Raw genomic sequence first — 57671 nt, forward strand, 5'->3', positions numbered from 1 at the left:
ACTATTTACACAGAGATTTTCAAAATCGGTCTACCAGTTTGCTTCTTCCAATTTTTGACTGGTGGGGCAGTGAGTTTAACTAATATTGTTGCTAAACCATTTGGAGAAGCTGCTATTGCAGCTATGGGAATTGTTAACCGCCTTATGTCTTTGGAATCAAATGCTTTATATGGTTTTTTAAAAGGTTATTCTCCTCTGATTGGATATAACTATGGTGCAGGAAAAATAGATAGAGTTGAAAGAGCTACTAAGACAGCAATATATTGGAGTACTGTTGTAAATGTATTGTTTGGAGCTTTGTGTATTTTATTTTCAAAGCAATTTATTTATATATTTAATCAAGAATCAGTTAAAGTATTGGAAATTGGAAGAACTGCTTTAATTGTTGATGCTATTTCATTTATGACATTAGGGGTTCAAATTGTCATAGGAAATTACTTTTTAGCAATTGGAAAAGCAAAACAAGGTGGTATGCTAAGTATATGTCGTCAAGGTTTGCTGTTCATTCCATTTTTGTTGATCTTCACAAATTTATGGGGTATGAAAGGTCTTATTGCAACTCAATTGGTAGCAGATGTATGTGCAACAATTATTACTGGCATAATGTGGTTTAAAGAAAAGTCACTACAATTAGTATAGAAGAGATTTTATCAGAAAAGAAAATATTATTGAAATATTGATAAAGAAGTATTCTAGTTTTGTATTTCAATAAATACTTGTCGAGAGTAAGATATTGAATTATATAAATTCATAAGAAATAGTAATTTGTTTTGATTATTTAAATATGGGATAATATAATATGAATGTATTCCTAACTTTAAATTAGAAAGAAGGTGTGAATAATGAAATATTATGTAGTTGATTCATTTACAAATAGATTATTTAAAGGAAATCCTGCTGGTGTTTGTGTTCCTGAAAAGAGATTATCACTAGAATTAATGCAGAAAATAGCAACAGAGAATAATCTTCCAGAAACAGCTTTTGTAGTTAAAAATAATGGAAATTATGACTTACGATGGTTTACACCTAAAGAAGAAATTGATTTATGTGGTCATGCAACTTTAGCTGCAGCTTATGTTATATCCAATTTTATTGATATAGATATTAAGAAAATTTGTTTTTTTACTCAAAGTGGAACTCTTGAAGTTACACGAAATGGGAATCTATATGAAATGATATTTCCAAACAGAGAACCTATTGAAATTGAATTATCAGTACAACAACGTAGTTTACTGGGTTGTACACCAGTGGCTATCTACTCTTCAAGAGATTTAATATTGTTACTAAGTAATGAACAAGAAGTTATAGACTATACACCTAATTATCAAGATTTACGTAAATTAACAGGTTGGCTAGGTGTTATAATTACATCACAAGGAACTGATACAGATTTTGTATCTCGATATTTTTGTCCAGAATTAGACTCAGAAGATTCTGTTACAGGTTCATCTCATTGTAGTCTTATACCATATTGGGCTGAAAAGTTGGGAAAAGATAAAATGATAGCATCACAACTTTCTAATCGTGGTGGCATTATTCAGTGTGAATTATTAAAAGATAATGATGTAAAAATTTCTGGAGAAGCAGCTTTGTTTATGCATGGAGAAATAATGGATAATATTTAAAGTTGTTAATAGCAATAGTAAGGAAGATAAATTTATGTCCACATTGACAAATTAAAATAAAAAAGTTAATATTTAACTGATGAAGATAAAAACACAGTCTGGTTGGTAGTCCAGACGCAGCAATTGCTGTCAGTAACCTGCCTCCTTGGTTGTCCATTCTTTAGAAATAAAGCAAATAAATAGGAGGAACTAGCAATGGATAATGTTAGTGGAAAATTAACAGTCTTATTTGAAGAACCGTTTTGGATAGGTATATTCGAAAGACAAGATGGTAAAAAATATGAGGTGTGTAGGGTAGTTTTTGGAGCAGAACCTAGGGATGTAGAAGTATATGAATTCATACTTGAAAAGTTCTTTTCATTAAATTTTGGAAGTATCAAATTGGATAAAAATGTATCTAAAGACAATATTGGATATAAAAGGATGCAGAGAAAAGTAAAAAAAGAACAGTCTAAAGAAACTATAGGAACTAAAGCGCAAAATGCTCTTAAGCTTCAACATGAAGAAAGAAAACAAGATAAAAAAATACTAGCTAAGTCTAGAAAAGAAGAAGAAAAAGAAAGACTTTTTACTTTGAAACAAGAAAAAAGAAAAGCCAAACATAAAGGTCATTAATTTAATTGGTTAGATTTTTATGAATTGCTAGATAAGAGGTGTATAAAATTAAAAAATTTATACACCTTAAATTATTAATAAAAATAGAATTATTATATTTAAAAATCACTTTAAAACATATAAAAATAGAATAATAACAATTGTAGTAATATTATAAATGGTATCCCAAGTGTAAATTTAATATGCTTAGTTTTATGTCTAAAAGAATACATTCCAATGATAGAACCGATGCTACCTCCAATTATTGCTATGGCAAGAAGGGTAGTTTCTTTTATTCTCCATTTATTTTTTATTGCTTTTTTCTTATCAATATACATTGAAGATAAACCAATAATATTAATAATTATAAAATATATAGAAATCAAATTTTTCACAATATTACCTCCATAAGACGTATAATAAAAATATATTATACATTATAAAGCAAGAATATTTTTTTTAAAAGCTTAATCTATAATTACTATATATAAAATATTTCATAAGAACTAATATTGTATTAATTGGAAAATTTAAAAAAATTAAACAATTGCTAAAATAGGGGGTATATTTATAAGACATAAAGTGATAAAATTTACTTAGAAAATAATGTAAAATAACAGGAGGACAAGGCAAAATGAAATTCATAGTAGAAAAAGAAGTATTTGATAAATTAGAAAATGTATGTTTTGGTGTAGTAGTTGCAAAAGGAATAGACAATACTAAAGAAATTGAAAGAATAAATAATCTTTTAGATATAAGCATAGACAGAGTAGAAGAGTACTTTAAAGATAAAAAGGTAAAAGAAGCAGAAGAAATTATACCATACAGAGAAGCATTTAGAAGTTTAGGGATGAATCCAAATAAATTTATGAGTTCGATAGAAGCAATGACAACAAGAGTTGCTAAAAATAAAAAGCTTCCACATATAAATCCTATTGTAGACTTAGGAAACTCTATTTCTTTAAAATATCTACTTCCAATGGGTGCACATGATATGGATTTTAGAGATGATGATGTATTTGTTAGATTTTCAAAAAAAGGGGATAAATTTATTCCATTTGGAGAAACTGAAGTTGAGTTGATGGAAGAAGGAGAATTAATTTATTCTGTTGGAGATATGGTAAAAACTAGAAGATGGATATGGAGACAAGGTGAAGAAGGAAAAATTACAAGTAGTTCAAAAAATATATTTTTCCCTATAGATGGTTTTACTAATGCAAATTTAGATCAAGTAATGAGTGCAAGAGAAGAGTTAGCAAAATTATTAAAAGAAATATTTGATTGTGAAATTAAAGTAGGGTTCATAGATAAAGATAACTTAGAAATGGAGATATAAGAAACTGTATCCAATACTTATTTTAAAGTATTATGTCTATAATTACTTAAGGATATTTAAATAAAGAGAGGTCGTAGTAAATTTGAAAAAAACTATAATAAAGAATATAAATCCATTGGTTGAAAGTAAGTTTATGGGACTTTTTGAAATTGAGTATAAAAATAAGCTAGATGAAGATAAGATATGGATGGTAGCATCAAGAAAAAGCAGTGAACAACTAAAAAGTATTTATCTTGAAAATAAAGAAGATAGTGCAGATGCAGTTGCAATAGTAGGTCTTCATAAAAGTAGTAAAAAATTAATTTTAATAAAACAATTTAGAGTACCCATTAATGGATATATATACGAATTGCCAGCAGGTCTTATCGATAAGGGTGAATCTATAGATATTTCTGTTGAAAGAGAACTTAGAGAAGAAACTGGGCTTACTCTTTTAGAAATTCAAAAAAATAAGAGTAATGAGAAAGTATATCTATCTCCTGGTATGAGTGATGAATCGATTGCATTTGTTTACTGTATATGCGATGGTAATATAACTGATGAATTCTTAGAACCAGATGAAGATATTGAAGTTATTTTAGTTTCACAAGATGAAGCAAAAGAAATTTTACAGAGTAATCATAAGATAGATACAAAAGCATTTTTAATTTTACAAATGTTTGTAAGTTTAGGAACTAAATTATTTGAATAATTATAAAAAAAAGAGATTGTATTATGTAAGTGAGTAAAGTATAAAAATTTATTTTATTCATATAATGATATAATCTCTTTTTTGTTTTATTTTTTAAGATGTAAAGTAATCAATACAAAAATTTAAGGGTTATTTTTAGGTAATCTTTAGATGTTTTTGTATTGAGAGATAATCTTTTAATACATATTGTATTTTCAAATATAGATATAGTTTAAAAATTCAAAAAAATGGTGGTGAAATATGTCCCAAGGGACATTGGGCAAAATACGTCCCTCCAGCCTCTTTATATTAAAAAGTATATACTAAATAAGGGTTAAAAGAGATAAAAATGATACACTAATTGTCTTTTGACAATAAAAAAACACAGAATTTAATTATTTAATCTAGAAAAAGTATTGAACAAATGAATTATTTAGTGTACAATAATCATGTAAAAACATAGTAATGGAGGGAGACATTTCATAATGAAAATTAAGGTAGGAATGAACGGATTTGGAAGAATAGGAAGAGCTGTGTTGAGAATAGCTCAAGAAGAATTAGGAGATAATATAGAAATTGTAGCCATAAATGCAAGAGCAACAACAGAGTCTTTGGCACATTTATTTACATATGATTCATGTTACGGAACTTTTAGAGGTGAGGTAGAAGCAAAGGATGAAGATACACTAATAGTAAACTCTAAAGAAATAAAAATACTGAGATACAATGACCCGGAAGAATTACCATGGAAAGAGTTAGGGGTTGATATAGTTATAGAATCAACAGGATTATTTACACAAAGAGAAAAGGCAGAAAAACACATTAAAGCAGGTGCAAAAAAAGTAATAATAACAGCTCCAGGAAAAAATGAAGATATAACTATAGTTGTTGGAGTTAATGAAGAACAATATGATAATGAAAAGCATAATATAATCTCAAATGCATCTTGTACTACAAATTGCCTAGCACCATTTGCTAAAGTATTGGACGAAAAATTTGGTATAGTAAAAGGTTTAATGACTACTGTACATTCATATACTAACGATCAAAGAATATTAGATAAGAGCCACAAAGACCTGAGAAGAGCGAGAGCAGCGGCTGAATCTATAATACCTACCACTACAGGAGCAGCAAAAGCTGTGTCAAGAGTATTACCACAATTAGAAGGAAAATTAAATGGTTTTTCACTTAGAGTGCCAACACCAACAGTTTCACTTGTTGATTTAGTATGTGAACTTAAAGAAAACGTTACAGTTGAGCAAGTGAATTCTGTATTAAAAGAAGCTGCTGAAGGAGAATTAAAGGGTGTTTTAGGATACTGTGACAAACCACTTGTTTCTATAGATTATAGAGGTGATTCAAGATCATCTATCATAGATGCTCTGTCCACAATGGTTATAGAGGATAATATGGTCAAAGTAGTTTCATGGTATGACAATGAATGGGGATATTCCTCAAGAACTGTTGATTTAGTAAAATATATAGCTGAAAAATTAAAATAATACATAACTAAAAAAAAATTTTTGAAAAAAATTTATAAAAATAGAAAAAAAGATTATGAAAAATATTGAAGGAAAAAATTTTTCATAATCTTTTTTGATTAATATAAAAGTTATAAGTTACAACTTGTTATTAGATATTAGGTCGTTAGAGGAGGTTATATCTATTTAGTAAGAAATTGTATCATTTTATATATGAAAGATAATATGTCGAAAACTTGCAGAAATCTGAAAAATTTTTATTATTGGAATACTGGTTTTCATTTTATTTATGATAAAAAAATGACAAATAAAGTTGCAAAGAGTAATATTTATAAGTATAATTAAAAAAGAGAAAAGGTTTTGTTAAGCTTTACAACAAAAGAAAAGAAGGGATGATTCAAAATGGAGAAGTTAACAGACAGGAGACAGGTTAAGGCAGTAAGCATGGAGACATTCGTTTTCATAATATTACTAATAGTTGGATTTGGCTATGTTGGTAGTATTATGGGCGCAGGAATGATGTTTAAAGTAATAATGAGTACAGCACATGCTTTACTATTAGAGACAGTTTTCTTAATTATGGCTATGGCAGTTCTTGCAGGCGCATTAAGCGCACTACTTTCAGAGTTTGGAGTAATAGCATTAATTAATAAAATTTTCGCTATATTTATGAAGCCTTTATACGGATTACCTGGTGCTAGTATAGCAGGGGCTATAACAACTTATTTATCAGATAATCCAGCTATTATACCTTTTGCTAAAGATAAAACATTCACACAGTATTTTAAACAATATCAAGTTCCAGCACTATGTAATTTAGGAACAGCTTTTGGTATGGGACTTATCTTAACAACGTTTATGATATCTCAAGGTACAGAATATGTATTGCCAGCATTGATTGGTAACTTAGGTGCAGTAATAGGTAGTGTTGTAAGTGTTAGAATAATGTTGACATTTACTAAGAAGTTCTATAACTATAATCCAGAAGAAGATAAAGCAGCAGGAACATTAGAGAAAAAAGCTGAATTTAGAGAAATAAGAGAAGGAAATGTGTTCCAAAGAGGCCTAGATGCTATTCTTGAAGGTGGTAAGATGGGTGTAGATATGGGAATGGCTATAATCCCTGGTGTCCTAGTAGTATGTACATTAGTTATGCTATTAACTTTTGGACCATCTACAGACCCTGCTACAGGTCAAGAGGTTTATACAGGAGCTGCATATGAAGGAATAAAATTACTTCCAGTTCTTGGGGATAAGCTTGGATTTATATTAGAGCCATTATTTGGATTTACATCACCAGAAGCAATAGCATTCCCTATAACTTCATTAGGAGCTGTTGGAGCAGCAATGTCTTTAGTTCCAGAATTTATAAAATCAGGAGCTATAACTCCTAATGATATAGCAGTATTTACAGCAATGGGTATGTGTTGGAGTGGATATTTAAGTACACATATTGGTATGATGGATGCATTAAATGCTAGACAATTAGCTGGAAAAGCAATTCTTTCTCATACAATAGGTGGTTTATGTGCAGGAGCAGCAGCTCACTTTATATTTATGCTCGTATCATAAATATGATAAATAGAAGTAATTAAAATAAAAATAATATACAAAAAAATGGTTGTCTATATGCAATAAGGAATTGTGTACTGACAACCATTTTTTTTGAATGAAGATATTTTATAATATACGAACATTAAATTGGTATTAGAGTTAAGTTATATTTATGTAAAAAGTAACAAAAATCTGTAGAAATTTATGACAAAATTTAGTACACTAACTATATGTTCTTATTTAAAATTTAAAGGTATTATTAGAAATTACCTAGTAGAGTAAGCTTGATTAATAAAAGAATCATAAAATAAAAATATTAATCATAAAAATTATAAAATAACTTACTTAAAATAAAGCCATAGAACTTACAAAAATTAAAAAAGCATATAAGTATGGAGGGGTACAATGGATGAATTATTTCATATAGGAATTGATGTAGGTTCTACAACAGTAAAGGTTGTGGTACTTAATAATAACAATATAGTTCATAAAGAATATAAAAGACATTATTCTGATGTGAAGAAATCAGTTAAAGAAGTACTAAATGGAATATACGAAAAATTGGGAGATATAAATGCAACCATTATAATAACTGGTTCAGGAGGAATTGGAATCTCAAAAAAACTTGGGGTAAAATTTGTCCAAGAAGTTATATCTAGTACAAAATCAATAGAATATTTCCATCCGGAAACTGATGTTGTTATAGAACTTGGAGGAGAAGATGCAAAAATAACCTATTTAAGTGGAGGAATAGATCAAAGAATGAATGGTATATGTGCAGGTGGCACTGGAGCATTCATAGACCAAATGGCTTCCCTTTTAAAGACAGATGCTAGTGGTTTAAATGAATTAGCTAAAGGCTACAATGTTATTTACCCAATAGCCTCAAGATGTGGTGTTTTTGCTAAAACAGATATTCAACCTCTTATAAATGATGGAGCTAAGCAGACTGATATAGCAATGAGTATTTTTAATGCAGTTGTCGTACAAACAGTGAGTGTTCTTTCTTGTGGAAGAAAAATAGAAGGCAATGTTGCATTTTTAGGTGGACCATTGTATTTTTTATCTGAACTTAGAGAAGCTTTTAAAAGAGTACTAAATTTAAAAGATGAAAATGTAATTTTCCCAGAAGATGCACAGCTTTATATTGCTATTGGAGCAGGATTATTATCAGTAGATGAAGATAGTATAAAACTTAAATCTCTAATAGAAAAACTAGACAATATAAAAAATATTGAAGATGGAGAAGTAAATTTATTAGAACCTTTATTCAAAGATAAAAACGAGTATGAAGAATTTTTAAGAAGACATGAAAAAGAAAAAATAGATTATGTAGATATAAATTCAATTAAGAAAAATTGTTATCTAGGAATTGATGCAGGTTCTACTACTACTAAGGCTGCGCTTATTGATGAAGATGGGAATCTAGTATATTCTTACTATAATAGTAATGAAGGGAATCCACTAAAAACAACAATCAAGGTCATAAATGAAATATATGATATATTACCAAAAGACGTTAAAATCTTAAGTTCAACTGTAACTGGATATGGAGAGGGACTTATTAAAAAAGCATTAAAAATAGATAATGGAGAAATAGAGACTATAGCACATTATAAAGCTGCTAAATTTTTTAATAAAGATGTAGACTTTATACTTGATATTGGTGGTCAAGATATGAAGTGTTTAAAAATAAAAGAGGGTGTAATTGATAATATAATATTAAATGAAGCTTGTTCATCAGGTTGTGGTTCATTTTTAGAGACATTTGCAAGTTCTTTATCTATGACAATCGAAGAATTTGCACATGAAGGTATCTATTCTCAAAGCCCTGTCGATTTAGGTTCAAGATGTACTGTGTTTATGAATTCGAGAGTAAAACAATCTCAAAAAGAAGGGGCAAGTGTTGGAGATATATCAGCAGGCTTATCTTATTCTGTAATAAAGAATGCTTTATTTAAAGTAATAAAAATCAGAGATTTAAATGAGATTGGAAATAATATTGTTGTACAAGGTGGAACATTTTACAATGATTTAGTACTTAGAAGTTTTGAAAGGTTAATTGGCAAAAATGTAATTAGACCTAATATTTCTGGAATTATGGGTGCTTTTGGTTCAGCTCTTATAGCTAGAGAGAAGTATGAAAGTGGATATCAAACATCTTTATTATCTAAAGAAGAATTGAATAGTATAAAATTAGAATCAAGTGTAATTAGATGTAAAGGATGCTCAAATCATTGTCTTCTTACAATAAACAAATTTTCTGATAATGAAATTTTTATTTCAGGAAACAGATGTGAGAAGGGAGAAGCTATTTATGGCGATAAAAAGATAGGTTTAGAAAAGAAAAACCCCATAAATCTATTTAAGTATAAATATGATAGGATTTTTAAATACAAACCATTAGAAAAAGATAAAGCAAAAAAAGGAGAGATAGGAATACCAAGAGTATTAAATATGTATGAAGATTATCCATTTTGGTTTACATTTTTCAATGATATGGGATTTAGAGTTGTACTTTCAGATAGGTCATCAAAACAATTATATGAAACTGGTATAACTAGCATTGCTTCTGAAACAGTGTGTTATCCTGGGAAATTAGTTCATGGTCATATAGAAAATTTAATTTCAAAAGGAATAAAGAATATATTTTATCCTAGTGTAACCAATGAAAATAAAGAAGATTTAAGTGCAGATAATTATTATAATTGTCCCGTTGTAATATCCTATTCTGAAGTAATAAAAAATAATGTGGAAAATATAAGAAACAAAAATATAAATTACATAAATCCATTTATAAGTCTAAATGATAAGGAAAAGTTGAAAAAGAGACTTCATGAGGAATTATCAAGACGTTTTAATGGTATAAATATAACTAAGGAAGAAATTAATCATGCAGTTGATAAAGCGACTGATGAACAAAATTCATTTAAGATGGAGATGCAAGCAGCAGGTGAAAGAGCACTTAAGGAGATAAAAGAGAGAAACTTAAAGGGAATTGTATTATGTGGTAGACCATATCATATAGATCCAGAAATAAATCATGGAATGCCAGAGCTTATAAATTCTTTAGACATGGCAGTACTTACTGAAGATTCTATATGTCACTTAGCAAATATGCAAAGACCACTTAGAGTTGTAGACCAATGGGTCTATCATTCAAGATTATACAAAGCAGCTAGTTTTGTAAGAGATAAAAATTATTTAGAATTGGTTCAACTTAATTCATTTGGGTGTGGTTTGGATGCAGTAACTACAGACCAAGTTCAAGAAATACTTAATGAAAAATCTAAAATATATACTATTATAAAAATTGATGAAGGTAATAATTTGGGAGCTGCAAAGATAAGAATGAGGTCTTTAAAAGCAGCTATGTTTGAGAGAGAAAGTAAAAATATAGATGTAAAAAATATGAAAGTAGATAGAATACAGTATGCAAAGAATAATCAAATAACGAACAAACATACTATATTAGCACCACAAATGTCACCTATACATTTTCAATTCCTTGAAGAAGCTGTAAATCTGAGTGGATATAAGATAGAAATTTTAAAAGATACAGATAGTAGTGTTATTGAGGAAGGTTTGAGGTATGTAAATAATGATGCTTGTTATCCAGCTATAATAGTAGTAGGTCAATTAATAACAGCATTAAAGTCTGGAAAATATGATTTAAATAATACATCTGTTGCAATAACTCAAACTGGTGGCGGTTGTAGAGCTACAAATTATATTGGATTTTTAAGAAAAGCTATGTATGATGCAGGGTTTAAAGATGTTCCAGTTATTGCACTTAGTGTAAATGGAATAGAAGATAGTGGGATAATGGATAATGTATCTCTAAAATTAATCAATAGACTTTTTATGTCTGTTGTATATGGAGATTTATTGATGAAAGTACTCTATAGAGTGAGACCATATGAGAAAGTTATTGGAAGTACAAATACTCTATATGAAAAATGGGTTGATATATGTAAAAAATCTCTAGTCAAAGCTAAAATTTCTGTATTTACTAAAAACATAAAAGAGATAGTAAATGAGTTTGATAACCTAGAGATATTAGATATTAAAAAACCTAAAGTAGGTTTAGTTGGAGAAATATTAGTTAAATTTCATCCAATTGCAAACAATAATCTAGTGAATATATTAGAGCGAGAAGGTGCTGAAGCAGTTGTACCAGACCTTACAAATTTCTTTTTAAGTTGTGCGTTTAATACTATTTATAAACACACTCATTTAGAAGGAAGTAGAAAAAGTAGAATGATAGGAGAAGCCTTTATATACATAACAAGTATATACCAAAGAGTATATAAAAAAGCACTTGATAAAAGTAAAAGATTTTACGCTCCAGGAAATATAAAAACAGTTGCGAAAAATACAGAACCAGTAGTATCATTAGGAAATCAAACTGGAGAAGGATGGCTTTTAACAGGTGAGATGGTTGAATTGTTGAATGAAGGTGTGGAAAATATCATTTGTATGCAACCTTTTGGATGTTTACCTAATCATATAATTGGTAAAGGTTCTATAAAAGAATTAAAAAGATTATATAGGAATGCAAATATAATTCCTATTGATTATGACCCTTCTGCAAGCGAGGTGAATCAGCTTAACAGGATAAAACTTATGCTTTCTAAAGCTTTTAAAAATATAGAAGATTAATGTTTCACATATTGAAAATTTATAGCTATCTAAATAAATTTCTATTGTATAACAATTATAAAAAGAGTTACTCTATTTTTTAGGGTAACTCTTTATTACTTGAAAAATTATATGTATACTAATATAAAAGGGGGGACGTTATATGAATTTAGTATATGATGTTTATGAGTCTAAAATAGGAAATTTGTACATATTGAGTGAAGATGGTTTTGTAGTTAGTTTAGATATAGGAGATGAAAAATTTAATAATTTAAAAGAAGAATATATTAAAAAAGGAATAGATATAAAAAGAAGTGAAGAAGATTTAAAAGAGGCAATAAATCAGATAGATGATTATTTTAATGGAAAAAGAAAAACATTTGATTTGAAAATACGTGTTGATGGTACTGAATTTCAAAAGTCTGTCTATGAAGAAATGTTAAAAATACCTTATGGAAAAACACTCTCATACTCAGAAATAGCAAAAAATATAAATAATCCAAAGTCTGTTAGAGCAATTGGACAAGCAAGTAAAAGCAACAAAATTCCAATAATAATACCTTGTCACAGAGTTGTTGGTAAAAATAATATTGGTGGATATATGGGGAATCATTCTGACTTAAAAAAAATACTATTAGATTTAGAAGAAAATAGTTAAATTGGTTAAAAGTGATTTTTTTGTTAATATTTGATATAATTATGTTAGAAGAGATTTTTAATTTACATTGATAAGGGGGAGTTTTAATGTGCAATAAAGTTATAGCATCAAAATACCATGAAAAAGGGTTTAATTGTGCAGAGTCAGTTATAAAAGCATATAATGAAGAGTTTAATACAGATATACCAGTTTGTTTAGGTAGTGGATTAGGTTCAGGTTGTGGAGTTGCTAGTTTATGTGGTGCAGTAAATGCCTCAAATATAATAATTGGATATGTAAGAGGTAGAAACCATGAGGGTGAAAGTACTAAAGCTAAAGCATATGCTAAAGATTTGACAACAACAGTAAGAAATGAGTATGGTTCAGAGTTATGTATAGACTTAAAGAAAGATTTAGTTGCTTGTAGAGAGATAATGGATTTTGCATATGATACTTTAAAAGAAACTTTAAAAAAGGAACTATAATAAATATAAGTTATATAATATATTTATTAAGTCTATTTATTATATAACTTATTAGTTACAAATAAAACGCAATGAACTTTAAAAGAATATTAGATTTTTATATTATGAAGACGCTCAAAAAGGAGCGTCTTTTTGCTAGTATAATTTAGAAAAAAATTATATTACTTATTAACAGAATTTAAATGACAATTGAGTATTAACATGCATTGATGTAAATCAGCTTGATTAACAGATAATATTTATATAGGTATCGCAATTATTTCTATTTATTTTTTGTTATGTTATACTCAGCTTAAATAAATATTTGTTACAAAGGAGATGAAAATATTGGAAAATATTGATTTACTTATTAAAGAATTATGTTCAAAAAATCATACTGAAGCATATAAAACTTTTTTATTTCTAGAAAATGAAAGTAAAAAATCAAACATTACATACTGTTTTTTTGATTATTTTCTAGAAATGATTAATAATGAAAGTTCATATATTCGTACAAGAGGATTGTTGTTAATAGTTGCAAATGCTAAGTGGGATACTGATAATAAAATTGAAATGAATATAGATAGTATACTAAGTCACATTGTGGATAAAAAGCCTTCTGTATCGAGAAATTTTATTCAGTCATTACCTAATATCATAAAGTATAAGAAACAACTTATTCATCGTATAAGAGCGGAATTAAGTAATGCAGATATAAATATTTATAATGATAATATGAAGTCATTAGTAGAAAAGGACATAAGAAATACATTATCTAACCTTGAGTAATGATATATTATCCAAATTTTACGGGTTGCCATCATTATTAGTGATTAATTTTTTTTGACAATAGCAAGAAATGTGAAAATAGCTAAGACAGAATTAGGTACAATCATACTAGAAGGTTACTAATTTTTACAGATAAGCCAATTATGGAAATTTCACTATTTGCTGGATATGAAACACAACAATCATTTACAATTGGATTTAAGGCTATGTTTAAATGTAGCCCACAATCATTTAGAAAAAAAGGAGATTTTCATCCTGTACAATTAAAGTTTACTGTTGATGGAAAAGAAACTTTGAGAGGTGATAGAATAATGGAAGTTAAAATGGTTGAAAATGACAAAATTCTTTTAGTAGGCTATAAAGGAAATACACGACTAGGTTTTTCTGTTATAGGTGAATGTGCAAAATATAGTTTTTACCTTTAAAGCAAAGAGAGAAGATAGCTTACAACCTGTTGTAGATTATGCTTATAAAGAATGGTTACCTCAGTCAACATGCCAGTTAAATGAAAATGCTAAATATGATTTTGCGAGATATGGAGAATTAGTTGATAAGGATGGTAAAAGTTTGATTGAATTTTGGGTTCCAATTTTATGAGTGCCATAATATTTTGAATATATAGACTAAATAAACGTAGTAAAAATCGTTGTAATGAGTAAAAGCTTTATATGTTAAAAGAAAATATACATAATCTAATGGTAGTTTTGAAATAACAAATTAAAGCTGCCATTTTTATTTTGAAAAATCATTTAATGAAATAGATTCAGTTTATTAAATATATTATTTATAAGATTATAATAATATATTGTTAAAGAAAATATTTAATAAATTAAATGTTTTCTTTGACAATGTACATATATGAATGATAATATCTAAATGAATAAAAGCTATGGTAATAAAATGATTTCTTAAAATCTATTTTAGGTATTATTAATAAATAAAAAATTATAAAATACATAATGTCTCTAACAAACGATGATACTAGAATGATACTGTTTTTATAAGAAATTATAAAATACATAATTAATAAAAATAATATATTGAATTATATAATAGATTGGGTTTTACTAAATAAAAAAGAAATGAAATCCCCATGTTATTATACAAAAGCAAAGGTGGGAATAAAAATGAAAGAAATTGATGATTCTATAACATCAGAATATTTAAGCTATGGTATCAATGAAGATATTAGTATCTATGAAGGTAGATTTTGTATATATTTAGATAAGAAATATAGATGTAATGGAAAAATTTATTATAAAATGACACCTCCAATATCCATAAGTTTTAAAGCAGATATAGGTTGCATTGAAGATATAGAAAATGAAGATGAGAACTTAGTTTTGGACTATGATAATGCTATTCTTGAAGTCTATGGTTATAAGATTATTTCTATAACAATAAACACTCTAAGTGATTTTGTGATAGAAGGATATATCAATGATGATTGTATAAAATCTAAAAACTCTTATGTTGAACATGTAGATTTTAATATAATAAACTTAGATAAAATACCTGGAAAACTTATAAAATACAATGATAAGGTATATGCAGGTAGAATTGAATTTGATATAAATGATTATGTTGTTACTATAGATAAACGGTATGATTATAGAAAAGAATTGAAGTCAGATTTAAAGTCTAAATCTGGTGCAATAATAACTCATGTAGGTAGGATTAGAAGAAAAGATGGTAAAATTTTTAGAACTAATAATACAATAAATCTTTTAGATAGAATATCAACAGCCTTGAGTTTTATGTGTGGCAGATATGTTGGATTTTGTTTGGCAAAAGGATATAGAAATGGGAATGAAGTTTATAGAATTTGGAATGAGAATCAAATAACACCTTTTAGATATGTACCAACATGGTCAGATACGCTGTCGAACTATCATAATATAGAAAAATATATAAGTCTCATGTGTAAAAAATTAGAAGATTTTTATTATGGCTCCGCGATAAAGAGTGTCGTTGATTGGTATATAGAGTCTCTTGGAAGTGTGACTATGGAAAATAATATAATATCTGTACAGATTGCACTTGAAACTTTGTCATATGTAGTGCTGGTAGAGCAAAATAAGGTGCTTACAGATGAAACTTTTGACCATAATTTGGCATCTAAAAATATCAGACTTCTACTTGATATATGTAAGATACCATATGGTAAATATGAGTTAGACATATTTGATAGCATGATAAAAAAGAAGTTTGATGATGGAATAGATTTAGTTATTTATTTAAGAAATAGTATAGTTCATCCAAGTAGAAAAGCTCATAGAGCTACATTAGAAGTTGAAGACATTTGGAATATCATTTCAATAGGAACAAGATATATTGAGCTTGTTTTGCTTTTTATTTTGGGATATAAAGGAGAGTATTCTAATAGATTGGTAGAACGATGCTATGGTGAGGTAGAAGTTGTACCTTGGAATTAGATTTTTATATTTATTTTAAAATATATATTGACAGATATTGCCTTATGATATAAAATCAATATCATAAATAAGAATTCAAAACAACATTAAATGCGATGAAAAGAAATAGTAAAAGTGGGTAATCTTAAACAGAGAGTTTCCGATTGGTGAGAGGAGCAATAGATTTTACTTTGAACACATCTTTGAGCAGGACTCTGAAAGAGTAAAAATACTTTACTAGGAGTTTCCCGGTATCCTTGCATCCGTTATAGTGCTAGAGTATAATTATTATTGTACTTAAAGAGGTTAGTGTCGTGAGGCATTAATGAACAGAGGTGGAACCACGAGATTTAACTCCCGTCCTCTAGCAATAGCTAGAGACGGGAGTTTTTTAATATAATTTTTTAAGCGCGCAGAGAATTATATTGCAATAGATACATTTTTTCTGAAATAATCAAAATATTTAAAATTTAAAAATTTAAAAGACGAGGGAGAATATTATGAAAAATATATTAAAAAAATTAGGATTATTTACAATTATGTTAGGTTTAGTAAGTGGAATGGCAGGTTGCTCAAAATCAGATAATGAAAAGGATAAAGATGCTTCAAATGCATCAAAAAAAGAGGTAATTGTAGGATTTGATAATACATTTGTACCAATGGGATTTTTAGATGAAAAAGGAGAAACAGTGGGATTTGATGTTGATTTAGCAAAAGAGACATTTAAGAGACTTGGAATGGAAGTTAAATTTCAACCAATAGATTGGTCAATGAAAGAAACAGAGTTAAATGATTCAAAAACTGTAGATGTATTATGGAATGGATATTCTATAACAGATGAGAGAAAGAAAATAGTATCATATACAGAACCTTATTTACAAAATAAACAAATAATAGTTACTTTAAGTGATTCAAAAGTAAATACAAAAGCTGATTTAAAAGATAAAGAAGTTGGAACTCAACAAGGTTCAACAGCTCTTGATGCAGTAGAAAAAGATAAAGATTTTATGAATAGCTTAAAGGGTGGAGCACCAGTTCTTTATGATACTTACGATAAAGCACTTAGAGACTTAGAGATAGGTAGAACTAGCGCAGTTGTTGGTGATGAAGTTTTAATTAGATACTATATGGGACAAAAAGGTGAAGATAAATATAAAGTATTAAAAGAAGATTTTGGATTAGAAGATTATGTTGTAGCAACATCTAAGGAAAATCCAGAACTTTGTAAAAAAATAAATGAAACATTAAAAGAAATGAAAAAAGATGGAGCTTTTGACAAAATTTATGATAAGTGGTTTAAATAAGAGATAAGTTAGCTGTTAAGAAGGGGGCACTAAAGGCATGTTACAAGGTTTAGAAATAGTTATAGCAATGTTTTGTATAACATTAATAGTATCAATTCCATTGGGGATTGGAGTTGCATTTTTAAGATTATCAAAAAATAAATTAATAAGTGGTATTACACAATGTTATATATTAATAATGAGAGGAACACCTTTACTTTTACAAATGATAGTCATATTCTATGGTTTACCTCTTATAGGAATTGTATTTGACAGGTTTACAGCTGGAATAGTAGCTTTCTTCTTAAATTATGCAGCATACTTTGCAGAAATATTTAGAGGTGGAATACAATCAATAGATAGAGGTCAATATGAAGCTTCAAAAGTACTAGGGTTTGACAAATTTACGATGTACAAGAGAATAATATTTCCACAAGTTTTTAAAAGAATACTAGCACCTATTTCAAATGAAGTAATTACATTAGTAAAAGATACATCTTTAGTATATATATTAGGATTAAATGATATTTTAAGAATATCTCAAATAGCAATGAATAGAGAAGCAAGTTTGTTACCACTATTTGAGGCAGGAGCAATATATCTTATATTTGTAGCTATACTTACTAAGGGATTTGAATTACTTGAAAAAAAATATTCTTATTACAGATAAAGCTACAATAATTATAGGAGGAGGTTTTTTATATGTTGAAAATCAGGAATTTAAATAAATCATTTAAAAAAAATAAAGTGCTTAAAGATATTTCTTTTGAACTAGAAGAAGGTCAGATTGGAGTTTTGCTTGGTAAATCTGGTGCAGGGAAGACCACAATATTAAGATGTATAAATGGTCTTGAAGAATTTGATAGTGGAGAAATTATAATAGATAATGAAATAATAAAAAGTAAGAAAGACATGGCAAAAATACGTGGTAAAATAGGTATGGTTTTTCAAAACTTTAATCTATTTCCTCATATGACTGTCCTTGAAAATATAATTGAATCTCCAGTTAATGTTTTTAAAGTCCCTAGAGAGGAAGCTGAAAATAGAGCTAAAGAACTTTTGAGACTAGTTGATTTGGAAGAAAAATTGAATTCATATCCATTTGAGTTGTCAGGAGGACAGCAACAAAGAGTTGCAATAGCTAGGTCTTGTGCATTAATGCCAAAAGTTCTTTGTTTTGATGAGCCTACTTCTGCACTTGATATTGATACTATTCAAAAAGTAGTAAATATAATGAATAGGCTTAAAGATAAAGGCATGACTATACTGATAATTACACATGATGTTGTATTTTCAAATAGTGTTGCTGATAAGATTATAAGTATAAAAGATGGTATAGTTGAGGATATTCAAATAAAATAAAAAATTGTTTAAATTTTTAAAAACGAAATTTATATTGAAATTTTATAAAAAAATAAGAATTGTTTGTCTGACTTTTACAATGAAAAATATAAATTTTGATATATTAGAGCAGTTAAAATTTAATTTAACTGTGTGGTAAAAAAGTCGTGATATCAAACTGTCACGGCTTTTACATGTATACAAATTCAAAAAATGTATAATGTAAGATTAAAATTATAGAAATGCCATACTTCACACCAAAATAGCTAAAGAAAAAGTATGAGGAGGAAGAATTTATCATCAACAGTAGCAATTATAAATTTAATGAAAGCAAATATGGAGATTTTAATATAACTAAGACTGTATCTATTGATGCTAGAAAATTTGAACTGTTCTATCGTATTTATGATAAAACTTGATTATAATATACATATTATGGGTATAAAAATGTAAATATAGAGATAAAAAATTAGAAAGGAAGTTTTACTATAATGATTAAATTATATGGATATACAAAATGTTCTACAGTTAAAAAAGCAAAAAAATGGCTTAAAGAAAATAATTTGGAATTTGAGGATATAGATATGGTTCAAAATCCACCAACTAAAAATGAATTAGAATTAATTTATAATATTAGTGGATATGATATAAAAAAGTTTTTTAATACAAGTGGAATGAAATATAGAGAACTAGGTCTTAAAGATGTAGTAAAGACTGAGTCAGATGATAAACTGCTAGAAATATTAGTAAGTGATGGTATGCTTATTAAAAGACCACTACTATTTGATGGTAAAAATGTACTATTAGGGTTTAAAGAAGATGTATGGAAAGATATTTTATTAAAGGAAGAATAGAAATCAATGGGTGTATTAGTTAAAATTTTTAATTGGTACACCTATAAATTTATGTATTAAATTTACTTTTGTTATACATAAATAATAAGAAATACACGTGAATATACAACTCTAATAAATTTTACAGGTATATTATTCTACTATTTTCTCAATGCAGTTAAAATTTATACATAGTAATTACTGTTAATTACAAGTTAGAAAAGTACATTTCTAGTCTCTATGTAAGTGTTTTTAGTATTGGGATTAAAAGCACATCAATAGAATTATTAGCTATTAGATAGTAGAATCTTGTACTTTCTGAGTTTAATATATTAAATAAATACATATCTTTTCACATAAAAGTACTATTAAATCTAAATCTTGATTTTAATCTATTAATTCTTGCAAACATGCATGTGATTTATTAGAATTTATACTATACATAAAGTCTAATATTATTTATTATTTTGGGGATATTTGTTACTATTAAAAAAATTCACATTGACCTTGTCTCAAATAAATTTAATGTGAATAAATATACCCTTTCTTATACAAATTATATCATTTATTTTATTTAAAATAACATAATATTACAACGAATTATTACAAAATTACTTATTATTAACCATGAACATTTGTTTTGTGATATTATATTTATATGAGGATATTGTCATAAAAACGTTATATTTATACAAAAAATTAAATGAAAATTTATTTAATATGAATGTTTTTTATAAATTATACCTCTACTTATAGTTTTACAAATAATAATAGTATTTAAAAATTTGACAACAAAAAAAGAAAACTTTCAAAAGAATTAAATCTAAAAAGAATAGGAGATAAATATGGGTATTGAAGATTTATATGGTTTTGAATGTGTTCCTGTGAACAATGAGATTGATATTGACAATTTATTGGAGACAATGATAGAAGATGGAAAAGAAAAAGGATATACACCAATTATAATTATCGATGAAAAGGTAGGATTGCTAAAAGAAAACATTGATATTGTCAATAAAGAGTATGGTTCTCTTGAGAACTACAAAGAGCATTGTCTGAAAAAATATAATGAAATTGATGTAAATGAATTTTTCAAGTGTAGGAAGAGTGAAATTTCAGAGGTGGTAAAGGAACTCATAGAGTCAGAAGATATTTTTTGTGATTATAAAAGTTTTAACCCAATTACAAATATAGATATATTTCAAGAAAATAACAAAGTTTACATAGCTAAAGTTCCAACAACTAAACCTTATGAAGTATTTGCATATATACCAATTGGTGGATTTAACGATTGTCCTAGTGATGAAGAGCATATAGCAGTTGCAAAATATTGGTACGAAAACTATGGAGCATACCCAATAGCAATTGGATGTGACACAGTCCAATATTTTTCAAAAAATATACCTAGTGACAATAAAATGTTCAATAACCTATGCATAGAGTTAATCTTGTACTGTGAAGATATTATTGTACAAGGATATGAGACATTAAGAGCTCTAAAAGAGGTAATACAAGATTCTACCATATGGCTTTTTTGGTGGGATTGATATAGGGCTCTGTAAACTATAAGTATTAAGTTTTTAAAACATTTTTAATGATAGTATCTTTTTGTAATTTACAATTATATCGATAAGAAGAGTAATTATATGAGAATAAAATCGTGAACTTAGCCATGAAGATAGGCTATTTAGGCTTCATGGCTTTTAAGTATATTACTGTATTACACTGTTTTGTTTTTATATAGTGTAATACAGCAATATGCTTAAATTGTAAAGATATAAATAAAAGTACTTTAATATTATAATTAATATATTTAAAAGTCATTCTAATTTTTTAAATATATACTTTATATGTTATAATCATTAAGTATGTAAAAAATAAGAATAGTTTTAGAGTTCATATTTTATTGATATGGAGGTAGATTTAGTGAAGGAAAGAGAAAAGTTAGAAAAATTAAGAGAAAAATTGATTGGATTAGAAAGTGTGGCAGTTGCTTATTCAGGTGGAGTTGACAGTAATTTCTTACTTAAAGTAGCAAGAGATACATTAGGAGATAATGTTATAGCTGTAACTATTCATGCAATGATGCACTCAAATAGAGAAATAGAAGAAGCAAAACAATATACTAAAAATTTTGGAGTTAAACATATTATATTAAGAATAGAAGATTTTGATTTAAAGGAATTCAAAGAAAATGGTGTTGAAAGATGTTATTATTGTAAAAAATATATATTTACTAAAATAAAAGAGGTCGCAAAGGAACATAATATAAAGTACATAGTAGATGGAACCAATGTAGATGATTTAGGAGACTATAGACCAGGTCTTAAAGCACTAAATGAACTAGAAGTAATTAGTCCATTGAAAGAAAGTGGATTAAAGAAAAATGAAATTAGGTTACTTTCAAGAGATATGAAGTTAGAAACTTTTAACAAACCATCATTTGCATGTCTGGCAAGCAGAATTCCTTATGGTGTTGAAATTACAGATGAAAAGCTTAGGATAATAGAAAAAAGTGAAGAATATTTATCTGATTTGGGCTTTTCTCAATTTAGAGTAAGAATGCATGGAGATATAGCTAGAATAGAAGTTAATCAGGAAGAATTAGGTAAATTTTTTGAAAATAACAATTTTAGTAAAGTTGACACTAAATTAAAAAAATTTGGCTTTAAATATGTTACACTAGATATGTCAGGATATCAAATGGGAAGTATGAATTTAAACATGTAAATAGGTTAAAAAATAAATAATCGTTGTAATTAATATAGGAAACAGGAGGTTTTATGAAAAACTATACATTAATATCGCCATGTTTTTTTGGAATGGAAAAAATGTTGGCTAGAGAAATTACTAATTTGGGATATGAAATAATAAAAACAGAAGATGGAAGAATAACATATAAGACTGATGAATTTGGGATAGCAAAATCAAACATGTGGTTAAGATGTGCAGAAAGAGTACATCTTAAGATTGCTGAGTTTGAAGCAAAAAGCTTTGATGAATTATTTGAAAATACAAAAAGGATAAATTGGTCTAAATATATACCTTATGGAGCTCAATTTCCTATTTCAAAAGCTTCTTCTATAAAATCAAAATTATACAGTACACCAGATGTACAAGCTATAGTAAAAAAAGCTATTGTAGAAAGCTTGAAGAAAAGTTATTTAGAGGATGGTTTGCTTAAAGAAGATAAAGAAAAATACCCTATATTTGTATTTATACACAAAGATAAAGTAACTCTTTCAATAGACACAACAGGAGATGCTTTACATAAAAGAGGATATAGAGAAAAAGCAAATAAAGCTCCGATAAGAGAAACTTTAGCTTCTGGACTTATCTACTTAACTCCTTGGAAAGCAGGTAGGACTTTAGTAGACCCTATGTGTGGTTCTGGTACTATATTAATTGAAGCAGCTATGATAGGTATAAATATGGCACCTGGATTAAATAGAGAATTTATATCAGAAAAATGGAGAACGCTTGATAAAAAGATTTGGTGGGATGTAAGAAAAGATGCTTTTAATAAAATAGACAATGAATCTAAATTTAAAATTTATGGATATGATATAGATGCAGAATGTATAGATATAGCTCGAGAAAATGCAGAAATAGCAGGTGTAGATGAATATATAGAATTCAATGTAGGAGATGCAACTGAGTTTGAGAGTGAAGAAGAATTTGGATTTATAGTTACCAATCCTCCTTATGGAGAACGATTGGAAGATAAGGATAGTGTTAAACAATTATATAAAGAGCTTGGTTATGCATTTAGAAAGTTAAAAAATTGGTCATATTATCTGATAACTTCCTATGAAGAATTTGAATATGAATTTGGACAAAAAGCAGCTAAAAAGAGAAAATTATATAATGGTATGCTAAAAACTAACTTTTTCCAATATCCAGGGCCTAAACCTCCTAGAAATAATAATTAGATTTTATATTTATCATAAGTTTTATCAAAATATAAAGTTTTGTTAAAATAAGTAAAACCTTATGAGGATTTGAAACGTCTAACTATTGTGAGGAGATTTTTGCGAGAAAAAAGAAAAATTTAAGATTGTAGGATTAGGAGGGGTTAAATGAAGTTATTAAAGCTTATTATTGTATCAGGCTTAATGATGTTATTTGTTACTGGATGTAATGTTAAAACTGAATCTCCAGAACAATTGGCAAAGATACCTAACTATGATGATACAAAAAAAGTATTGTACGATGGTATAGATCAGCTACTAAAACCAGACTCATCTATGATATTGCCTTCTAATACAAAAGAGGTAGGAAAAATAAATAAGGTAGATTTAAATAGTGATGGAGTTGATGAATTAGTAGTATTTGAGCAAAAAGAAGATTTAAGTAATAATGTTAATAAAGTAGGTTTTGTAACTTTAAGTTACAATGGTGAAAAATATGTACTAGGAGACCATTATTTAGAAAATGGAGAATCAATAGAATATGCTAATTTCTATGATTTGGATTCAGATGGATATAAGGAAGTTATTTTACTTGTTAAATCCAAAGATAAAACTAATATGCATATATACAAAGTAAGGGATAATGAAATCACAAAAGTATACGATTTAGATGCTTCTTGGATTCAAAATAAAGAAGATTTTAACGATATGAAGGTAAAGATTGGTTATATAGATGGAGATGACAAGATAGATATATTAATGCTTCATTTGAATAATAAAACTAATGAGATGTTTGCAACTGTTGCAAATTTTGATGGAACTATGAAGGTTAAGGATTATGTCAAATTTGAAAATGTAAAAAATCTAAATGAGTTATATATAACTCTAGGTAATGTTGCTTCATCTGTTGGAAATTCAGCTGCATCCATCAAAGGTGTTGTACTAGATATTCCCATGTTAAAAGAAAATAATTATATCACACAGATATTATATATGAAAAATGATAAAATTCAAAAAGTGTTTAGTGATTATGATAAAACTATTACTAAACCTTATTACATACCTGTTGATGATGTTGATAAAGATAAAATTATAGAGATACCTATAGTTGCTGGAGGGAATAGAAATACTTATACCTCTAAAGCATCTGCTAATATAAGTTGGTACAGATGGAATGGGAAAGAAGATTCTAATTCAAAATTAATATTTATAAGCCAGATATACTATAATTATAAATACAATTTTAGATTATTTATGCAAAATAATTTAGTAGATAAAATAATTGTTGAACAAGAATTTGTTGGGGAAAAAGCTGTATTTAAATTTTACTATTTTGATTATTCAGAACGTAAGAATTTATTTAATATAATAGTAGAGAGTAAAAATAAACTTGAAGATAGAAAAAGTGCAAATACACAAAATTCTATTGTACTTCAAGAAAGCGATGAATATACTTTTTTACTAACTATAAATGATGCAAATGAAATGGATAAGTTAGATATTACGATAGACGCATTAAAAGAGTATTTCTCATTAATATATGGTTAATATTACACTCAATTGGAGGTTTTATTTTATGAAGGAAAAAATACTTATACTAGAAGATGAAATTGGAATTAGAAGTTTTGTCAGTATAAACTTAAAAAGAGAAGGCTATGAAATAGTTGAAGCAGGTACTGGTAGAGAAGCTATAGAAAAAATGACAACAGAAAGTGATATTACAATAGCTCTTTTAGATGTAATGCTTCCAGATATAAGTGGGATAGAGGTTTGTAAGTTTATAAGGGAAAATTTTGATCAAGTTGGGATAATAATGCTTACTGCAAAAGCTCAAGAAGATGATAAAATAGAAGGATTTATTTCAGGAGCAGATGATTACATCATAAAACCATTTAGTATAAAGGAACTTTTAGTTAGGGTTTCTGCTCTTATCAGAAGAGTTGCAAAAGATGATTCAAATGTTAAGTCAAGTGAGATAGTCTCGCCACCATTTATACTTGATATAGATAAAAGAAAATTATTTAAGAATGGTAAAGAGATTGAACTTACTCCAACAGAATTTTCAATAGTAAAATATTTGATATCAAATGCTAAACAATCATTAAGTAGAGATCAGATATTAGATGAGGTATGGGGAACTAATTATTTGTATGATTTTAAAATAGTAGATGTAAATATAAGAAGGATAAGAAATAAAATAGAAGATGACCCATCAAAACCAAAATATATACAAACTATTTGGGGTTATGGATACTGTTTTAGAAAGGAAGAATAATAGTGTTACATTTTGAAGGTCTGAGAAAAAAAGTAATAAAAAACTATTTTATAATAATTATTATAATGGTAACTCTGTTTGAAGGGCTATTCATGTTTTATATACAAAACTATTACTATGATTCTGTTAAACAGTTACTTGAATCTGAAATAAAATACGCTGATGAATATAATGCTATTACAATGGAAACTACAAGCTTTGAGAAAAAAGTTAAAAATATTTTTGATAAACAGCCATTAACAAAGAATTCAGAATTTGGGATTTCGATAATAGATAAGAATAAAAATGTTATATTGGACCAATATGGATTTAAAAGTAAAGAAAAAGCAAATTATGAAGATGTAGATAATGCATTAAGAGATGTAAAGACTAAAAATTTAACACCATATACTTATAAAATACCAGATACAGGAGAGCATGTCATGAGCATCTCCTTACCACTCAAAGTAAATAATATTATAGAAGGTGTTGTTAGATATACTGTTTCATTAGATGGAATTGATAACGCCATATTAAAGCAAGCTACATGGCTTATATTGGCGGGAATATTTATACTTATTATAGCTATATTAATAAGTCTCAAATTTGCTGAGACTCTTATAAAACCATTGAGAGAGCTAAAGAAGTTTGCAAACGAATTAGCTGTAGGAAACTACAATATAAAATTGGAAAATATGAAGATTGTAGATGATGAAATTGGTGATTTAGCACAGACATTTGAACATATGGCACATGAAATTGATAAGAGTGAAAAATTGAAAGAAGAATTTATATCTTCTGTATCTCATGAGTTGAGAACCCCTCTTACATCTATAAAGGGATGGAGTGAAACATTAGGATATGAAAGTATAACTAGAGAAGAGTTAGATTTAGGTCTAGGTATTATACAAGATGAGACAGAAAGACTTATAAAGTTGGTAGAAGAATTATTGGATTTCTCAAGGCTTTCTTCTGATAGGATAAAGCTTCATATTGATATAGTTGATGTTGAAGGATTAGTTGTTGGGGTTGTAAATCAGTTGAAAGTTAAAGCAGCTGAAAAAGATATATCACTTTTATTTGAATTTGAAAATGAATTCATAGAAAATATCCAAGGAGATAAAAATAGACTAAGACAAGTTCTTATAAATTTAATACAAAATTCATTTAAATTCACTAGTCAGGGTGGTTACATAAAAGTTGTAGCTTCTCAGGATGAAGATATAACAACTATATCAGTTGAAGATAATGGTTCAGGTATAGAAAAGCAAAATTTAAATAAAGTTTTAGATAAATTTTTCCAAGAGGATTACAACAAGGCTGGCAGTGGATTAGGTCTTGCAATTAGTAATGAAATTGTAAAACTTCATGGTGGAGTAATGAAAATAGAAAGTGAAAAGAATGTTGGAACAAAAATAACTTTTAATATAAAAAATAAATTTGCTAAACAGGCATAAATTCTTAGAAAGAGGATTAAGATGAGAAATATAAAAATGATAGTAGCATATGATGGTTCAAGATACAAAGGTTATCAAAAATTAGGCGATAATGACATGACTATACAAGAAAAGCTTGAGTCTGTCTTAAGTAAAATGGCCAATGAAACTATTGAGATAATTGGTTCTGGGAGAACTGATATGGGAGCACATGCAAGAGGTCAAGTTATAAACTTTAAAACAAATTGTATGGATTCAGTAGATAAAATTCAAAAATATCTATATGAATATTTGCCAGAGGATATAGTTGTAAAAACTGTTGAGGAAGTTGATGAAAGATTTCATTCAAGATACAATGTAAAATCAAAAACTTATTTATATAAGATTGATAATAATAAATATCACAGTCCTTTTATGAGAAAGTATGCTGCACACATAAGTAAAAAATTAGATTTAGATAGAATGAGAAAAGCAAGTGAGTATTTAATAGGAGAACATGATTTTACTAGCTTTGCTTCTTCTAAGTCTAAGAAAAAATCTAATGTAAGAGAAATTTACTCAATAAATATAAAAGAAAATGATGATATTGTAGAAATATATATAGAGGGAAATGGATTTTTATATAATATGGTAAGAATAATAGTAGGAGCATTAATAGATGTTGGCCTTAAAAGAAAAGCACCACAAGATGTTAAGCATATGCTTGAGTCGAAAGACAGAAGTAAGTCATCAGACACCGCACCAGCTAAAGGACTATGCCTTTGGAAAGTAAAATATGAGTAAGCTTAAAGAGAAAATATTTTAAAAAGAAAATAAATTATATAGTTGACATAAATGGAAAAATAAACTATTATATATTCTATAAGAGATGTCTAAAAAATTTGATATTTAAATCCGATGAAAAAGAGAGTAACTTTTATGTATTTTATAGAGAGCTGAGGATGGTGGAAGCTTAGCAAATAAGTATTAGTGAAAAGAACTTTGGAGGATGCTAATTGAATTTAGTATGTTAGTAGGTAATCTCGCCTTAAGAGAAAGAGTGGATAAGTTTATCTTATCAATTAGAGTGGTAACGCGGATATATTTCGTCTCTTGGTTTTTCCAAGAGGCGTTTTTTAATATATTTATTTACTAATATGTATTTAGTAGTTATACATTTACTGATTGATTAGCTAAGTTTATCAATAAGAGTGGTACCGCGGATATTTCGCCTCTTAGTATTTAAAAATACTGAGGGGTTTTTTTAGTATTAAAATGATTTTATAAGAATCTATATTTTTAAAGTCATTCAATATTAAGAGTTTCTATGAAAAAATAAAAAATATAAAATTATAATTTAAAATTGGGAGGAATTAACAATGAAGGAAAAAGTAGTATTAGCATATTCAGGAGGACTTGATACATCAATTATAATACCTTGGTTAAAGGAAAATTATGAAGATATAGAAGTTATAGCTGTTTGTGGAAATGTAGGTCAAGAAGATAAAATGGAAGATGTTTATGAAAAAGCTTTACAAAGTGGAGCATCAAAAGCCTATGTAGATGATATAAGTGAAGAGTTTGTGACGGAAACTATATTTAAAGCTGTAAAAGCAGAAGCAAAATATGAAGGAAAATACTTATTAGGAACTTCTTTAGCAAGACCTATAATAGCTAAAAAATTAGTTGAAGTTGCTCATAAAGAAGGAGCAAAATATATATGCCATGGATGTACAGGAAAAGGTAATGACCAAGTTAGATTTGAAGCTACAATTGCAGCCCTTGACCCAACTATAAAAGTTATAGCTCCTTGGAGAATATGGGATATAAAATCAAGAGAAGATGCTATAGATTATGCTGAGAAACACAACATAAAAGTAACAGCAACTAAAGCTAAAATATATTCAGTAGATGCTAACCTTTGGCATGTATCAACAGAAGGTGGAGACATAGAACATTTACAAAATGAACATAAAAAGGATGTATATAAACAATGTGTAGACCCTGAGGATGCATGTGATGTAGCTGAATATGTAGAGGTTTATTTTGAAAAAGGTGAGCCTAAAAAGATAAATGGTGAAGAATTATCTCCAGTGGCATTAATTCATAAATTAAATGAGTTAGGTTGTAAGCATGGAATTGGAGTTATAGATATAGTTGAGAATAGACTTGTTGGTATGAAATCAAGAGGTATATATGAAACTCCAGGAGGAACAATTCTTTATGAAGCACACAATATTTTAGAAAGTGCTACTTTAGATAAAGACACACTACACTTTAAGCAAATGATATCTTACAAATATGGAGAGCTTATTTATAATGGATTATGGTACTGTAAATTAAGAGAATCTATAGATGCATTTATGGAACAAACTCAAGATAATGTTACAGGGACAGTAAAAGTTAAACTTTACAAAGGTAATATAAAACCTGCTGGAATATTTACTGAAAATGCACTTTATGATGAAGGAATATCTTCTTTTGGAGATAGTGAACTTTATGACCATAAAGATGCAGAAGGATTTATTAATTTATTTACTTTACCACTAAAAATTAGAGCTATGAAGGCTGGGAAATAATAGAATATAGTAAATTAAAATTATTAGAGTATATAAGAAACGTTTTTTAGTTTTTTATATGCTCTTTTTTATATAAAATTATTATATTATTTGTAATAGTTTATTTGAGTACAATACAAGAAATTTTAAAACTTATTTTTCTCAAGATTTTCTACTTATTTACAAGCATTAAAAGTCTAATTTTATTATAAGTTACATAATATGAATACTTATTTTTGAATTTTGCCATTGACTCTCACATTATAGGAGGGTTTATACTAGGTTTAATTAAAAATATACATGAAAAAGCTACTAATCGTAGAAGGCAATAACCATATAATTTGAAATTATAAAGATATAATTTATGAAAACACTATTAATTCCATAATGAAATTATTTATAAATGGAGGTAAATTAAATGAGGAAAATAATTGAAATAAAGCACCATTTACATGATTATGAATGTATGTGGAATGGTATAGAAGATATATATATGAATAAAATGGGTGAATCTCTGCCAAATGATTTTTTCTTTTTATTATCAGGTTTTGGCTCGTTTTGTTATCTAAAAACAAATAAAAAAGAATTAAAGAGAATGGTTGCTTTTGGGGATGGAAGAACCAAAAAAATGTATGAATTTTTAGCACCTATTGTTGGTTTTGAATATAAACACTATGAGTTTAAAAAGTATGAACAAGCTTTAAAAAAGGCAAAATCAGAAATTGATTCTGGTTATCCAGTTGTTTTAGGAGCCTTAGATATGTATTATCTGCCATATTATGAAAAATTATATCAAAAAGAGCATATTCCTTTTCATTATGTGCTTATGGTAGGGTATGATGATATAGAAGAAAGAATATATTTATATGATTGTGGGATAACTGATTTAATCTCTATTTCTTATGATGAACTATGTGAATGTATGAATTGTAGTTATCCTGGATTAAGCAAAGCGAATACAATTTGTACAGTTAGAATGAATAGTTCAAAGAATAAATATCAGATTGCTCAAGAAGCACTCGCTATAAAGCGTGATATGTTTTTAAATCCACCTACAGGGTTTTTAGGATATAAAGGTTTTGAAAAGTTTATCAAAGAATTGTCACAATGGAAACATGAACTGGAAAAAGATGACTATGATAGGATTTTAGCTAATATGGTTATGTTTTTTGGAACAGTACCAACTATTCCAAATGCAATCAAAGGAATTGAAGAACCAGATAGTGTCGAATTTAAAGGTGGTTTTGATAAAATGAGCAAGATGCTTAAATCTATTGGAACTGAATACAAAAATGACTGTTGGGTACAAGTAGCAGAGATTTTTGAAGAAAGCGCAATTATAATTGAAAAAATATCTAATATAATAATAGATTATTTATTGAATAAGGATGATGAAACTGAAAAACTTCCTTTACTATTTTCCGAAATTTTGAAACAAATGAAATCTGGATACTTAATGTTAGGTATATGAATATAGAACAAGATTTCTTTTTAATAATGTTAGGAAAAAGTATATTAACTAGATAATCAAAATTTAAATATGAAATGAGTTCAAAAAATCAAATTATATATTTATAAAGTGTTGACTCTAACACCACGTTATATTGTAATATGAAAACATAGTTTGAAAATATTAATAAATACTGATAGATATATAAATATTTATTAATATTCGTAGCTGTAAAATAAAATTTTGAGGTGAGGCAATGAGAACAGTAAAACAAGTTTCAGATTTGACAGGAATAAGTGTGCGCACATTACATTACTATGACGAGATAGGTTTATTAAAACCAAGTGAAATTACAGAAGCAGGGTACAGGTTTTATGATGATGAAGCTATTAAAACGCTTCAACAAATTTTATTTTTTAAAGAGCTTGAGATACCTTTAAAAGAAGTTAAAGATATAATGTTAAGCCCATACTTTGATAAAATGCATGCTCTAGAAAGTCAAAGAAAGCTACTTATTATAAAACGTAAAAGATTGGATAGTCTAATAGAAATTATAGACAAAACGTTAAAAGGAGAAAATGTAGTAAACTTCAAAGAATTTGATATGAGTGAATATTTTAAAGTATTAGAGGAATTTAAAATAGAGCATGAAGATAAAGTAATTAAAATTTATGGTAGTGTAGAGAAATATAATGAACATATTGAGAAGTTTAAATCTAAAGAAGATGAAATTGCTAAAATGGCTATAAAAATATATGGAAGTATTGAGAAATATTCTGAGGCTATAAAGAAAAATTTTAATAGTGATATATTGACTTTAGCAGAACAATTTGATGAATTTAAAAAAGACTGTTTGGAAGATAATCATCCAAAATTAAGTGAACTATATAAAATACTTGTAGCAGATTTAAATAAAAATCCTTTATCAAAGGAACTTCAAAAAATTGCTAAAGAGATAACAGATACATCTAAGAAAGATTATGAACTTTTTAATATGGAGTATGGAGATGATAATTGGTATAGCATGGTGCAAAATTATTTACTAAATCCTATATGGATAAAAGAAGTTGATAAAAAGTATGGTAATGGAGCGTGTAAATTTATTGGAGAAGTTTTGAAGAGTTATTTAGGTAATAAACAACCCAAAATAAACATATTATATGAAAAGCTTGTGGCAGACTTAAGTAAAAATCCTTCTTCAGAAGAGATTCAAGATATTGTTGGAGATATAGTATATGAAACTAACCGAATGAATGAATTTTACAAGATAGATGAAGGAGAGAATTATTTAGATTATTTGTCAGAACTTTATTTACAAAATTCTAGCTATATACAGGTGACTGATAAGAAATATGGTAAAGGAGCATCCAAATTCATTGGAGAAGCTCTAAAAATTTATTCTGATAGTAGTAAATTGTAAATAAACAAATAAGGATATAGAATCATTACTTTATCTATATCCTTACTTGTGACTGTTAAAATATATAATTTATATCAAACTTAACACTTTCAACAATATTTCCTAAATATGTTTTTATGCTTTCAACTTCTTCTAAGGATTTTAATTTATTTTCAGTATAAATTGCTTTATCAAGAATATTAAATTTTAGACCTATTTCGTCAAAGTATTCATGATTTAAAACTTTATACCAATGATTTCTTTCTTTAGACCATCTAGTAGATATAGAATCAGCTTCTTTTTGAGCTTTTTCCCATTCTTCATTTTCTATAGATTTCTCTAATATAGACATATTGTTTTTGTAATCTTCCGTAAAATCATATAGTTTATTATTAACATAAAATCCAAATAGCATAAATAAAACAGCCCATAGTATAACAAATGTTGTAGATTTCAATATTAATCACCCTTCTTATTTTGAATAAATATTTTGTCATTTTCATCTAAAACACAAATAAGAACATCTTTAAAAGTTTCTATGTGGTTAGACTTTAAGATACCCATTAACCAGTTAGTATCTTTTTCAGCCATATCAAGATTTTTATTTATTATTTTACCATCCAAAATAAGTGGAATTGGTAAATGGTTAAAAGCTCTTGGAGGAGTACTATTATAACTTGATGCTGGAACCACACTTAAATTACCATCAGTCTCTAAAATAGCATATTGTACATCTTTTATGTTGAAGTAACCTTGAATTCTCAATTGTTCTAACAACTCATCTATACTAACTCTTTCTTTTTTAAGTTCATTATATACAATCTTTCCTTTGTCAATTAAGACAGAAGGTTTACCTGATAAAAATGAACTTAATTTTCTGCTTTTTAAGGATAAAAATGAAATTAGAGTCTGCATAATTACAAGGCCAGTTATTGCTGCAACACCATTTATAATTGGTATATTATTATTTTCCATTGGGACGGATGCAACTTCTGCAATTAAAAGTGTTATGACCAAGTCAAAACAGTTCATTTCAGCGATTTCACCTTTTCCCATGACTCTAAGTGCAATCAACACTGTTATGTATAATATAATACTTCTTATTAATACCACTGTCATATCTATCAATTACTCCTTTAAAAAATATTTATACTAAGTTAGTATATCCTATATAAAAAAAATAATTCAGATTATAAAAAATACCTTAAACAATTGAATTCAATCATTTAAGGTACTCTTGATAATCTCAATATTAAATTTTTTATGGATTTTCTATTACTTTTATTTATCTTAACTACAGATTCAACAAAATTATTTTTATCACCTAATTTCAATACAAAATCAGGATATTCTTCAAATTCATTGAGCTTTATTAATTTAAAAGAAGAAGATAAGTTTTTGAAGTTGATAATTTTAGAATTATTTACTAATACACTTCTTTTTTTAAAATAAATGTCTTTTTTACTTATATTTAATATATTGAATATTTGTTTAAGATACATTATTATATCTTCTGGAGTCTTATCAAATTTAAGTTCAAAATTTTCATCCTCAAAATAGGGAATATAATATAAAGGATTTTTAATAGGAGGCAGTTTATTGTATAATTCTTCAAGTGTATTAGTATCTTTAGGATAGTTAAGGTAAAAACATTTACATACATTCATTAAATCCAAAGCATCTGAAAGTGAATTATGTTTAATTTCTCCCTCTACAGAAAAAATCTTTTTCATATTTAGTAAAGATAGTTGCTTAGATAAGACTCTATTTTTATATGTAATATGCTGAGATATAAAAGGTTGAATATCAATCATCATATTGAATAACTCTAAGCAGGTACCCGCATATTTATATACTCTAAAGGAATTTAGAAGACCAGCAATATCAAAATCACCCCAATTATATATTGTAACATCGCTAAATTTTTTAAACCATTTGAAAAAATCATCCATAACATATAAAAGATTAGGAGCATTATTAATTTCTAACTGGTTTAATTTAGTGAGTTTTTTACACTTAAATGAAAGTATTTCATTGTATTTTGGTTTAACTAAAGAATAATAATCATCAACTATATTAAAGTCATTATCTACCAAAACACAACCTATTGAAATCAATTCAGCTCCACTATATTCTAGCTTGTATTTATTATCATCTAATATATTAAATTCAAAGTCTATAAATAACTTGTATTTCATAAATTAAAAGCACATCCTCATAGATATTTATTTAATGAGATTAAGCGTCATAAGAATCAATTGATATAATGATTCTGAACATCAAAGGCTCATTACAACTTTTATTTATTTCGTAATTTAAATCAAAGGAATCTTTTAAGATAGAATTTATAAGTATTCTTTCCCAACCTATTTTTAGATTAACTTTAGCTTCTAACAATTTAGTTTCTATCTTTTTAAATATTTCTATATTCGCGGGTATTATACTGAGTTCAATATTACTTTTAAATGGGTTAGATTTTAAATCAGTTATAAGAATGTTCTTTAATTCTTCTGTAAGTTCAGAGATTAAATTATTGCCTATATATTCTTTAATTATTTCTTCTCTAATTTCTCTTAAATTTAGCAACATTAACACCTACTACTTGTATTATAATATGCAAAGTATAGTAAAATTTGATTAAGTTTTTTTATTATACTTGCAATAGTAGCTTTTTCCTTTCTGTTTATTTTTATATGATTAATCCATATTAGAAAACTACTAATATGCTTATAAAGAATAGTTTGTTGTATGTTAAAAATAAAAACTGTTAGTCTTTCAGAGAATAAAAGCTATGTAAAAGTGAAGATTATAAAATAGAATCATAAATATAAGATGTTTTATTCTCTGAATTTTTTGGTACTAAATTCTTAATTTGTTATTTGCCAATTCCTTTTTCTGATAATTTTTCTAGCATATCCTTAGTCATTTTATCTAAATCATAATTAGCTTTAAAACTCCATTCATTTACAGCACTGCTACTATCTAATGAATTAGGCCAAGAATCAGCTATACTTTGTCTTACAGGGTCTACATCATACTCTATTGTAAAATCGGGTATGTATTTTTTTATAGAATCAGCTATTTCTTCAGGAGCAAAACTCATAGCAGTGATATTAAAAGCATTTCTATGAATAAGTTTTTCAGCTGGAGCTTCTATTAAATCTACTATAGATTGAAGAGCATCAGGCATGTACATCATATCCATTTTTGTACCTTCTGCTATGTAAGACTTATATTTTTTATTTTTTAATGCTTCATAATATATGTCAACTGCATAGTCTGTAGTTCCACCACCAGGAGGAGTAACGTAAGAAATAAGACCAGGAAATCTAACTCCTCTAGTATCCACTCCAAATTTTGAATGATAATAATCACATAGTAATTCACCAGATACTTTAGTTACACCATACATAGTATTAGGTCTTTGTAGTGTATCTTGAGGAGTCATGTTTTTTGGAGAATTTTCACCAAATGCAGCTATTGAACTAGGTGTAAAAAACTTACAATTCAATTCTCTAGCTATTTCAAGACCATTTATCAATCCATCCATATTTAAATTCCAAGCTTCTAAAGGTTTACTTTCTGCAACTGCTGAAAGCAGAGAAGCTAGATGAATTATAGTATCCACATCATATTTTTTTGCGATTTCAAAGAATCGATTTTTATCTGTGACGTCTAATATTTCAAATATACCAGATTCACATACAGGATTTCCTTCTTTTGTTCTTCTTGAGCTAGCAATTACATTTTGTTCTCCATATTCATTTCTTAGCTTGAGTGTTAATTCTGAGCCTATTTGTCCTAATGCACCTGTTATAAGTATTTTTTTCAATTTGCTAACCTCCTTAGAGTTTAATTTGTGTATTATTGCTTATTTTTATTTTAGCAAATCTTTTGTTTAAATACAAAGAATTAAACTACTTAATGCATTACTTAATTTAATAAATTATAATAAATGTTTCAGAGTTTAATGTAATAAATATCAAAATTAAGTATATAGCATATAGGTAAGACATAGTAATAGTAACGTTTATATATATTATTTATGAAATTGTTTTTAAAGATAGGTAAAGTACAAAGAGAGTCAAAGTGGACAGTGGATTAAGTTTAAAAAGTAATATTTATAAGATTACTTTTGTTTAAATTCTAAATTTATTCTAATGTACTTCACATATATCACATATATAAAGTTTAAAATTACTACAAAGATAAGTATTAAGTAAGATTAAAAATTAAATTAATTTGTATAAAAGTTTAAAGGAGATAAATTTATATGTTATATAGAGTTGATAGAGATAAAATATCTAATATTGGAATACTGGAATGTGCTACATTAATAAGAAAATTAGCACAAAAAATAGCTAAGGAAAAGGGCATAAAGGAACAAGAAGCATGGAATGATGCTGTTAGTGTATATAAACAAAAGTATAGGTATTTAGTTTAAAGAATAACTTTGATATATCCTTCCCATAAAATCTGAGAATAAAAATTATATGTTTTTATAAGCGTATTTCTTATTAAATTAAATCTTAATGAGGTATAAATATATAGTATGTGACTAAGTCACAGAAGTCAAAGTAAATTTAGGATATAATATTAAGATATAACAAAGATGTTTCTACAAATAAAAAAGTATCATAAGTATTGAACTGAGTATAAATGTTGTTTTTAGTTTAGTTGTAACTTATTGTAGTTTTTTGTTAAACATTGTTTTGTAATATTTGAAGTATTAGACAATCAAATGAATAAAATTATGAATTTTTTGAAGTAAATACAATTCTAAGTTTATAGTCATAATAAATATTATATAAAAAGGTTAATAATATTTTATTTAGACACTATGAGAACACGTAAACTAAAATAAAAATTGAAAGGAAGTATAAAAATGACAAGACCATCAATATATCATAGCCAAGGATACACTTGTGCAGAAGCATTAATAAAATCTTATAATGAAGAACATGAGACAGACATACCAATTTCAATAGGAAGTGGTATGGGAGTTGGAATTACTGTAGGGAGTGTCTGTGGAGCTGTAAATGCAGCAGTTGTTATAATAGGATATTTAAATGGACGAAATAATAACTTAGATGAAAATATGGCAAGAAAGTATTCAAGAGAATTAATGAATAAAGTAAGGGCTAAATACAGTACAGAAATATGTGCTTCATTGAAAAAAAATAAAGTAAGCTGTGGTGAAATAATAAATTTCACATATGATGCCTTAAATGATATACTAGAAGATCAAAAATAATCTTGAAAAATGAGCATTTCCCATTTAGGGGAGTGCTATTTTTTATTAGATAAATATTATTTTCTTTTAATATAATTTTTAAATCAATTTGATTATATTTTAGCCAATATAATTTAATATAGAAAATATTAATTGACAAGAAAAAATATACTATGCTAAATAAAAATAAATTATTTAACATAAAGAGAGTAGATATAATTATGTCTATAAGATTGTAGAAACTAATAAAAAAATATATTAATTATAAAGAAATATATAAGAAAATAAAAGAATTAATGAATATAATATAAAGTAAAAAAGTATAAAATTATATAATACTCTTATAAAATAAAGAAAAAATAGAAATTTCCTATAAAATACATAGATTATGACATAATATGGTATAATTAGTAAAAATATAGAGATTGGAGGAATTAATTTGTTTATAGAGGAAGAATTAGAAGGATATATAATAAAATGTAAAATATCTGAAGACTTTAAAGATAGACCTGAATATAGTGATGAAGAATTTTATGTTACAATCTATAAAGATGAAAGTTCTGACTCTGGGTATTATGCTTTGTTAGAAAATAAGGATGAAAAAGTAACATGGGATGGAAAAGTTGTTGCTAATAATATTTTAAATAGACTTTGGGTTGTAGTAGATAAGGTTAGAGCTGGTTAATCATGTAATTATATAGTATTTATGATATTTTAAATAAATTTTCAGATATAGAGGACTAATATGTAATAAATAAGAAAAGTTATTCAATTGTGGAGGGTTAATTAAATGGAATATAGTTATAGTAAGATGCATCTGCAAAAAGGGGATATTGTAGAAGTAAACTTGGAGAAACAAGCTAATGTGATATTATTAGATCATATAAATTATGTTAAATTTAAAAATCAAAGAAACTATGATTATTATGGTGGATTTGCTAAGAAAACTCTATGTAGAATGAAAGTTCCTAATACAGGAACTTGGTATTTGGTTGTAAATGAAAATGGAAATAGTGGTATAGTAAACTTTTCAATTAATACAATTCAAAATTAATTTAATACTAAAAGGCTTGGATTAATATCTAGGTCTTTTTATTGTATCATGGTTTATATATAAAATTATCTTAATAAATATTAAAAAGAGTGTTGATATATAATTAGAATAAAATAAGTATACAGTTTTGATAAAGAAAGGATTTATAAAGATGCATTAAAAATTTATCTTTATAAATCCTTTGTGTCTATATCTATCTGGCATATAATTACTATATTATTTTTATATAGATTATTTATATACGCTAAATATACTCTTAAAATTTAAATTAAAAATACTCTTATTAACACTGAGCTCCACCTTTAAGATGTAAAGGAGCATCAAGTATAGCTTGCTTTCTTTCCAATACAGAATCTGATAAAAGCATTTCTATAAATTTATCAACACCAATTCGATCAATCGTAATTCCAAAGCGTTCACCTGTTTTACCTTGTTCTCTAAATAAAAGAAGAGTTTTTTCAATTAAAGTCATAAGTTCTTCTTTTGAAAATAGTTTATCAATTTGTGTTCCAGGGCGAACAGATTTGCCCCATTTTCCTCCTATGTATATTTTGTAGCCAGATTCTTTTTCTTCAATACTATCAAAATTACAACTTTCTATACATTTACCACAGTTATTGCACAAATTATTATCTATTTCAAGCTTTCCTTTATTTGTTAATTTAGCGGCTTTGACAGGACAGACTTCCATAACAGAACATTTTTTGCATCCAACACATATTTCAGGGTCATAATCAGGTACACGTTGACCAACAATTCCAAGGTCATTTAAGTCAGGTTTAATACAATTATTAGGGCATCCACCAACACCGATTTTAAATTTATGAGGTAACTTTACATCGTACCATCCTTTATAAAATTCTTGATGAATTTCAGCAGCTAGTGCTTGTGTATCAATCAATCCATGAACACAAACAGTTCCCTTACATGCTACAACAGGACGAACTCTTGAACCTGTTCCACCTGTGATTAAATTTTCACTGGCAATGAATTCACTTAAAGCTTCAATATCTTCAAATTTTACACCAGGTAATTCTACTGTTAATCTAGTAGTAAATGCTACTTGACCATTTCCAAATTTTTCAGCAGCCTCAGCAATCTTTTTCGTTTGTGAGGTATTGATTACTCCATTTACAGTTATTATACGTGCAGCAAAATGTTCTCCATCTCTACTTGGTAAAAAGCCTCTACCTTTTAATTCCTTTTTTTGTTCTGTTGTAATCTTATTCATAATTAATCCTCCATTGCTTTAAGATTTGGATAAAATAGTATTCCACCTTCAAGGACTTTTGTATTTGTATAACCAAATCGTCTTAAACGATTTTGAGCCATGTAGCTGTTTTTACCTTTTGCACATAGAAGAAGAATCTTTTCATCTTTAGAAAGACCTTCAATTTCTCCATTAATTTCACCAACAGGTAAATAACGTAGGTTAGGAATAGAAGGGGCTTTTGAAACATCAAGTTTAGTCCAGCTATCAAAATCTTCAATTTCATCAAGTAAAACACTATCGAGTTCTCCATCAAGTTTATTTTGTAACACGTTTACTGCCACTACAAAAGGATGAATAGCTGTTGAGAAAGGTGGTGCATATGCAAGGTCCATACTTTCTAATGAATAAAGGTCTGCTCCCAAAGTTATTGCAGTGGCAGCTATATCTACTATCTTATCAGTTGCACCAGGGCCCATAACTTGAACACCTAATAACTTTCTAGTATGTTTTTCAGCAACCATTCTTATTATAAAATTAGATGCATCAGGATAATAGTGAGCCTTATCATCAGTAGCTATAGTAACAGAACAAACATCATAACCTTCTTTTTTAGCTGACTCTTTACTTAAACCTGTTTTTCCTACATTAAGTTCTGGCAATTTGACTACAGTTGTTCCAAGAACTCCTTTATAAGTTTTAGATTTTCCAGCTATATTTTGAGCACAAATTCTACCTTCATGATTTGCAGATGAACCCATAGGTGACCATGTAGGTTTATTTGTCAAAGCATTTTTTACACAAGCACAATCTCCAACTACATATATATTTTCATCAGCTGTAAGCATAAATTCATCAGCTATAAGTGTTTTGTTTGGAGCAAATTCTAAATCTGTATCATTTAAAAAGGCTGTATTAGGATGAATTCCAACTGACATAACCACTAAATCTGTTTTAATAACTCTATTTTTGGTACGAAGTTTTTCTACTTTATTTTCACCTTCAATTCCTATAACTTGGTCGCCTGTGAAAATCATAATACCTTTATCAGCTAGGTGATTTTCAACATATTCAGCGAAATCGGTATCAAATCCAGGCATAACATGTTCGGCCATGTCAATAACACTTACACGTATACCCATAGCAGAAAGATTTTCAGCAATTTCAAGACCAATAAAGCCTCCACCAATGACAACAGCTCTCTTGACTCCATTTTCGACAGTATCTCTTAATGCTATTGCATCATTTGGAGTACGCATGAAGAATACTCCAGATAAATCGATTCCAGGTATTGGTGGTTTTATTGGGTCTGCTCCTGTGGCAATTACAAGTTTATCATAACTAATAGTTTCTTCTTCTCCTGTTGAAATTCTTTTCAAAACTACTTGTTTTGATTTTCTATCAATAGATGTAACTTCAACTCCACATCGAACTTCTGCTCCTGTTAGTTTAGAAAAGCTCTCAGGTGTATTTACAATTAGAGATGATTTATCTTCAATAACCTTACCAACATAATATGGTAAGCCACAGCCTGCATAAGAAATATGTTCGCCTTTATTGAGGATTGTAACAGAACAATTGTCACCCATTTCACGTTTTATTTTTGCAGCAGTTTTTGTTCCAGCAGCAACTCCACCTATAATTAATACTTTCACAATATCACACTCCAATCCTTTTTATAACTCTATGCTAAAATTATAGTTCTTGACAATGTATTTGTAAAATACTAAAATGTTAATAAAATCATAAGTATTTACTAATATTTGGTAAGGTCGTGATAATATGACTATTCGTAGCCTTGAGATATTTGTAAGGGTTGCTGAATGTGGCAAAATGAGTGAAGTTGCAAGAAATATGTATATTACACAGTCGTCAGTTAGTCAAGCTATTTCGGAAATAGAAAGAGAGTATGGAGTTAAATTATTTGATAGAATTTCAAAAAAACTATACCTAACTGAAGCAGGAAAAAAGCTTCTAGGATATGGAAAGCATCTTTTATCTATAAATGAAGAGATGATTGATTGTATGAAACATTGTGCTAAAAATATTAGAATAAGAGTTGGAGCAACAGTAACTGTTGGTACTTGTGTGATAAGCCCAATAATATTAGAGTTATATAAAAGAAACCCTTTAGTGGAACCTGAAGTGTTTGTTGAAGATACAAGTCTAATTGTAAAAAAATTACTTAATAGTGAATTAGATATTGCAATTGTAGAAGGAAAGATTAATCATCCAGATATTGTGATAAAAAGCATTATTAAGGACCACCTTGTACTTGTATGTTCCAATAAGCATAAATTTTACAATCGAGATTCAGTAAAAGTTTCAGAACTTTCAAACCAGCCATTAATTATGCGTGAACTGGGAAGTGGAACAAGAGCGCAATTAGAAAATCAATTGAAAGAATTAAAAATACCAATGAATATTAGATGGTCATGTTATAACTCTGAAGCTATTCTAAGAGCAGTTACAGATAATTTTGGTATTGCTGTTATATCTGAACTTCTTGTTGAAGATTACGTAAAGAAAAATCTTTTATGGTCTTGTGATATTGAAGGCATTGACTTATGCAGGACATTTGATATTGCATATCATAAAAATAAGTTTTTTACTGAGAATATAGCATCATTTTTTGATATTTCAGTAGAGTTTGGGAAAAAAGAAATGAGAAAAAAGATTAGGAGGTAGCAACTAAGTATAGTTGTTACCTTCTTTTTCATATCTAAAGTATATTCATAACTACAAAGTTTTGAATTTAGAAGTTGAGTGGTTATTATGTCATATTTATTGTTTTACTATTTTTAATTTGCAGCAACTAACTAAATAAATAACTGCATAAGAGGGCTAATCCATTTATTTTTGTGATGTGCACAGACAGCTGTGATAGTTTTACTACTTAAATCTGTTTTAATTTCACATAAATCTCCTGATTTAATTTCACTTTCTATTGTAAATGTGGGGAGATAAGATATACCCATATCATTTTTTACTAAATTTTTAATTGTTGGTATACTCCAAAGTTCAATTGTATGGTCTAAAGTAATATCCTTTTCTCGTAAATATGTCTCAAATATCTGTCTAAAAATGCAGTTTTTCTCATCTATTATAAATGGTATTTTTAATTGTTGATTGTGTGTAATTCAGTTTGTCTGCCGTTTTTGAAAAGCTACCTTCTTCAACAATAGTCTTAAAAGTTTGCAGATATTTAAGATACATGTTTTCCTCCTAGATAGTTAAATAATTTTAAAGTATAACTTTAAATATTTAATTTAAAGAATTATAATATAAAAGAATTGTAATTACAAGTGTTGAGAGAAATTTTATTATATTTTTTACCTTCTAAAAATAAGAAACTTAATTGTTAAGATATTTGTGAGGTTTGTGTATCCAAAATAATAATATTATTGCAAATAGAGGACTAAACCAAAATGCTAGTAAAGTGTAAAGACTAGTATTTAAAGTATTTTTAGTCGAAACTCTATTACAAGCGATTAATAGTATTATAGACAAAATATGAGCAATAATTTCTAATATGTTTGAACTAAAGTCTTTAAAAAAGACTAAAAAAGAAAAAATATAAGAGATACTCATACATATAAAAAAACAATAATTCAGTATTTTAAATTTTAATAGTTGTTTTTTATTATCATTGATTGTCATAAGTATTCCTAAAATTATAGACAGAATGATAAATGTGTTTGATTCTTGCAAATAAGAAAAGACAGTCATAAATTTATTCTCCTAATATTAACTATAAATTGTAAAAAAATAATCTAAATACCTAATAATTGAATAACCAATGAAATATGTAAATAAATAAAAAAGAAACTTTTTAAATCCATTTAATTTGAAACTTTTTTCTATCTTTTGACAAATGGAATTTATCAGAATGAAAACAAAAATCGCAATTAAAAAAGTTATTAAATACTTTAACATAGGATAATAGTCCATAAATAATTACCTCATAAATTAGTATAACTCTAGAGTAATATGAGTTGTTAATAATAGCAATCAATTTTGCAGAACTGTAAATAAATTGAAATAAATTATTCAAAAGGAAAAGGAGATATGGATTATGGATGAAAATTTAAGTAAAGAAATCAAAATGCTATGAACTATAGAAGTAGAAAAAATAAGATTATTAAATAATTCAGTTATCAATAGTAAGATTATTAATATGTTATATCTCAAAATAAAGGAATTTGAATTACCCATTTTTTCATGAAAAGCTTGAAAATGAGACTATTTAGAAACTATCCTGAGATTTTTTATTGATAATTATGTAAGATAATAATATTGTGGAAATGAAGAATTTTACTATCAAAACTAAATATATACTAGGCTAGAATTAAGAGATTACTCTAGCTTATTGAACTGACTAGGCAGGGTGTGAGGATGCTGTTATTTATTAAAAGAAGCAATGAAGTTAAAGTTAATACCACATAATAAAATTGTATCATTTGAAGATAATTTATCAATAGGTAATATTTCAGATGTAAATAATCAGGAATTAAGAGAAAATAATCCTAAATTATTATTTAACCTAAATTTACTAGAAGATAGAAAATTAGTAAAACATAGAGATATAATAATATGGTATGCAAATAATCCAAGATTTTTCTCTAAAGTCTCAAAGAAATGTTCTGATTTATGTTTAGGTTGTTGTGAAATATTTAGAACTTACATAAAAGATGATACCAATAAGAGGTGGTGTAAAGGTAAAAAATAGATTAAGTCAAAAGGTCATCTTGATAGATGGTCTTTTTTATATAATAAATTAAAAGAAGATGTTAGGGGGATTAAGTTTTTGAACTTATGAAACGAGCAACAAAACTTAATAGGAATTAGCTTTATTCCTTATTGTATGGTATAATATAAAATAGAGATAAGGAAGTGGTTAGTATAGGAATATTAAAAAATGCTGAATTAGTTAGAAAGATAGCACAGAGAATTGCTAGAGAAAAGGGAATAAGAGAGCAAGAGGCATGAAATGATGCTGTTACAGAGTATAAACAAAAACATAGATACTTAGTCTAGAGAATCATCTTGATAGATGGTCTTTTTTTATATAAGAAGTTTGTGTAATAAATTAAAAGTAAATGTAAAAAATATTATACAACTATAATAAGATAAAGTAATGTTTTTAAGGAGAAAAAGATATGCTCAATCAGTTTAATGAATTTCTTGGTAATTATGTAAATATAATTTCTGTAATTGCATCATTTGCAGCAATAGCAGCCTTAATTATATCAATTATGGCTTTTATGGAATCTAATAAACAAGCCAAATTGATATTAAAATATAGAAGAAATAATGAGAATAATATGGCGGGTGATTATTATGAGAATGGTAATGGATATATTAGACTTGATTCAAATAAGTTAGATGATAAAGCTAATATTTATGCTGAAATTCATAGTAATAACTTAGTTGATTTTGTAATAGAAAATAAAAGTACTATTGTTGCAAAAAGCCCCATATTAAGTTTGAAATTTATTAATATGGAAGTAGATATTGGAGAAAATAACAATTTTGAACAGATAAATAAAGAACTTAGATGGCACCCAAAAGATAATACTACAATTCATAAAGGAATAAATTTTAGAATAGAACAATTTAATTTTAAAAATTGTATTATGCTTAAAAAAGAAGCTTATATAGAAGTAGTATTATCAGCTGATAACATGGAAACAAAAGAATTTAGGATACCAATAAAGGCGTATTAAAGAACTCAATAACAGGAGTTCTTTTTTTAATTTAATTAATCTTAGTGGTTCTTATAGAGTTATATATTTCTTCCTAACTAAATAATAAGATACTAGTGTTATAATAGATACTAATATCACTGATATTATTGCAGTATCAAATTTTTTTATTAATAAACCCATTATTATGTATTCTAAACTTATTAAATAGTTAAAAAATAGTTCTAGTTTAATAGCTTTTTCTCTGTCTATATTTCCATATTTCAATTCTAACTTATCTAAATATTTTTTCTTGCAATAATTAGCTTTACCTTTAATTAAGTATCTTATTGTAGTTCCTATTGAGAATATTACTCCTATACTTAAAAGTGTATTGTTCCAAAAATCCATATATCATTATCTCCTTTATAATATACTCTATTAATGCTTTCTGTTTTGTCTTAAATATAAAAATATTATACGTATTAGAGTACCTATAAGCACTCCAGCAAGTAAAAAAATAAATAGTCTAATTGTATAAAAGCTTATTTCTTTTTTAGAAATAAATTCATAAGATATACATATTAACGCACCAATACAAAACCCTAGTATAGTACGAAAAGAATTCTTTAAAATATCTTTCATAAATAATCACCAACTCATATTATATTTACTTTTCTTAATCAAAGTATATCAGTAACATAAGTATAAAGAGTGTCTAAAATATTACAAATATTAACAAAGCACATAAAACTATAGTATAAATTGTAATAAAATGAATGAAAATTATCATCCTAAAACATAAGATATTTTATGGTGGTATTAGAATGAGAGAAAATTGAGTTGTATTTGTTTGGCTTAGCCGAACAATGCACACAGTAGATTATTTATATTTTCCAATATATGAAAGGTAGGCAATATGGAAACAAACCAATACAATAGACCACTATAACAATTACAATAGGGATAGTTGGCTTGTATTAAAGTATGGTTCAGTGAGTTTCTAACTACAATGCATTATATTGAGAAGCATATAATATTCAGGAAATAAGATATATATTTATTATTATCTTTCAAAACTATAGGAGAAAGAATAATTTAAGGGCGATAAAATGGAAGCATTAGAAGAATGAATAAAAAGTCAGCAAGAATAAGAGGAGTAGATTGAAAGGTAGCACTTAAAATAGTAGCTACCTTTTTATTTTAAACTACTTATTAACCTATATTAACACCAAAATTTCCACATAATCCTGCAAGCCCATCTTCAAAACCAGAACCTAAGGCATTGAATTTCCATTCTTCATTATGTTTATATAACTCTGCAACCACTATTGCTGTTTCTATACTAAAATCTTCACCTAACTCATATTTGATAAGCTCTTCACTAGTTTCTTCATTATAAATTCTTATATATGAATTTTCAACTTGTCCAAAGTTTTGTCTTCTTGTAACAGCTTCATTTATAGTAACAGTGAATGATATCTTTGCAATGTTTTGTGGTATTTTAGATAAGTCAACGCTTATTTGCTCATCATCACCATCTCCAACTCCTGTTCTATTATCTCCCATGTATTCAACTGCTCCAGAAGCATGTTTTAAATTATTGTAGAATATGAAATCCCCATCATTTGTTACCTTACCATCAGCTCCAGTTAAAAATGCAGAAGCATCTAAATCAAAATCAAAACCACCATCATATTTATTAGTATCCCATCCTAATCCTACCATTACTTTCTTAAGACCTGGGTTAGTTTTTGTTAAACTTACTTTTTGTCCTTTTGCTAAAGTTATACCCATTTAAAACAACTCCTTTTATAATTTTTTTGTTATAGTTAGTATTAACGATATATATCAGTTAATTCATGAAGCTCTTCATTTTGACCAATTCCTAGGGCATTAAATTTCCATTCGTTATTTCTACGATAAATTTCGCCAGCCAAAACGGTTACTTTACCAGAAAAGTCTTCTTGAAGGTTATATTTAAATAATTCTTGTCTAGAATTTGAATCAACTAGCCTTATAAAAGAATTATTCATCTGGCCAAAATCTTGATTTCTTTTTTTAGCTCTGTATATAGAAACTCCAAAAACTATTTTATGTACATATTCAGGTATATCACATAAATTGACATTTATTTGTTCATCGTCTCCTTCACCTCTTCCAGTTAAGTTATCACCAGTATGTATGATAGATTTAGAAGGATGTTTAAGGTGTCCAAAATAAACTAAATCTTTTGATGATTTCATTTTATCTTCACTAGTTAATGCTATTGCAAATGCATCTAAATCATAGTTTTTTTTACCTAATTTGTTCATATCCCATCCTAATCCTACAATTAAATTTTTTACAGGATTAGCATCTTTTACTAAACTTACTCTTTGTCCTTTTTGTAAATTAACACTCATTTTAAGTTCTCCTTTTAATATTTTTAGTTTTATTGACAGTGTTAAATATAATCATCATATTATTTTTATTATATACATATTTAGAGCAATTTGGCTATATTTATGAATCATTTTTATATAAATATCTTATAATCTATAAATATAGGTCTTGTGTAATTTTAAAACACTTTATAGTTAGTAATTACATAGGTGTTTAAGTTTATATTTGCTTTAATTGTTAAAAAAATCAATAAATGATATAATGGAGAATAATAATTATAAAAACTTCTAGTTTGCAGATAAGATTATATGCATAGGAATTTATACAAAGTTGGGAGATAATTATAATGTAATTATAGATATTAAACTAATAAATAATGTGAACTTAGAATAATGAGATAAATCTTAAAATAAATCTAAGTAGTGTATTTTTTGACTGTTTATTGTATGAAAAACAGCAAGCACAATTTTCAAATATAAAAATATAAGTTTTTTATATTTGAAATTTATGCTTGCTGTTTGTTTTTGTGATTATTCTATTTTTTTAAATCCATTTCCTAAAGCTTCATGTATATCTGTAATTATTATAAACGCATTAGGGTCGACACTTTTCACTAATTTTTTTAGTTCGACAACTTCTTTTTTTTCAACTACAACTAAAAGCACATTTTTATTTTCTCCAGTATAAGCACCTTCACCTTTTAGAATAGTTGCGCCTCTATCTAAATCTTCCATTATTCTTCTACTTATATCTTTTGACAGGTCAGATATAATAGTAAATGATTTTGAATAATTAAATCCTTCAATAAGTAAGTCACTAATCTTTACTAAAATGTATAGTGCCACAGTTGAATAAAGTGCAATCTCAACTTGCTTATTTACTATTCCCGATAGTACTACTACAACACAGTCAACAATACCCATCAAAACAGGAATACTAAGTGTAGGGAAATATTTATTCAATAGGAGTGCCATCAAATCGGTTCCACCTGTAGAGCCATTTATTCTAAAAATAAGGCCTTGACCAACTCCCATTAAAATAGAACCAGATATAATTGCAAGATACATATCATTTGTAATATCTAGTGTAGTCATATTTGCAGTAACTTTAAGTGCTATAGTAAGAAAAATTATTCCTAAGACTGTTTTAAAACAATCTTTCTTTGAAAGTATTCTGTAAGCAAATATGAATAGAGGTATATTTAAAAGTAAATTGACAATCCAAAGTTGTACACCAAATAATGAATTTAAAACAACTCCAAGACCTGTTATACCACCAGCAGCAATTGCATGTGGATTAAAAAACATGTTAAGAGAAATTGCCATTAATATACAGCCTACAATTAATATTAAAATTTCTGAAAAAGTTATTCTATCTTTTTTCAATAACATCACTCCTTATATATAGATTATAATATATATTATATAGTTTTTCCAATTTTTAATAAAAAAAATAAAAACATATTATAAAAATAATTTGATTGGAATTTTCTGAAAATTAATGCTATAATTAAAAATAAATTTAAAGGGAGGTTATAAAATGGCTAAACTGACTTTAGAGAAGATAAAAGGAAATACATATTATATTCCACTTCCTACAATAGTAGGTGTATATGTAGATGGAAATAATGCAATTTTAATTGACAGTGGAAATAACAAAGATACTGCTAGACAAATTCTTAGACTATTAGAGGAGCATAATTTAAATCCTAAATTAATAATAAACACTCATTCAAATGCAGACCATATAGGAGGGAATGCATATTTGAAAAATCAAACAAAATGTAAGATTGCTACAACTAAAATAGAAGGATACTTTACAGAAAATCCAATATTAGAATCGGCATTTTTGTATGGAGGGTATCCAAGTAAAGCACTAAAAAATAAATTTTTATTAGCAAAAGAGAGTGAAGTTGATTATATTATACCTTCAAATGGAAAAATTTTAGATACAGAACTTGAAGCGATTTCTCTTCCTGGTCATTATTTTGAAATGATTGGTGTTAGAACTCCAGATAATGTTTTGTTTGTTGCAGACAGTCTTACACCAGAAAATATAATTAGTAAATATCATTTCTTCTTTTTGTTAGATATAGATTCACAATTTAAAACGTTAGAAAAAATGAAAACTCTTAATGCAGATTTTTTTGTTCCAAGTCACTCTGTCAAGACTACAAGTATACAAGATTTAATTGATGTAAATAAAGACAAGATGGAAGAAATAATATCTAATATTAAAAAGGTTTGCTGTGAACCAATTATGATTGATGAAGTCATTGAAAAAATGTGTGATGTGTACAATGTTAAATTAGATGCTAATCAATACGTTCTAGTTGGTAGTACAATACGTTCTTATATAACATATTTATATGAACATAATATGGTTGAGTATGTATTTGATGGTGGCAAGATGATGATAAAAGCTGTATAAATATTGAAAAATATCAAACTATGCAATAAAAATATTTTAATATAAGTATATTCTAAAAAATGGGATAGAAATAAAATTTGCTACCAAATTGCCACAATAACAAACAATGGTAGCAAATAATTTTATAATATATTTAAAAGTCTAAGGAACTTAATTTTTTATTAACTTATAATTGTTTTCTATATTTATCTTAATTTATCTTACATATAGTTTATTGCTTTTATAGAAAAAAGCTGTGCTGGAGGTTTTAAATGCAAGAAAAAATAAAATCTTTATACATTTTAGCAAGTGTATCTGTTATTGCTTTTATATTAGTTTTAGCATGCTTAATTTTTGGTTTAACTGGTACAATTGATTTTTGGCAAGGATGGATATTTCTGACTGCCTTTTGTATTCCAACTTGTATAATTACAATTTACCTGATGATTAATGACCCAGTATTACTTGAACGTCGCATCAAATCAAAGGAAACACGTCCACAACAAATACTTGGTCAAAGTATCGCTGGATTTCTTTTCTTATTTGGATTGCTAGGAGTACCAGCTCTAGACAACCGCTTTGCTTGGTCTAGTATTCCAATTATTTTGACAATAATATCAGATGTACTTATTTTAATTGGATTTATAATTGTATTCTTTGTTTTTCGCTACAATTCTTTTACATCAAAAGTTATAGTTGTTATGAGTAATCAAAAAGTAATTACTGATGGACCATATTCAGTTGTGCGACACCCTATGTATCTAGGTGCTATATTAATTATACTTTTTACACCTCTAGCACTGAATTCATGGTGGGGAATGATTGCTGTAATTCCTTTATGCATAATAGTTGTGTTTCGTATATTAGATGAAGAAAAGTTGCTTAGTGCTGAACTTGATGGGTATAAAGAATATTGTCAAAAAACAAAATATCGTATTATACCTTATATTTGGTAGAGTGCAAATTTTTAGTTTATTAATCGGATTAAATAACTTTGGTAAAAAGTCGAACATTTTAAGCTGTATTTCTATTTATTAATTAATAGTCAAGTAATTAATAAATAGAAATACAGCTTTTTTATATTAAATAATTTTAGGTGAATAGATATTTAATTATAAAATTATGCTATAATTTGTAAGTAAAGAGGTAAATTTATAAAAATTAAAAAAATAATTAATTATAATAAGGGGGAAATATTAGGAATTATGAATAAAAAGTTCAAAAAATTCAGTAAAAAAATAGGTATATCAACTTTGGCTTTGACTCTAATTCTTTTTAATAGTTTAACTGCAAGTGCACAAATCAAAGAAGATTCTATAATAGGAACTGATAGATATGAAACAGCAGGGCTTATAGCAGATAGGCAGACTTATGACACTGTAATATTGGTTAATGGAGATAAAAATTTATCTGATGGACTTTCATCAAGTGGACTAGCTGGGGCTATTAACGCGCCAATACTTTTGACTAAAAAGGATGAAATACCAAAGGCCACTTCAAATAGACTAGATAACAAGAATTTGAACGTTGTAAAAAAAGTGTACATAATTGGTGGTTATAATACTATTGAAAGTTCCGTGGAAAAAGATATAAAAAGAAAAGGTATTGAAGTAGAAAGGATAAGTGGAAATAATAGAATTGAAACTAGTTACAATGTAGCAAAAAAAATAAATGAAGTTAGTAAGGTAAAAGATGTCATGTTGACAAATGGGTTTGTAGGAGAGGCTGATGCTATGAGCATAGCACCTGTAGCTGCAAAAAACAAAGGAGCTATAATACTTACAGATGGTAAATCAATTCCATTTAAGATTGAAGGATTAAATATTTATGCTATAGGTGGCAAATCTGCAATAAATGAGGATTTGGTAAGGGAGACTAATGCAACTAGAGTTGGTGGAAATGATAGATTTGAAACCAATAAAAAAGTAATAGAAAAGTTTTATAATGAATCAACTGACTTTTACATAACAAGAGGATATCAATTAGTAGATGCATTAACACTATCTCCTCTAGCAAAAGAAAAGCCAATTGTTTTAGTTGCTGATGGAAGTAATAAAAGTATTTTAAAAGGAGCTAAAAGTATAACAAAAGTTGGAGGAATTGATGCCAATATATATAAACAATGTTTAGATATGGTGGAATATAATAATATGAATATAACTCCAAATATTGTAAAACACTTAACTTCAATTGAAGGAAATGAAGTTTCTGAAGTATATATAGAAACTGATAATTTAGGTGTAGTTGTTGAAAAGACGAATACTGATAAATTTGAGTTTGATTATGTAAGTGTAACTAATGAAAAAAATTGTACTTTTTCTGTGAATGAAGAGACTGCTTCTAATAATGGAAAAAATGGAAAGTTGGTTGTAAGTGCTAAGAAAACAATAGAGAAGAAAGATGGTCCCTTGCAAGATATGAATGGCGATAATATGATAAATGCAAATAAAGATAAGAGAGTAAATGTAATAAAGATTGGAATTCCAGATAAAGTGTATTCTAATTTTAAAGTAGATGTTGAACGAGGCTCAGTAGAACTTTATAATATTAAGGGGGGAGCTACAGTTGATGTCAATGATGGAATTGCGAAAGTTATCGACAAAAGTGTAACATATCCTTTTAATATAAATACTAATAGTGGGATTTCAGGTGTAACAGCCGAAACTATATCATCTGAGATAAAGTTTAGAGGAAACAATGGAATTGTAAATGTAACAGCTACAAATATAAGTGGCAATATAAGTTTGTTTGGAAAGGACAGCAAAGATACCTTTGATGGCATATTCAAATTAAACTTGAAAAAAGAACCATCAAATTTACACTTGAAGTTGATTGGAAATGGTCTGAATAAATTACCAGAAGGTTGGTCTAAAGATTATATCTTAGGAAATGGACAACCAATTGTCGAAGTTAAAAACAGTGGCATAAATAATATATCAATTGGAGAATAAAAACATATAAAAATAGAGCTTATATAATTTTAAAATTATTATAAGCTCTATTTATATTACCAATACTTTCCATGTAGCATTATGTACTTAACAGTTATCTGCTTTAAATGAATTCTCTAAAATATCATAAATTTGTTTTGCAAATTGACGAGAATGTTCTTCTTTTTCTGTATCCATAAAATTAGGCTTACCTAAATCACGTTCAACAAGCATTCCTATATATTTTAACTGTGAATGTTTGCAATAACGCTTTATACCATCTTCCCAGATATCAGCTCCTTTTTCAGGTCTATATCCACAAGTTGTAATAAGTGCTACTGATTTTCCTGACCATAGTGCTGGTCCTTTTTCATCACCATAGTATTTATTCATACCATATACCAATCTATCGAGCAATGCTTTCATTGGAGAAGTGCAATACCAAGAATAAATTGGAGTTGCAAGAATAATTAAATCACACATAAGAACCTTTTTGAAAATTTTATGAACATCATCTTGACGACAACATCCAAAAGAAGATAAATTTTCTTGACATTTTTTACAGGCAATACAAGGTTCTATTTGATAATCATACAACCATAACATTTCAAGATTTGCATTATAGTTTTCTAGTTCTTCTATAAATGGTTCTAAAATAGAAGCAGTATTACCATTTTTCTTAGGGCTTCCCATAAGAATACATACTTTCATATTAACACCTCCATATTATTTTAAAATAATGTTTAATGATATAGTAATATTTAAATTTTATAAAAACTTTTTAAATATATATTCTATAAAATGAGTTTCATTTCATTTAGTAGTTTAAAACCAACAGCCTAAAGAAGTGATTTTAGAAAACTAGCAATATTAGTAACTATGTAGAATGCTAATAAAATTAAAATCATCCATGTAAAAATATGATTTTTGTATGGATATATCTTATTAATTCTTTTTCCAATACGTACCAGTAAAATATACATTAAAAAATATGCTAAAAAGACCATTAAAAATTTCATATATAACCTCACAATTTTAAAGTTTCATATAAATTTAGGATACTACGAGAATACATTAACAACAATACACTTTTTTAATCTGTAATAAAGTTGAAATAAATCATTCAAAAAATTAGGCAAAAACAATTAAGATTGGATATAAAATATATTCAATATAATAATTTTAAGTTATATTTTTTTATTAGATAGATGAATTTATGGCATAAAAACTTATAAATATTACTATTGAATGTTTACTATATAAAATACTTGAAATGCATACTTTAAGCATATGTATATAGTTAACTATACCAATCTATAGTAAAATATATTATAAACAGTATAGGAACTTAATTAATAAAATCATCTATAACTTTGGAGGTATAAAATATGTATTTAAATCAAGAATATAGTTTTATAAAAGAACATGCACCATGTTATATATATGATGAGATTAATATAATCGAAAGGTGTATGGAGTTAAAAAATAGTATTTTAGGTTTTGATTTTTTATATTCCATCAAAACAAATCCATATAATAAAATTGTAAAAAGCATTGCTAAACAAGGGTTTGGAACAGATGCAGCATCCATGAAAGAAGTATTGATTTCAAAAGAATGTGGAGTGGATAGAGATAATATTTACTATTCTGCACCAGGAAAGCTAGAAGAGGAGCTAGAAGCTGTTTTAGATAAGTGTATAATTATTGCAGATAGTATAACAGAAATAGAACTTATAAATAAAATATCAGAAAAACAAAATAAAAAAATTAAAATAGGCATAAGAATAAATCCTGCTTTTACTATGGATGATGATAGCTCTATATCAAGCAAGTTTGGTATTGATATAGAAGATATAGATAATGTTTTTAAAATACTAAATCTTTGTAACTATATATCTGTGGTTGGAATTCATATACATATTAAATCTCAAGTGTTAGATTTTGAAAAGTTAGGATGTTATTATGAAAAATGTTTTCTCATAGCACTAAATTTAAATAAAAGTGAACATATAAATATTGAATTTATAAATTTTGGTAGTGGTATTGGAGTAGTATATGACAATCTTAAAGAAAGTCCAGTTAATCTTAAAAAGCTTTCAATATTAACTGAAAAGATTGTTTCTACTAATGCAAATACATTAAAGGCTAGACTCTTTATTGAATCAGGTCGTTTTGTAGTTTGCACATCAGGTAATTACTATACTAAAATTGTCGATATTAAGGTATCAAGAGGGATAAAGTATCTTGTTGTAAGAAATGGTCTTAATGGATTTATGAGACCTATTATTTCTAATTTAATTGAGAAAGTAACTTGTGGTGTAGAATTAGAAGGGCAAGAACCATTATATACATCAAATCATGCATTTTATTTTTCAGTATTAAGTAGTTCAGAAGAAGAAGAATATGTAACAATAGTTGGAAATCTTTGTACATCATTAGATGTGTTAGCTAATAATGTTAAATTAAAAAAGGCAGTTATAGGAGATGTGATTTCAATTAATAATGCAGGTAGTTACTCATATTCTCTATCTCCAGTAATGTTTTCAAGCTATGAATTTCCTAAACAATACTATAGAAGAAAAGATGAATGGATTGATTAGTTAGGATCTAAATATATATAATAAATATGATTTTAAGTTTATAATGACTTTTTTAATTATTTAATAACTTTTAAAATTGATTTAAAGTATGCATCATTTGCTTAAAAATTATAAAATTTAATACTAAAGCTATAAGTATAAGGTATATAGGGATTAGTAATAACTCTTTATACTTTATTTATTTTAAGGAGTTACTATTTCAATAATAGTTTATTGTGGAGAAGATAAACTATTAGCAAAGATAATAGAATTATATTATAAAAGATTAAAGGAAAGCCATGTGGTAGTAATTGTAAAAGATTATAAACCATATCAAACAGAAAATATGTATGTTATGGGGGAGGAATTTGGAACAAAATTCAAAGAAACAAGTAAGGCTATATGAGAAAAATTCACTTCAATATATGATGATGACCTATAGTCAACAATGTACAAAGCAGAAACTTTGTAAAAGAAAAATACAGGTTAATGTCCTTGTCTTAATATCCTATATGTTTTTTAATAAATTTATTGTACTAAATTTTTATAAACAAAAATATTCTTTTATTTTATTTCAATATAGATATTATATTTAAGGTGACCTTGATGTTTATTTAAGGCTATAAATATGATACTATTTAGATAATACTATTATTAATATATGGGGGTATATTATGAGTTTTAAGAAATATGTAAAATCATTATTAATAGTTTCTAGTCTAATATTGATAATGAGTAAAGCTGGTTTTGTAGCAAATGCATTAGATTTAGGTATTGATAGTGATATTCAATATAATAATAGAAAGAATATGAATGAATTAGATATAACAAGTAGTTTTCCAGATGATTCTTTTAGAAGAGATATTGTAGAAATGGTATTGGAAAACAGAAACGATCCAACAACAAATGAAATTGCATCAAAAGATAATTACAAGATATATAAAAGCGATTTAAATAAAATTGAGAATTGTTTAGAATTAAATTTACATAAAAATCCAGATGTTCCTAATCCAAAAAAAATAGATAACTTAGATGGAATAGAAAATTTTAAAAGTCTAGAAAAACTTGATTGTAGTTCAAACAATTTAGAAAATATAGATTTAAGTGAAAATATAAAATTAAAGTATATAGACATTAGTGGAAATAAGATATTAAATATAGATTTAAAAAATAATAGTCTTATTAATGAATTAAATTGTGATGCAAATAAATTAACCAGTTTAGACCTTAAAAATAATAAAAACTTGGTAAGTTTATTTTTTACGAGTAATGAATTAACAGAAATAAATTTAAGTAATAATAAAAATTTAGAAAGTTTGCAATTTCTTAATAACAATTTAAAAAGTATAGATTTAAGCCATAATCCAAAATTACAATCTTTAAATTGTACTAACAATAAACTTGAATCTCTCAACTTAAGTAATAATGTTATTTTAAAAAATTTAAGCTGTTCAGGTAATAATCTAAGAGAATTAAACATAAAAGGGCTTGTAAATCTTGAGTACTTAGGGTGTGCTAAGAATAAATTACAAGATTTA

54 protein-coding genes, 1 pseudogene and 2 other annotated features (2 of these 57 cut by a window edge) are annotated in these 57671 nt (G+C 26.9%); of the genes and pseudogenes, 40 read left to right on the plus strand and 15 right to left on the minus strand.

The annotated features are described in order from the left end of the window. The 3 genes from IC218_RS03850 to IC218_RS03860 form a co-directional block, all read left to right on the plus strand. On the plus strand, window positions 1–639 hold the 3' portion of the coding sequence (locus IC218_RS03850) for an MATE family efflux transporter (protein ID WP_227435890.1). It extends 705 nt beyond the left edge of the window; the window shows 639 of its 1344 coding nt (coding positions 706–1344); its start codon lies off the left edge, out of view; the stop codon is at window positions 637–639. A 203-nt stretch (window positions 640–842) separates the two neighbouring features. Further along, complete coding sequence (locus tag IC218_RS03855; protein WP_227435891.1) at window positions 843–1625, plus strand: PhzF family phenazine biosynthesis protein; 783 nt, start codon at window positions 843–845, stop codon at window positions 1623–1625. 195 nt (window positions 1626–1820) lie between these two features. Beyond that, the gene (locus IC218_RS03860) at window positions 1821–2240 is read left to right on the plus strand and encodes a YjdF family protein (RefSeq protein ID WP_227823849.1); all 420 of its coding nucleotides are present in this window, start codon (window positions 1821–1823) and stop codon (window positions 2238–2240) included. Window positions 2241–2350: 110 nt separating this feature from the next. Here the strand turns inward: IC218_RS03860 and IC218_RS03865 are convergent, their stop codons facing one another. Further along, entirely contained in the window at window positions 2351–2614 is a 264-nt protein-coding gene (locus IC218_RS03865; protein WP_227823850.1) for a DUF1294 domain-containing protein, read from the minus strand. A 239-nt stretch (window positions 2615–2853) separates the two neighbouring features. Here IC218_RS03865 and IC218_RS03870 point away from each other — a divergent pair, with 239 nt between their 5' ends. From IC218_RS03870 to IC218_RS03990, 25 genes are all read left to right on the plus strand, one after another. Continuing rightward, on the plus strand, window positions 2854–3555 hold the full coding sequence (locus IC218_RS03870; protein WP_227435897.1) for a B3/4 domain-containing protein: 702 nt from the start codon (window positions 2854–2856) through the stop codon (window positions 3553–3555). 82 nt (window positions 3556–3637) lie between these two features. Continuing rightward, window positions 3638–4246, plus strand: a complete 609-nt coding sequence (locus IC218_RS03875; RefSeq protein ID WP_227823851.1) for an NUDIX hydrolase — start codon at window positions 3638–3640, stop codon at window positions 4244–4246. Between the two features lie 464 nt (window positions 4247–4710). Next, window positions 4711–5727, plus strand: a complete 1017-nt coding sequence (gene gap, locus IC218_RS03880; protein ID WP_227435901.1) for a type I glyceraldehyde-3-phosphate dehydrogenase — start codon at window positions 4711–4713, stop codon at window positions 5725–5727. Window positions 5728–6108: 381 nt separating this feature from the next. After that, a complete protein-coding gene (locus IC218_RS03885; RefSeq protein WP_227483144.1) occupies window positions 6109–7278 on the plus strand; it encodes a hypothetical protein in 1170 nt (389 codons plus the stop codon). Window positions 7279–7665: 387 nt separating this feature from the next. Next, a complete protein-coding gene (locus IC218_RS03890) occupies window positions 7666–11922 on the plus strand; it encodes a 2-hydroxyacyl-CoA dehydratase (protein ID WP_227823852.1) in 4257 nt (1418 codons plus the stop codon). Between the two features lie 142 nt (window positions 11923–12064). Beyond that, on the plus strand, window positions 12065–12559 hold the full coding sequence (locus tag IC218_RS03895) for a methylated-DNA--[protein]-cysteine S-methyltransferase (protein ID WP_227435913.1): 495 nt from the start codon (window positions 12065–12067) through the stop codon (window positions 12557–12559). Between the two features lie 86 nt (window positions 12560–12645). After that, window positions 12646–13023: a C-GCAxxG-C-C family (seleno)protein gene (locus IC218_RS03900; protein ID WP_227435923.1), complete on the plus strand. Its 378-nt coding sequence runs from the start codon at window positions 12646–12648 to the stop codon at window positions 13021–13023. 327 nt (window positions 13024–13350) lie between these two features. Further along, window positions 13351–13791, plus strand: a complete 441-nt coding sequence (locus IC218_RS03905; protein WP_227435925.1) for a SufBD protein — start codon at window positions 13351–13353, stop codon at window positions 13789–13791. Window positions 13792–13883: 92 nt separating this feature from the next. Then, the gene (locus IC218_RS03910; protein WP_227824259.1) at window positions 13884–14216 is read left to right on the plus strand and encodes a helix-turn-helix domain-containing protein; all 333 of its coding nucleotides are present in this window, start codon (window positions 13884–13886) and stop codon (window positions 14214–14216) included. Then, window positions 14191–14388, plus strand: a complete 198-nt coding sequence (locus IC218_RS03915; RefSeq protein WP_227435928.1) for a GyrI-like domain-containing protein — start codon at window positions 14191–14193, stop codon at window positions 14386–14388. The genes IC218_RS03910 and IC218_RS03915 overlap by 26 nt, the downstream gene beginning before the upstream one ends. 530 nt (window positions 14389–14918) lie before the next feature. After that, window positions 14919–16226 carry a hypothetical protein gene (locus IC218_RS03920; protein ID WP_227823853.1) on the plus strand — a complete coding sequence of 436 codons (1308 nt, stop codon included), beginning with the start codon at window positions 14919–14921 and terminating at the stop codon, window positions 16224–16226. Between the two features lie 86 nt (window positions 16227–16312). Then, window positions 16313–16573: a binding site (T-box leader), on the plus strand. A 132-nt stretch (window positions 16574–16705) separates the two neighbouring features. Beyond that, entirely contained in the window at window positions 16706–17509 is an 804-nt protein-coding gene (locus IC218_RS03925) for an amino acid ABC transporter substrate-binding protein (protein WP_227435931.1), read from the plus strand. Window positions 17510–17546: 37 nt separating this feature from the next. Then, a complete protein-coding gene (locus IC218_RS03930; RefSeq protein ID WP_227435933.1) occupies window positions 17547–18158 on the plus strand; it encodes an amino acid ABC transporter permease in 612 nt (203 codons plus the stop codon). A gap of 32 nt (window positions 18159–18190) precedes the next feature. Next, window positions 18191–18850: an amino acid ABC transporter ATP-binding protein gene (locus tag IC218_RS03935; protein ID WP_227823854.1), complete on the plus strand. Its 660-nt coding sequence runs from the start codon at window positions 18191–18193 to the stop codon at window positions 18848–18850. Between the two features lie 470 nt (window positions 18851–19320). Beyond that, entirely contained in the window at window positions 19321–19683 is a 363-nt protein-coding gene (locus IC218_RS03940) for an arsenate reductase family protein (protein WP_227435937.1), read from the plus strand. An 824-nt stretch (window positions 19684–20507) separates the two neighbouring features. Next, window positions 20508–21209, plus strand: a complete 702-nt coding sequence (locus IC218_RS03945; protein ID WP_227823855.1) for a DUF4253 domain-containing protein — start codon at window positions 20508–20510, stop codon at window positions 21207–21209. A 364-nt stretch (window positions 21210–21573) separates the two neighbouring features. After that, window positions 21574–22392 (plus strand): ATP-dependent sacrificial sulfur transferase LarE, encoded by an 819-nt coding sequence (gene larE, locus IC218_RS03950; RefSeq protein ID WP_227483139.1) that lies wholly within the window; start codon window positions 21574–21576, stop codon window positions 22390–22392. Window positions 22393–22445: 53 nt separating this feature from the next. Then, window positions 22446–23594, plus strand: a complete 1149-nt coding sequence (locus IC218_RS03955; protein WP_227483138.1) for a THUMP domain-containing class I SAM-dependent RNA methyltransferase — start codon at window positions 22446–22448, stop codon at window positions 23592–23594. Window positions 23595–23741: 147 nt separating this feature from the next. Next, window positions 23742–25121: a hypothetical protein gene (locus IC218_RS03960; protein ID WP_227435946.1), complete on the plus strand. Its 1380-nt coding sequence runs from the start codon at window positions 23742–23744 to the stop codon at window positions 25119–25121. Between the two features lie 28 nt (window positions 25122–25149). After that, window positions 25150–25848, plus strand: coding sequence for a cell wall metabolism DNA-binding response regulator WalR (gene walR, locus IC218_RS03965; protein ID WP_227435949.1), 699 nt, complete (start codon window positions 25150–25152; stop codon window positions 25846–25848). A gap of 2 nt (window positions 25849–25850) precedes the next feature. Beyond that, a complete protein-coding gene (gene walK / locus IC218_RS03970; protein WP_227435951.1) occupies window positions 25851–27284 on the plus strand; it encodes a cell wall metabolism sensor histidine kinase WalK in 1434 nt (477 codons plus the stop codon). Window positions 27285–27305: 21 nt separating this feature from the next. Further along, complete coding sequence (truA, locus tag IC218_RS03975) at window positions 27306–28046, plus strand: tRNA pseudouridine(38-40) synthase TruA (protein WP_227483137.1); 741 nt, start codon at window positions 27306–27308, stop codon at window positions 28044–28046. Between the two features lie 105 nt (window positions 28047–28151). Further along, window positions 28152–28359: a binding site (T-box leader), on the plus strand. Between the two features lie 262 nt (window positions 28360–28621). Beyond that, window positions 28622–29821, plus strand: a complete 1200-nt coding sequence (locus IC218_RS03980; protein ID WP_227435954.1) for an argininosuccinate synthase — start codon at window positions 28622–28624, stop codon at window positions 29819–29821. Window positions 29822–30218: 397 nt separating this feature from the next. Next, on the plus strand, window positions 30219–31271 hold the full coding sequence (locus IC218_RS03985; RefSeq protein ID WP_227823856.1) for a BtrH N-terminal domain-containing protein: 1053 nt from the start codon (window positions 30219–30221) through the stop codon (window positions 31269–31271). Between the two features lie 235 nt (window positions 31272–31506). Continuing rightward, complete coding sequence (locus IC218_RS03990; protein ID WP_227483135.1) at window positions 31507–32670, plus strand: MerR family transcriptional regulator; 1164 nt, start codon at window positions 31507–31509, stop codon at window positions 32668–32670. Between the two features lie 55 nt (window positions 32671–32725). On the opposite strand, the gene IC218_RS03995 is transcribed toward IC218_RS03990, so the two are convergent. The 5 genes from IC218_RS03995 to IC218_RS04015 form a co-directional block, all read right to left on the minus strand. Further along, on the minus strand, window positions 32726–33106 hold the full coding sequence (locus IC218_RS03995) for a DUF4363 family protein (RefSeq protein WP_227435961.1): 381 nt from the start codon (window positions 33104–33106) through the stop codon (window positions 32726–32728). Between the two features lie 2 nt (window positions 33107–33108). Then, window positions 33109–33768, minus strand: coding sequence for a DUF421 domain-containing protein (locus tag IC218_RS04000; RefSeq protein ID WP_227435963.1), 660 nt, complete (start codon window positions 33766–33768; stop codon window positions 33109–33111). A 107-nt stretch (window positions 33769–33875) separates the two neighbouring features. Next, complete coding sequence (locus IC218_RS04005; RefSeq protein WP_227823857.1) at window positions 33876–34847, minus strand: 3'-5' exonuclease; 972 nt, start codon at window positions 34845–34847, stop codon at window positions 33876–33878. A 40-nt stretch (window positions 34848–34887) separates the two neighbouring features. Continuing rightward, window positions 34888–35238, minus strand: a complete 351-nt coding sequence (locus IC218_RS04010; RefSeq protein ID WP_227435968.1) for a hypothetical protein — start codon at window positions 35236–35238, stop codon at window positions 34888–34890. A 286-nt stretch (window positions 35239–35524) separates the two neighbouring features. After that, the gene (locus IC218_RS04015) at window positions 35525–36481 is read right to left on the minus strand and encodes an L-threonine 3-dehydrogenase (protein ID WP_227823858.1); all 957 of its coding nucleotides are present in this window, start codon (window positions 36479–36481) and stop codon (window positions 35525–35527) included. Between the two features lie 441 nt (window positions 36482–36922). Between IC218_RS04015 and IC218_RS04020 the strand changes: the two genes are divergently transcribed. The 4 genes from IC218_RS04020 (at window position 36923) to IC218_RS04035 (ending at window position 38936) form a co-directional block, all read left to right on the plus strand. After that, on the plus strand, window positions 36923–37093 hold the full coding sequence (locus IC218_RS04020) for a hypothetical protein (protein WP_227435972.1): 171 nt from the start codon (window positions 36923–36925) through the stop codon (window positions 37091–37093). A gap of 441 nt (window positions 37094–37534) precedes the next feature. Then, window positions 37535–37903, plus strand: a complete 369-nt coding sequence (locus IC218_RS04025; protein WP_227435975.1) for a C-GCAxxG-C-C family (seleno)protein — start codon at window positions 37535–37537, stop codon at window positions 37901–37903. A gap of 418 nt (window positions 37904–38321) precedes the next feature. Next, on the plus strand, window positions 38322–38567 hold the full coding sequence (locus IC218_RS04030) for a hypothetical protein (RefSeq protein WP_227435977.1): 246 nt from the start codon (window positions 38322–38324) through the stop codon (window positions 38565–38567). A gap of 105 nt (window positions 38568–38672) precedes the next feature. Continuing rightward, on the plus strand, window positions 38673–38936 hold the full coding sequence (locus IC218_RS04035) for a DUF1883 domain-containing protein (protein WP_227435979.1): 264 nt from the start codon (window positions 38673–38675) through the stop codon (window positions 38934–38936). Window positions 38937–39219: 283 nt separating this feature from the next. Here IC218_RS04035 and IC218_RS04040 read toward each other — a convergent pair whose 3' ends face one another. Both IC218_RS04040 and IC218_RS04045 read right to left on the minus strand, forming a co-directional pair. Beyond that, a complete protein-coding gene (locus IC218_RS04040) occupies window positions 39220–40167 on the minus strand; it encodes a 4Fe-4S dicluster domain-containing protein (protein WP_227483132.1) in 948 nt (315 codons plus the stop codon). A gap of 2 nt (window positions 40168–40169) precedes the next feature. After that, a complete protein-coding gene (locus IC218_RS04045) occupies window positions 40170–41801 on the minus strand; it encodes an FAD-dependent oxidoreductase (protein ID WP_227483131.1) in 1632 nt (543 codons plus the stop codon). Window positions 41802–41928: 127 nt separating this feature from the next. On the opposite strand from IC218_RS04045, the gene IC218_RS04050 reads away from it, so the two are divergent. Next, window positions 41929–42834, plus strand: coding sequence for a LysR family transcriptional regulator (locus IC218_RS04050; RefSeq protein ID WP_227435985.1), 906 nt, complete (start codon window positions 41929–41931; stop codon window positions 42832–42834). 131 nt (window positions 42835–42965) lie between these two features. On the opposite strand, the gene IC218_RS04055 is transcribed toward IC218_RS04050, so the two are convergent. Both IC218_RS04055 and IC218_RS22150 read right to left on the minus strand, forming a co-directional pair. Continuing rightward, window positions 42966–43286: a LysR family transcriptional regulator substrate-binding protein gene (locus tag IC218_RS04055; RefSeq protein ID WP_413927322.1), complete on the minus strand. Its 321-nt coding sequence runs from the start codon at window positions 43284–43286 to the stop codon at window positions 42966–42968. After that, complete coding sequence (locus tag IC218_RS22150; RefSeq protein ID WP_227483130.1) at window positions 43243–43362, minus strand: helix-turn-helix domain-containing protein; 120 nt, start codon at window positions 43360–43362, stop codon at window positions 43243–43245. The genes IC218_RS04055 and IC218_RS22150 overlap by 44 nt, the downstream gene beginning before the upstream one ends. A 1201-nt stretch (window positions 43363–44563) precedes the next feature. On the opposite strand from IC218_RS22150, the pseudogene IC218_RS04065 reads away from it, so the two are divergent. Both IC218_RS04065 and IC218_RS04070 read left to right on the plus strand, forming a co-directional pair. Beyond that, window positions 44564–44875 (plus strand): annotated as a pseudogene (locus IC218_RS04065) (DUF1835 domain-containing protein); the annotation flags it as partial. 430 nt (window positions 44876–45305) lie between these two features. Then, a complete protein-coding gene (locus tag IC218_RS04070) occupies window positions 45306–45872 on the plus strand; it encodes a hypothetical protein (RefSeq protein WP_227435989.1) in 567 nt (188 codons plus the stop codon). 51 nt (window positions 45873–45923) lie between these two features. On the opposite strand, the gene IC218_RS04075 is transcribed toward IC218_RS04070, so the two are convergent. From IC218_RS04075 to IC218_RS04090, 4 genes are all read right to left on the minus strand, one after another. Next, window positions 45924–46241, minus strand: a complete 318-nt coding sequence (locus IC218_RS04075) for a hypothetical protein (RefSeq protein WP_227435991.1) — start codon at window positions 46239–46241, stop codon at window positions 45924–45926. 804 nt (window positions 46242–47045) lie between these two features. After that, on the minus strand, window positions 47046–47627 hold the full coding sequence (locus IC218_RS04080; protein WP_227435993.1) for a TerD family protein: 582 nt from the start codon (window positions 47625–47627) through the stop codon (window positions 47046–47048). Between the two features lie 41 nt (window positions 47628–47668). After that, window positions 47669–48235, minus strand: coding sequence for a TerD family protein (locus IC218_RS04085; protein ID WP_227435995.1), 567 nt, complete (start codon window positions 48233–48235; stop codon window positions 47669–47671). A gap of 510 nt (window positions 48236–48745) precedes the next feature. Further along, entirely contained in the window at window positions 48746–49606 is an 861-nt protein-coding gene (locus tag IC218_RS04090; RefSeq protein ID WP_227483129.1) for a YitT family protein, read from the minus strand. Between the two features lie 148 nt (window positions 49607–49754). Here IC218_RS04090 and IC218_RS04095 point away from each other — a divergent pair, with 148 nt between their 5' ends. The 3 genes from IC218_RS04095 (at window position 49755) to IC218_RS04105 (ending at window position 53575) form a co-directional block, all read left to right on the plus strand. Then, window positions 49755–50645 carry an MBL fold metallo-hydrolase gene (locus IC218_RS04095; RefSeq protein ID WP_227435999.1) on the plus strand — a complete coding sequence of 297 codons (891 nt, stop codon included), beginning with the start codon at window positions 49755–49757 and terminating at the stop codon, window positions 50643–50645. A 251-nt stretch (window positions 50646–50896) separates the two neighbouring features. After that, complete coding sequence (locus IC218_RS04100) at window positions 50897–51580, plus strand: methyltransferase family protein (RefSeq protein ID WP_227483128.1); 684 nt, start codon at window positions 50897–50899, stop codon at window positions 51578–51580. 249 nt (window positions 51581–51829) lie between these two features. After that, entirely contained in the window at window positions 51830–53575 is a 1746-nt protein-coding gene (locus tag IC218_RS04105) for a cell wall-binding repeat-containing protein (RefSeq protein ID WP_227823860.1), read from the plus strand. 87 nt (window positions 53576–53662) lie between these two features. Here IC218_RS04105 and IC218_RS04110 read toward each other — a convergent pair whose 3' ends face one another. Beyond that, window positions 53663–54265 (minus strand): flavodoxin family protein, encoded by a 603-nt coding sequence (locus IC218_RS04110; protein WP_227483126.1) that lies wholly within the window; start codon window positions 54263–54265, stop codon window positions 53663–53665. Between the two features lie 677 nt (window positions 54266–54942). Between IC218_RS04110 and IC218_RS04115 the strand changes: the two genes are divergently transcribed. Then, on the plus strand, window positions 54943–56154 hold the full coding sequence (locus IC218_RS04115; protein ID WP_227823861.1) for a diaminopimelate decarboxylase family protein: 1212 nt from the start codon (window positions 54943–54945) through the stop codon (window positions 56152–56154). A gap of 653 nt (window positions 56155–56807) precedes the next feature. Beyond that, a protein-coding gene (locus IC218_RS04120) for a cell wall-binding repeat-containing protein (RefSeq protein WP_227823862.1) crosses the window boundary here: on the plus strand, window positions 56808–57671 show its 5' end (the start). 1536 nt of this gene lie beyond the right edge of the window; 864 of the gene's 2400 nt are visible here — the first part of the coding sequence; it begins with the start codon at window positions 56808–56810; its stop codon lies beyond the right edge, outside the window.

The sequence above is a fragment of the Clostridioides sp. ES-S-0005-03 genome (assembly GCF_020658455.1).
Classification (GTDB): domain Bacteria; phylum Bacillota; class Clostridia; order Peptostreptococcales; family Peptostreptococcaceae; genus Clostridioides.

Excerpts from the sequence above, each read along its gene's own strand:
- IC218_RS04080 (WP_227435993.1), bottom strand. The coding sequence starts at position 47,627 with ATGGGTATAACTTTAGCAAAAGGACAAAAAGTAAGTTTAACAAAAACT.
- IC218_RS03990 (WP_227483135.1), top strand. The coding sequence starts at position 31,507 with ATGAGAACAGTAAAACAAGTTTCAGATTTGACAGGAATAAGTGTGCGC.
- IC218_RS03980 (WP_227435954.1), top strand. The coding sequence starts at position 28,622 with ATGAAGGAAAAAGTAGTATTAGCATATTCAGGAGGACTTGATACATCA.
- walR (WP_227435949.1), top strand. The coding sequence starts at position 25,150 with ATGAAGGAAAAAATACTTATACTAGAAGATGAAATTGGAATTAGAAGT.
- IC218_RS04050 (WP_227435985.1), top strand. The coding sequence starts at position 41,929 with ATGACTATTCGTAGCCTTGAGATATTTGTAAGGGTTGCTGAATGTGGC.
- IC218_RS03885 (WP_227483144.1), top strand. The coding sequence starts at position 6,109 with ATGGAGAAGTTAACAGACAGGAGACAGGTTAAGGCAGTAAGCATGGAG.
- IC218_RS04005 (WP_227823857.1), bottom strand. The coding sequence starts at position 34,847 with ATGAAATACAAGTTATTTATAGACTTTGAATTTAATATATTAGATGAT.
- IC218_RS04025 (WP_227435975.1), top strand. The coding sequence starts at position 37,535 with ATGACAAGACCATCAATATATCATAGCCAAGGATACACTTGTGCAGAA.
- IC218_RS03960 (WP_227435946.1), top strand. The coding sequence starts at position 23,742 with ATGAAGTTATTAAAGCTTATTATTGTATCAGGCTTAATGATGTTATTT.
- IC218_RS03870 (WP_227435897.1), top strand. The coding sequence starts at position 2,854 with ATGAAATTCATAGTAGAAAAAGAAGTATTTGATAAATTAGAAAATGTA.
- IC218_RS04110 (WP_227483126.1), bottom strand. The coding sequence starts at position 54,265 with ATGAAAGTATGTATTCTTATGGGAAGCCCTAAGAAAAATGGTAATACT.
- IC218_RS04035 (WP_227435979.1), top strand. The coding sequence starts at position 38,673 with ATGGAATATAGTTATAGTAAGATGCATCTGCAAAAAGGGGATATTGTA.
- IC218_RS04070 (WP_227435989.1), top strand. The coding sequence starts at position 45,306 with ATGCTCAATCAGTTTAATGAATTTCTTGGTAATTATGTAAATATAATT.
- IC218_RS04075 (WP_227435991.1), bottom strand. The coding sequence starts at position 46,241 with ATGGATTTTTGGAACAATACACTTTTAAGTATAGGAGTAATATTCTCA.
- IC218_RS04105 (WP_227823860.1), top strand. The coding sequence starts at position 51,830 with ATGAATAAAAAGTTCAAAAAATTCAGTAAAAAAATAGGTATATCAACT.
- IC218_RS04090 (WP_227483129.1), bottom strand. The coding sequence starts at position 49,606 with ATGTTATTGAAAAAAGATAGAATAACTTTTTCAGAAATTTTAATATTA.
- IC218_RS03895 (WP_227435913.1), top strand. The coding sequence starts at position 12,065 with ATGAATTTAGTATATGATGTTTATGAGTCTAAAATAGGAAATTTGTAC.
- IC218_RS03935 (WP_227823854.1), top strand. The coding sequence starts at position 18,191 with ATGTTGAAAATCAGGAATTTAAATAAATCATTTAAAAAAAATAAAGTG.
- IC218_RS04000 (WP_227435963.1), bottom strand. The coding sequence starts at position 33,768 with ATGACAGTGGTATTAATAAGAAGTATTATATTATACATAACAGTGTTG.
- IC218_RS04085 (WP_227435995.1), bottom strand. The coding sequence starts at position 48,235 with ATGAGTGTTAATTTACAAAAAGGACAAAGAGTAAGTTTAGTAAAAGAT.
- IC218_RS03940 (WP_227435937.1), top strand. The coding sequence starts at position 19,321 with ATGATTAAATTATATGGATATACAAAATGTTCTACAGTTAAAAAAGCA.
- IC218_RS03930 (WP_227435933.1), top strand. The coding sequence starts at position 17,547 with ATGTTACAAGGTTTAGAAATAGTTATAGCAATGTTTTGTATAACATTA.
- IC218_RS03890 (WP_227823852.1), top strand. The coding sequence starts at position 7,666 with ATGGATGAATTATTTCATATAGGAATTGATGTAGGTTCTACAACAGTA.
- larE (WP_227483139.1), top strand. The coding sequence starts at position 21,574 with ATGGAGGTAGATTTAGTGAAGGAAAGAGAAAAGTTAGAAAAATTAAGA.
- IC218_RS03920 (WP_227823853.1), top strand. The coding sequence starts at position 14,919 with ATGAAAGAAATTGATGATTCTATAACATCAGAATATTTAAGCTATGGT.
- IC218_RS04100 (WP_227483128.1), top strand. The coding sequence starts at position 50,897 with ATGCAAGAAAAAATAAAATCTTTATACATTTTAGCAAGTGTATCTGTT.
- IC218_RS03945 (WP_227823855.1), top strand. The coding sequence starts at position 20,508 with ATGGGTATTGAAGATTTATATGGTTTTGAATGTGTTCCTGTGAACAAT.
- IC218_RS04115 (WP_227823861.1), top strand. The coding sequence starts at position 54,943 with ATGTATTTAAATCAAGAATATAGTTTTATAAAAGAACATGCACCATGT.
- IC218_RS03860 (WP_227823849.1), top strand. The coding sequence starts at position 1,821 with ATGGATAATGTTAGTGGAAAATTAACAGTCTTATTTGAAGAACCGTTT.
- IC218_RS03925 (WP_227435931.1), top strand. The coding sequence starts at position 16,706 with ATGAAAAATATATTAAAAAAATTAGGATTATTTACAATTATGTTAGGT.
- IC218_RS04040 (WP_227483132.1), bottom strand. The coding sequence starts at position 40,167 with ATGAATAAGATTACAACAGAACAAAAAAAGGAATTAAAAGGTAGAGGC.
- gap (WP_227435901.1), top strand. The coding sequence starts at position 4,711 with ATGAAAATTAAGGTAGGAATGAACGGATTTGGAAGAATAGGAAGAGCT.
- IC218_RS04010 (WP_227435968.1), bottom strand. The coding sequence starts at position 35,238 with ATGTTGCTAAATTTAAGAGAAATTAGAGAAGAAATAATTAAAGAATAT.
- IC218_RS04095 (WP_227435999.1), top strand. The coding sequence starts at position 49,755 with ATGGCTAAACTGACTTTAGAGAAGATAAAAGGAAATACATATTATATT.
- IC218_RS03855 (WP_227435891.1), top strand. The coding sequence starts at position 843 with ATGAAATATTATGTAGTTGATTCATTTACAAATAGATTATTTAAAGGA.
- IC218_RS03900 (WP_227435923.1), top strand. The coding sequence starts at position 12,646 with ATGTGCAATAAAGTTATAGCATCAAAATACCATGAAAAAGGGTTTAAT.
- truA (WP_227483137.1), top strand. The coding sequence starts at position 27,306 with ATGAGAAATATAAAAATGATAGTAGCATATGATGGTTCAAGATACAAA.
- IC218_RS22150 (WP_227483130.1), bottom strand. The coding sequence starts at position 43,362 with ATGTATCTTAAATATCTGCAAACTTTTAAGACTATTGTTGAAGAAGGT.
- IC218_RS03985 (WP_227823856.1), top strand. The coding sequence starts at position 30,219 with ATGAGGAAAATAATTGAAATAAAGCACCATTTACATGATTATGAATGT.
- IC218_RS04020 (WP_227435972.1), top strand. The coding sequence starts at position 36,923 with ATGTTATATAGAGTTGATAGAGATAAAATATCTAATATTGGAATACTG.
- IC218_RS03955 (WP_227483138.1), top strand. The coding sequence starts at position 22,446 with ATGAAAAACTATACATTAATATCGCCATGTTTTTTTGGAATGGAAAAA.